This is a genomic window from Lachnospira sp. CLA-JM-H23 (assembly GCF_040096425.1).
Taxonomy (GTDB): Bacteria; Bacillota; Clostridia; order Lachnospirales; family Lachnospiraceae; genus Lachnospira; species Lachnospira rogosae.
Genome location: NZ_JBBMET010000008.1, coordinates 1 through 57,671 on the forward strand (window position 1 = coordinate 1; position 57,671 = coordinate 57,671).

The window sequence follows — 57,671 nt, forward strand, 5'->3', positions numbered from 1 at the left end:
GAAAGTACGAAAGTACTTGACAGGATACGGATGTATAAGATATATTTAATGTGCAGTTTTGAAGGAGCAATCCTTTAAATAATGAGTTAAGGAACTCAGGTGTAATCCTCGATAGCTCAATGGTAGAGCACTCGGCTGTTAACCGAGTTGTTGTAGGTTCGAGCCCTACTCGGGGAGCTGTAAGAATGAATTCGTGATAGCTCACACTCATTCTTATTTTTTTTAATAGATATTTCGGCTCCATGGTCAAGCGGTTAAGACACCACCCTTTCACGGTGGTATCAGGGGTTCAAATCCCCTTGGAGTCATAAAACAGAACAAAAGGTTTTAATTTGCCGACATGGCTCAATGGCAGAGCAGCTGATTTGTAATCAGCAGGTTGTTGGTTCGACTCCGACTGTCGGCTCTTTGGACCTTTAGCTCAGTTGGTTAGAGCAACCGGCTCATAACCGGTCGGTCCTGGGTTCGAGTCCCCGAAGGTCCACTTGCTTTTGTTCTGTTTAATATGGCCTGGTGGCTCAGCTGGTTAGAGCGCCGCCCTGTCACGGCGGAGGTCGTGGGTTCGAACCCCATCCGGGTCGTTTACAATAGAATAATGTTGTATATATGGGATCTTAGCTCAGCTGGGAGAGCATCTGCCTTACAAGCAGAGGGTCACAGGTTCGAGCCCTGTAGGTCCCATCATTTATTGAATAAACTGCTTATTTATCAGGCCGGTGTGGCGGAACTGGCAGACGCACAGGACTTAAAATCCTGCGGGACTTATACTCCCATACGGGTTCGATTCCCGTTGCCGGCATTTGGTTTATCCAATAAGTACGTGTAGCTCAGCTGGATAGAGCGTCTGGCTACGGACCAGAAGGCCGCGAGTTCGAATCTTGTCACGTACATCTTATCAACCCTGTATTATCTGTGCATACAGATGATGCAGGGCTTTTTGTTTATTATTTTATAATAGTGTTTGTTACATATTTTTAAATATAAAAGTATTAATCAAATTTCAAATGCCAGTATGCTTTGAAAACTGAAACATTATTTGCAATAAGAAATCTTATTTGGAAATTAGAACTTTAAAACTGTGAATAAAACCATTAATAATAGACATACTAAACAGTGAACTAAATTAAAGGAGGACACAGGTATGTCATATAATTCATCTAAAAACGAATCTAACAGCTATAACGAATCAAATAGTTATAATGAGTCAAACAGCTATAATGAAGCTGGAAAGAACGCATATAACAAGAGCTCATCAAAGAATTCATCAAAAAATACTTCTAATTCTTCAAAGAACTCATCAAAAGGTTCTTCTAACTCATCAAAGAATTCGTCAAAGAATTCATATAACAAGTCTACAGACAGCTCAGACTGCTATTAAAAAGCATTTCTTATAAAGATGGTTGTTTGCAATGAAAGGCTGTGCAAACAGCCTGATACATAGGAATTTAGGTTATAGTTATGAAAATCGAGCATAAAATATATTAAAATAAATATAAGAAATGCGTAATATGAATTGTGAATTAATAGGACCTAGAAAGTTAGAATATTATATAAATAATCCTTATTCTTATATTATTGACATAAGGAGTAAAGAAATGTATGACAGTGGTCATATAAAAGGAGCAGAAAATTATCCATATGACTATCTGAGCTCGTATGAGGGCATTAGAGCCTTTAAAAGCCAATACAGGGATAAAAGTGCCATATATATATTATATTGCGAAACTGGAACAAATAGTCTGCTTGTATGTAATAAGCTTGCATTATATGGGTATATTGTGAAATCACTGGCTGGTGGAATAAGAGGATATAACGGAAGATATTTACAGTTAAAGCCATAATATCTGAAGGTATGAAATTTTAGTGAAGAGAAAATGTGATTTAACTATTTTACTTGATTATTTATGGTAAGCATTTTAATATTGATATATATTGTTCGATATTAAGAATAAAATGGTTTAATATTGCTAGTCAGGCATTACTGCCAGATAGAACAATTATTATAAAATCTATAAAAGAATGTATGAATGGAGAAATGCAGGCATATGAAGAATACGTATGAATTGATTGCACCGTGTCATTTTGGATTAGAGTCAGTGTTAAAGCGTGAAATATACGATTTAGGCTATGATATATCCAAAGTGGAAGATGGAAAGGTTACATTTATAGGAGATGCGGATGCGATTGCAAGAGCTAACATTTTCTTAAGAACAGCAGAGCGTGTGCTGCTTAAGGTTGGTGAATTCAAGGCAACAACATTTACTGAACTGTTTGATAATACTAAAGAACTGGAATGGGAAGAATTCATTCCTAAGAATGGCAAGTTCTGGGTTACTAAAGCTAATTCTATCAATAGTAAGCTCTTTAGCTCATCAGATATACAGTCAATTGTAAAAAAGGCAATTGTAGAGCGTTTAAAGGTCAAATACGCCGTTAATTGGTTCGAGGAGGACGGAAACAGCTATCCTATAAGAGTAAGCCTTATGAAGGACGTTGTGACTATTTCGCTTGATACATCAGGGGATTCATTACATAAAAGAGGTTACAGACCAGCGGCAGGAAAAGCACCAATATCAGAGACATTAGCGGCTGCACTTATAATGCTTACACCTTGGAAATCAGACCGTATACTTATAGATCCATTTTGCGGAAGCGGAACATTTCCAATTGAGGCAGCAATGATAGCAGCCAATATTGCACCAGGAATGAATAGACGCTTTACATCTTTACGCTGGACTAATATAATAAATAATGAACTGTGGGATAACGCAGTAGAAGAAGCGGAAGACTTAATTAATTTAAGTATAGACACGGATATTCAGGGATTTGATATTGATGAAAATGTAATTAAAATAGCAAGAAGCAACGCTGCCAATGCAGGTGTTGAGGATTTGATACATTTTCAGGCAAGAAGTGTCAGCGAATTAAGTCATCACAAAAAATATGGCTTCATAATAACTAATCCGCCATATGGTGAACGTCTTGAAGACAAAGAGACGCTTCCAGCTATATATTCAGCATTTGGAAAGCAGTTTGCAAAGCTGGATTCGTGGTCAGCATATATGATTACATCATATGAAGATGCAGTTAAATATTTTGGACGTAAGGCAGATAAGAACCGTAAAATATACAATGGAATGCTTAAGACATATTTTTATTCATTTATGGGTCCTAAGCCACCAAAGAGAGGTTAATTATGAAGAGTATTATTTTGGCATCTAATAACAAGGATAAAGTTAAGGAAGTTAAAGAAATCCTGAAGGGGTACGACATTATTTCTATGAAAGAAGCTGGAATTGATGTTGATATTGAAGAGAACGGAACGACATTTGAAGAAAATGCTTTGATAAAAGCAAGAGCAATTATGAAGCTTACAGGCCAAATAACAATGGCAGATGACTCAGGGCTTGAGATAGATTATCTTAATAAAGCTCCTGGCGTGTATTCTGCACGATTTATGGGACACGATACTTCTTATGATATAAAGAATAAAGCTCTTATACAGAAGCTTGAGGGCGTTAAGGGAAGTGACAGAAGCGGACGCTTCGTATGTGCAATTGCAGTCTGTTTTCCAGATGGACGTGAAATAGTTAAAAGAGGAACAATGGAAGGGCTTATTGCCGAAGAGATAAAGGGAGATAATGGCTTTGGGTATGACCCGATTGTATATCTTCCAGAATATGGCAGGACGTCTGGCGAACTTGCACCTGAGGAGAAGAATAAGATAAGCCACAGGGGCAAGGCATTGGCTCTGATTAAAGAAGAGTTAGACAAATCGGAGGAATTATATGCAGAGGATAATGATAGTAAGTGATACGCACAGACGACACGGTAATCTGGCAGAGGCTATATATAACGAGGGACATCTGGATATGCTTATACATCTTGGTGATGTTGAAGGCGAAGAAGAGGTAATAAAAAGCATAGCCGGCTGTGAAACTATATTTATAGCTGGAAATAATGATTTCTTTTCACCGCTTGACCGCGAGAAAGAAATTGAACTTGGCGGTAAGAAAATATGGCTGACACACGGACATAATTATTATGTATCTTTGGATTTGAAAGTTATTGAGCAGGAAGCTGTTGCCAGAGGAATGGATATAGTTATGTTTGGACATACACACAGGCCGGTTATTATCGTGGAGGATAATATAACACTTATTAATCCTGGCAGCATATCGTATCCAAGACAGGCTGATGGTATACCAACTTACATAATTTTAGAGATTAATGACAATAATGAGTTTAATTTTGAATTAAAAAATGTATAGGAAACCCAGTAAAATAGGGCGTTTGGAGTATATGCTTCAAAAAAATTAAAAAAATTCAAAAAAAGTTTCAAAAAAGTGTTGACATATGGCGAATCATAGCATATAATCTATCTTGTTGTTGCGGTACACGAGTTAAGAACTTAAGAAACAACAACAAGATAAAACCTTTCGGGGTGTGGCTCAGCTTGGCTAGAGCGCTTGATTTGGGATCAAGAGGTCGCAGGTTCGAATCCTGTCACCCCGACTTACAATTTAATATATTATGCGGGTGTAGTTCAATGGTAGAACACTAGCCTTCCAAGCTAGATACGTGGGTTCGATTCCCATCACCCGCTTTGTGTGTCCGTAGCTCAGCTGGATAGAGCAACGGCCTTCTAAGCCGTGGGTCGAGGGTTCGAATCCCCCCGGGCACACTTTTTTTTAACCATATTGGTTAAGCACTTAAAAAGTGTGATACAAGTTGTTAATTAACTTGTAAGAGAGTTCTAAGAGAACTCTTATTTTATGTTATGGTGGGTATAGCACAGCTGGTTAGCGCGTCAGATTGTGGCTCTGAAGGTCCAGGGTTCGAATCCCTGTATCCACCCTTTAATTAATGGGCTATCGCCAAGCGGTAAGGCACAGGGTTTTGATCCCTGCATTACGCTGGTTCGAATCCAGCTAGCCCAGCTGGGTTGGTTGATAGAACTCCCAATCATCAGTTAATAGCATAAGGGCTCATAGCTCAGTTGGTAGAGCACTAGACTTTTAATCTAGGTGTCCCGGGTTCGAACCCCGGTGGGCTCATTGCAAAGGGAATGGTTGAAATACCGTTCCCTTCTTTTTTTGCCATAGTGGACTAGGGGTCAAACAGGTGTCGTAGTCTAAGAATGGGGAAAGTGTGATTTTAATATAAAAAGTATAAAAAGTCTGCAAAGCCGCATAAATACTGGGAGAATCGTTGGTGGTGAAGTTGGGCACTTTTTGGGCACTTGGTGATAGTGGAGAGCGGAATGATTGATAATTCTAGTTTTAATTAGTGCAATTAGGTTGAGTTTTATGTTAAAATTGGTAAAACAAATCGTTGTTTGGCGATTTGGTAAATCCCAATAAATTAGTTTTATATGGAACAGAAACTTTGAATTTACAGAACTACAAAGAAAGGATACATATTATGGAAGGAAGATTAATAGCATTTGTTATTTGGGTAATAATCGGCGTATTATTTATTGTAATGGGCATTTATGATTTTAATTCCAAGAAAGCAAAACCTTTCGGTTTTTGGGCAAATGCCGAGGTAGCGCCCATAGAAGATGTGAAAGGCTATAATCGTGCTTTGGGCATATTGTGGTGCGTGTATGGTATTTTGTTTACGTTAATTGGATTGCCTTTATTAGATGGGCTTAATTCGGGTTTGATTATTATACCTATATTGGGTGCAATGCTTATTAGTATTGCGGCTATGGTAGCGTATGTAGTAGGTATTGAACCAAAATGCCGCAAAAAGAAATAAATGAAAACTTCCAGTTTATAGATTTCATCTTACAAGATACCTGCAAATCACCAACCTGTAAATATATATAATAAATTTGATACAAGAAACAGAGCAAGTACTAAGGTAGCGAAAACCTTTCAGTACTTGCTCTTATTTTATTTACAGGAGGTTTGCTATGGATGACAAGATAGGTGCTGTTGTTGGTAAGCTACAGCAAAGACTTGGAGATGATTACGAGGTGAGAATTGTTGATGTAACAAAGAACAATGATACTGTGAAGAAAGGTATTTCTGTTAGGAAGAATGGAGAGAAAATCGGAAGAATATATTACTGGAATGGAGAAGCATTAGAAGCATTTTTGGATGATGTAGAAAGCAGTCCTCTTCCTGATATAGACTTTGAAATGAGCCTTAAGAAACAGAAGGACAACATAGTTGCTATTCTAATCAATGCTGAAGCGAATAAGGAACGGCTAAAATCTATGACAGAAACACTTAATGATATGATGAAAGAGTCTCAGGATATTGTAGAAGATATTCCTGAGACTCTTTTTATATTGTCAAATGAAACGAGGCAGTTTGGAGCAATATGTATGCTATATCCAGAAGTCTTAAAGAAGTTCTGTGTGGAAAAGATGATTGATAATATAACGAAAAACAACATCATCTCCAAATATTGTATGATTACAGAAAGTAGAAATTAAGAAATTTCCTCTGTTTTCTTCTTTCTGTATTCATTTGGACTCATATGATAATATTGTCTAAACTTCCGGCAGAAATAGCCGGAACTTGTAAATCCGTTTTCTTCTGCAATAGAAAAAACCGATTTTTGAGTGGTACAAAGTTGTTCGGCAGCCTGTGCTAGTCTGTATTGAATCAGATATGCTACCGGAGAACAGTGGATGCCAGTTTGAAAAATGTGTAAAGCTCCACTTTTGCTGATAGATGCCGATGCCGCAATCGTCTCCAATGTAATCTCTTCCATGTAGTGATCATGAATATACTGCATCATAGCTTGTAATCTTGCTTGTTTGTGATTTAATCGATGAATACTGTTAGAATCAGAAGTCCAGTCCATATTTTTTTGCAATATGTTCCAAAGCTGAAATAAAAGTTGTATAGTACATAATTCATTATCCGGCTTAGTTTCCTGAATAGTACAAATTTGCGACAAAAGTTGTAGCACCTGTTTTCCAAATGTGTTGGATGGACTGAAAACTTGATATGGAACAGACGAGCTTATCACAGGAAGAATATATTTTTCGTAAATGAGGCTGTTTTCGGGTGCTAATAGGGTTGGCGAAAAAACAATATTAGGTGCAAATGTACTGCTTTGTGCTTCAAAACGATGCAGGACACCGCTATTGATAAATATGCCGCAACCTTTATGTAGTTCTATTTTACTTGTACCTATAAGGCAGAGCGCAGTACCTTCAGCAGTATAAAGAAACTCTAATTCATGATGCCAATGCCAGTCAATGCGATGGAAGTCAAATTTCCAAATATTATCAGGATAGTATGCAAATGGATAACGATTGTTGCCATGCTGGATGGTTTCTCGTAGTGTTTCATCTGTAGTTATCTTAAAAGTCTCCATGCTATATTTCCTCATAAATAATAAAATTTGTTATATTGTACCATAAATATATGATTTTATACAATGACTAGATATAAAGTTTACGATATAATCACATTTATTAGAGGAGGACAAAATGAAAAGCCAATATAATAAGACAATTACAGCCTGTTTTGTAGGTTATATTGTACAAGCTATCGTTAATAATTTTACACCACTGCTTTTTTTGTTTTTTCAGAAATGCTATCATATTCCAATTTCCCAAATTACATTGTTAGTGACTTTTAATTTTGGGATACAACTACTGGTTGATTTTCTTTCTGTCAGATTTGTTGATAAAATAGGATATCGGATATCAATGATTATAGCTCATGTTCTAGCAGCGGCAGGATTATTCCTTCTTACAGTTTTACCAGAGATTTTACCAGTTTCCTTTATTGGAATTTTGATTGCTGTAATGATCTATGCGGTAGGTGGTGGACTTTTGGAAGTCATAGTCAGTCCAGTTGTTGAGGCTTGCCCATCCGACAATAAGGAAAAAGCAATGAGCCTGTTGCATTCTTTTTATTGCTGGGGACACGCCGGAGTTGTACTCATATCAACAGTGTACTTTTATGTAGTCGGTATAGATAACTGGAAAATATTAGCCATTATTTGGGCGGTTATTCCAATTGGAAATGCTTTTGTTTTTTCAAAGGTTCCCATTGCACCATTGCTTGAGGATGGAGATACCGGACTTGGATTAAAGAAATTGTTTCGGATGAAAATTTTTTGGATTTTGTTGATTATGATGATATGTGCAGGAGCAAGTGAGCAAGCAGTAAGTCAATGGGCCTCTGCTTTTGCAGAAAAAGGTCTTGGAATTTCAAAGGCAGCCGGCGACTTAGCAGGGCCGATGGCATTTGCGGTTCTAATGGGAATATCAAGATTGTTTTATGGTAAGTATGGTGACCGTATCAATTTGGAACACTTTATGATTTATAGTAGTTTTTTATGTATTTTATCCTATTTAGGGATTTCATTATTCTCGATTCCGCTATTAAATCTGATTGCCTGCGCTGTCTGTGGGCTTTCAGTGGGAATTATGTGGCCTGGAACTTTCAGCAAGGCATCAGCAGCTTTGCCCAAAGGGGGAACAGCCATGTTTGCATTGCTGGCATTAGGTGGAGATATAGGTTGTTCAGGAGGTCCTACATTGGTTGGAATGGTATCAGGAGCTTTTGGGGATAACCTAAAGATGGGAATTTTGGCAGGAATTATTTTTCCAGTGTTGCTACTTATAGGAGTCATTCTTTGCAGAAGACAAAAGAAAATTACTAATTATAATACAGTGAAAAGTAGGCACTAAATATAGCTGCTTATTAAAATAAAAAAGAAAGTGAGAAAAAAGATGGAATTTTTGAAAAACAATCCTAAATGGATACGTCAACCAAAGCAGGTACAAATTAGTGAGGATAAAGTTGTAATTCTTACAGAAAGGGGTACCGACTTATGGGCACGCACTTATTATGGTTTTCAAAATGATAATGCTCCAGTATTTCAAGTTGAAACAACGGACAAGTACTTTTCTTTTATTGTTAAAACAGAATTCGAGAGTACCTGTCGTTTTGACCAGTGTGGTGTGGCTATGTATTTGAATAGTGATAATTGGTTTAAGGCATCTATAGAATATGAGAATAAAAAAATACAGCGATTGGGAAGCGTTGTAACCAATCATGGATATTCTGACTGGGCAACAACAGACATATCCTCTGATATTAATAGTATGTGGTATCGTTTTTCACGAAGGGACAGTGACTACTGTATTGAATGCAGTGAGGATGGCATAAATTTCAGACAAATGCGTATTTTCCATATGTGTGAAGGTGCAGAAAAAATTACTTATGGAATATATGCATGCAGCCCGACAGAAGGCTCATATAAGGCAACATTTTCAAATATGCAGATTACGGAATGTAAATGGGAATCAGATGCAGACTGGCGTGATTGATGATATGATTTCTAAAGATAAATCTCATATGAGAATCATTATCAGTTAAATTGAATAATAAATATAAGCCCAAAATAATCCCCGAAAAATTTTAGAATTTTTGGGGATTATTTAACATTATAAATAAAGAGTGTTCTCTGCATCAACCCATATTTGTATCGTTCCATCAAGATATAATTTTGCATATTCGACAGGTTTATCAATGGCAAGTGCATTTAATGCACAATCATAAGAAATGATAGATAATTTTTATATTATCATATTCAAAAGCATGTGAAAATAGTGGACATAATGTTTTGGACGATTTTGCTGAGGTCAGCAAAACCGTAGAAGCTGGTGCAACACATAAATCTACAAAGGATTATGAATTATCAAGATATGCTTGCTATTTTTCAAAATGCAGGTTATATGGGACTTTATGGAGGTCTTGATGTTGAAAAACCGTTTTCTTTTTTTGCCATAGTGGATAGTGAATATGGAATGTGAATATATAAGGGGAGTGATGGTTTGAATAACAGTTCAGAAATCTAAATCAACAATAAGTGAACATATTAGCAATATATATAAATAGGGAGAATTAAAAAGAGAGGATACAAGGAGAAATCCGGAAATTCCGAAATTCCGAAATTTCTACAAAACCTGCAATAATAAACAATGATAAGCTGTGGAATACAAAAAATGATATTTTAAATATTACACAGGCTACTGACTTATATATTGATAATTATAGTTTTAACTTGGTTGAGTTTTATGTTAAAATGGGTAAAACAAATCGGAATTTGTCGTTTTATTAATTTACATATATGCCTTTTACATTAAAAAGTGTTATTTTAGTTCCGCAACCGTTCGCAACCAAAGAAATATCGTGATAGTTGGTGGTAGCAACCATGAAATTTCGCTATCATGAAGTCACGAAAGGAGGTAATTAAGTGAAATATGATTTTTTAGGAGTTATTGTTTTTGGTATTGTACTGCTAATCGGGGTGGCGGTGATAGCGGCATTTATCACTGTGGGAATTTTCCTCATAAGAGCATTGAGTAGATATGTTAAATCAGGCAATGTCAGAAAAGAAAAGTCCAGCATCAAGAAATCTCTCGGTGAGGTTTTGAAGCAGCATCGTGAAGAGTGTAAGATGACGCAGGAGTTTGTTGCAGAATCTATCGGCGTAAGCAGGCAGGCTGTCTCTAAATGGGAGACCGGAGCATCTGACCCAAGCACTTCCAATCTGCTTACACTTGCAAAATTGTTCAACACTACGGCAGAAGAACTATTACGTGAAGTACAATAAGCGTGTAAAACGGATGTAAGACAACTGATTCACTATAAAGGAAAGGTCTATCAGATATGAAGAATAAAAAGACAAGAAGATTTAAGATAAGATATATCGTTTTTGGATTATTAGGTGTTATGGCTTTAGCGGCACTTGTATTTATGCGTTTTGGAGGTTTTGGCACAGGAGAAAATGTGAATCCAGAAGAGTTTTTAGCTTATGCTGAACCCGTTGAAAATATAACTGTGCCTGAAAGTGCAAAAATAATTGCATTGGGAGAAGCTACTCACGGAAATGCAGAATTTCAGCAGTTGAAGCTGGAAGTGTTCAAGCTGATGGTAAAAAATAATGGTGTTAGGGCGTTTGCCCTTGAAGGTGACTACGGCGGTTGCGAGCAGGTAAACCGATATATACACGGCGGTGAGGGGACAGCACAGGAAGCAGCCGCAGCGATTGGATTTTCCATTTATAGAACGGAAGAGATGGCAGAACTTATCTCCTATATGCGCCAGTACAATGAAAGTGCATTGGAAGGCGAAGACCTTCGCTTTTACGGTTTTGATATGCAGAGGCTTTCTTACAGCATGAGGTTTTTGAAAGAATCCTGCAAAGAACTGGAAGTGGACACAACAAACTTGCAGAAACTTGTGGAAGGTGAAAACTGGAGCAGTGAATGCGATTTATCTACTCGAACTGAAACCCTTACACAAGTGAAGAAAGAATTGGAAAGCAAGAACGGTTCGGAAAATGCAATTCACTTTGTAGATATTTTAATGCAGCATTCCGAGCTTCAAACTCTGACAAATGATGATGGTGCTACATTAAGAGATCAATCTATGGCAGAAAATGTACAGTGGATTTTACAGCAGGAGCAGCGAAATGGGCATGAAAAAATCTTTGTGACAGGTCACAACAGCCATGTCGCAAAATGGGGCAGTTTTGACTCGATGGGTAAACTTCTTTCCAAGGACGCAGCAAACGGTTACTATGTCATTGGTACCGATTTTTATAAAACCCATTGCAATATGCCGACCAGTTCGCCTGAAAAGCGTACAATTCAGGTGTTTTATTCCCATGACCCTTTAGCAAAGGCGGCAAAACTGGCGGGATTTGATATTTGTTGGTTGGATTTTACTAAAGTCCCGGAAAATTCTGAACTGGGTAGGCAGGCTTCTGAATACACCTATATGGGAACACTTGGAGAAAGCTACTCAATCATTATGCGACTTCTTCCTCCAAGTTATCGAATGTTTCAACCTCCTGCGGAGCTTTATGATAGTATGATATTTGTAACGGATGCGAACCCTACAAAAATATTAGAAGAATAACGTATGCAAAACTTCCTGTTTTTGAAACTGGAAAATCGGAAGCTGAGGAGATAGACTATTGAGAACATATGAGAATAAAGACGAACTTAAAAACGAGATAAATAAAAGCTTTGCAAAATATATTTCAGAATTTAATGATATTCCGGAGCATTTAAAAGATAAGAGAATTGATGAGATCGATCGAACTCCGGCAGAAAATCTTGCTTATCAGGTTGGCTGGACAACTCTTGTTATTAAATGGGAATCAGACGAAAGAAAGGGTATTCCTGTCAAAACTCCTTCGGATAATTTTAAGTGGAATCAGCTTGGCGAATTATATCAATGGTTCACAGATACATATGCTCAGCTGTCACTGCAAGAATTGAAAGACAGATTGAATGAGAATATCAACTCTATTTATGCAATGATTGATTCTCTGAGTGATGAAGAATTATTTAAACCACATATGAGAAAATGGGCTGACGAAGCAACTAAAACAGCTGTCTGGGAAGTATACAAATTCATACATGTTAATACAGTTGCTCCGTTCGGAACCTTTAGAACCAAGATTAGAAAATGGAAAAAGATTGCACTATAACTTCCAGTTTGTACATTATGGAGAATATTGGTGTGAAAAATAAGCTCGATAGCTTATTTTATCACACGACTATTTGTTTATGAGCAGAATAAATAGCCATTGATGGCAGAGGAAAATTGCCTGTGCAAATTATTCTTCGCCTCTTCGCAACAAAAGTTGCTCAGAAATGGAAATTAGAATGAAGATTAATGAATATCAGAAATTGGCAATGACGACTTTAAATCCTGAACTAAGTAAAAGAAATGTATTAATAAATAGTGTAATGGGATTATGTGGCGAATCAGGAGAAGCCATTGATATAGTAAAAAAATGGATGGCTCAATGACATGAATTGGACAAGGAACATTTTACAAAATACCTGTAAATCATCAACATACAACTATATATAATAATTTTGATATAAAGAAACAGAGCAAGTACTAAGGAAACAAAACCTTTCTGGTACCTGCTCTTATTTTATTTAGTGAAATTATTAGAAAAAATTTTCATTGACAAAATTAGAAAGGTATGTTTTAATCTATTAAAGTTAGTCAAGGGTAACTATAATTAGTCTTAGAGGACAAGAGGTTGAAAAAAGTAAATGATATCTCCAAATCTAAAACATTATATGTGGTTGTAATAATTTTCCTGATGGCAGCACTTGTGATTACAGTTATTACTGCGGTATCACTTGGACAGGTAAATATAAAAGTATCAGACACATATAAAATTATTTTTGGAAAGCTTACACATCATGATGAAATATTTAATTCTTCCAGCAAAGCAATGATTGCAATAGTCTGGAATATGAGATTGCCAAGAGTTCTTCTTGGCTTGTTGGCCGGTGCCGGACTTGCATTATGTGGATGTGTGATGCAGGCAACAGTTAATAATCCAATATCTGAGCCATATATTCTTGGTGTGTCATCAGGCGCTACATTTGGTGCAACCCTGCTTATAGTTATGGGACTGGGAGCGTTTGTTTCCGGTGGTGCATTTGTGGGAGCAGTTATAGCAACAGTTATGGTTCTTGGAATTGCTTCCGGACATGGGAAAATGACTACGACAAGGCTTATTCTTGCAGGAACTGTTGTTAATGCCTTGTTTACAGCATTTTCTAACTTTATTATCTCAGTTGGAGCCAATGCTGACAGCATAATGACAATCAAGTTCTGGACTATGGGTTCACTTGCTAATGCAGGCTGGAAAAGTATTATACTTCCTGCAGTTGTTGTAATAGCTGTTACATTATTTTTCTGTACGCAGTATCGCATACTTAATACGATGATGTTAGGTGATGAAACGGCAGTTACACTTGGAATAAATTTAAGCCTGTACAGAAAAGTTTATATGACATTAATAGCAGTAGTAACAGGTGTGCTTGTTTCAAGCTGTGGAATAATTGGTTTTGTAGGACTTATAATACCACATATATCAAGGGCATTTGCAGGAACGAATCATAAGAGATTAGTGCCAGTGGTGATACTTCTTGGAGCGATATTTCTTATATGGGCTGATGTTCTTGCAAGAGTACTGGTTAAGAATGCAGAGCTTCCTATAGGAATATTTACAGCTCTGGTTGGTGCTCCATTTTTTATATACATTGTAACTAAGAAGAATTATGGCAGGGAGTAGTTATGGAACTTAGATGTGATAATATACAGTACAGTATAGAGGGTAGCAGAATATTAAATGGCATATCGCTTGGTGTTAGTAATAATGAGTTCCATACAATACTAGGACCAAATGGTTGTGGTAAAACCACGTTTTTAAAGACGGTTTACAGAATAACAAAACCGGATCTTGGAGCGATATATCTGGATGGAAAACCTCTGGATAATATAAGTATAAGAAAAAGTGCACAGAATATGGCAGTTGTTGCACAGTTCAATAATCTTAATTTTGACTGTTCTGTGCTTGATGTAGTTATGCTTGGCCGTACTCCTCATCTAAAGATGATGGAGCAGGAGAAAAAAGAAGATTATGAGATTGCATATAATGCATTAAAAAGCGTTGGTATGTATGAAAAAAGAAATCGTTCATATTTGTCATTGTCAGGCGGTGAAAAACAAAGAGTGGTGCTGGCAAGGGCGATTACACAGCAGCCTACACTTTTGCTGCTTGATGAACCGACTAATCATCTGGATATTAAATATCAGCTTGAAATATTAAAAATTGTAAAAAAATTAAATGTAAATGTTCTGGCAGTTTTGCATGATATACAGCTGGCATGTAGATTTTCAGATTATATATATCTTATAAAGGATGGGAGAATAAGATATAAAGGAAAACCAGAAGAGGTTATTACAAAAGATAATATGCGAGAAATATATGATGTAGAATGTGAAGTTATCAATCGTGGCAGCAATCAGATATTAATTCAATACACATGATTTATGACAGGCAGACAAAGAAGAACAGCAGGATTCAGATTTTGATACATCGTGAGTGGAAGAATTACTTTTTACACTCATATCATAAAATATAAATGTATAATAAAGGAGACTTGAAGCAATGAGAAAATTCAAATCACTAATAACAGTTTTAGCAATAACAGTTACATCAGCAGCATTATTTACCGGTTGTGGGAATACAGGTTCCAATGATAGTAACAGCAGTTCGCAGTTACAGGATGAATCGAAGCAGACACAGTATCCTGTAACAATAACAACATATGATGCATCTGGTAATGAAGTTAATCAGACATTTGATAAAGCACCGGAAAGAATTGTAACGAACAATTTGTCAGCAACAGAAACACTTATTGAACTGGGGCTTGGTGATAAAATAGTCGGAATGATGAATCCGGACAATGAAGTCACCTCAATATATAAGGACAGTATTGCAAATATAAATAAGCTGGGTGATAAGAAAACTATATCTAAAGAAATAGTCTTATCTGCGATGCCGGATATAATCGTGGGCAGAGCAGCTATGTTTTCTGATAAATCTCTGGGAGAATACACAGAATGGAATGCAAATGGCGTTGAAGTTTATGCACAGGCTGCAAGTGTAACAAAGGGAGAGACTAAGATTGAAAGTGTTATACAGGATGTTAAGAATCTTGGGGTTATATTTAATGTTCAGGACAAGGCAGACTCATACGCAGATGAACTTCAGAAGAAATATGATTCAGTCATGACATCATTAGGAAATACAGGAACAGACAAGAAGAATGCACTTGTAATGTGTGCATTTGATGGAAATACATTTGGCACATATAAATCATCTTTACAGGAGAATATGTTGAATAAGTTAGGATATACAAATGTATCAACAGGTACATCTGGTCTTTCATTAGAGACACTTGTAACAATGAATCCTGAGCTTATAGTATATGTAACAAGTGACCGCAATGCTAAGAATGATGCAGATGCAGTTAATAAATTGCTTTCATCTGATGCAGTATCTGATGTTGAAGCTATAAAGAATAAGAAAATAGTTACAATAGGATATGATGAATTTATGGATTATGGACCGGCTGTATTCGATGCATTATCAAAGATTGCAGATAGTGTTAAATAATATGTGAATAAGAGAAGTGAATTAAAAATGATAGAATATATTGAAATATCAGGTATTAAAACTATTGTGCGGCTCCCGGACAATTATTTATGCGGCAGAAAATATAAAGTGATATTTATAAATGATGGAGAAATAGTAAATAATATTGAACAGCCTGATAATCAGATATACGTTGGACTTATTCCAAAAAACAGACTGGCTGCATATACACCATGGCCATATAAAGCGATAAGAGAAGGGGCTGAAGACTTTGGTGGTGAGTGCAGGGAATATCACAACCAGCTTGTTGGGGAAATAGTTCCATACATCAGCAAGCATTATAATGTATATGCAGAATCAATGGCATATGGAGGGTATTCACTGGGCGGTCTTGCTGCTATATATAGCCTGTATTTTGATGAAACATTTTCTACAATATTTTCAGTCTGCGGTTCGTTCTGGTATCCGGGTTTTGCAGACTATGTAGTTAATAATAATGTAAAAAACAGAAATGCAGCTGTTTATTTTCTTAATGGTGAACAGGAGGGGGTAAATCACGGGAATCTGCTTGAACAGGCACCTGTAAAGGCACATATGGTTCATGAGCATCTTATGTCGGTTATGAATGTTACAAGTATATTTGATGAATATGGACATCACGAAAATAAGTCAGAAAGAATTAATAGAATTATATCCGGTATCCTATAAAAAGGGTTGCCGGATATATTTTTTGTTTAATTATGTTTATGTACTATTATATGATGTAACAAACAAATATATTATATGAAGAGAATGGTGTTGCCCAAGAAAGTGTTTATTACCGTAATTCTGATTATTGTAAAGAAAATTCCATTTGCTTTTTTATAAACATTAGTTAGACACTTTTTCTGTACTCCATGCCATAAATCGCTAGCAAATGTAATTCAATTACAGTATTATTATAAATAACAGATACAGACAGATTATTCTATGATAGGAGTATAGTGTGAAAAATAAGATTTTTCACACGCAAGATTTGTGCTTCGCACAAACTTGAGATGCGCTTAGAAGCAGCGCAAGAATGGAGATTACTATGGCAGATTCACAAAAAGGAAAGATTGATATGACTACAGGTCATATAATGAAAAATATTATACTGTTTGCGATACCGATTATTATTGGAAATGTTTTGCAGCAGTTATATACTACGGTTGATGCACTTGTAATAGGCAAATATTGTGGAGATACATCTTTAGCTGCGGTAGGAACGAGTTCACAGCCGGTTGAAGTATTATTATGTGTTTTTTTAGGAATAGGAACAGGTGTGTCTATTCTTATTTCACAATATACCGGAGCAAGGGAATCGGGAAAGGTTGTTTCAGTATGTGGAACTTCAATAACACTTATATATATTGTAGGTATTCCGATTGGAATTCTTGGATGGTTTGCAGCACCATATATTCTGGAATTCATGAAAGTGCCGCAGGATGTGTGGAATGCCGCATTAATATATACGAGGGTTGTGTTCTTAGGTACACTTGGTAATCTGGGTTATAATATGAATGCTGGTATTTTAAGAGGACTTGGAGACAGCAAGGCTTCATTATGGTTTCTGGTTGTGTCCTGTGTTTCTAATATAGTATTTGATTTATTGTTTGTTGCAGGGTTTGGAATGGATGTAGCCGGAGCAGCACTTTCTACAAGTATTGCTATGTTCATTTCATGGATTGTAAGTATTGTTTATATAAGAAAGAAGTTTCCGGAGATACAGTTTACATATTTGCCTAGAAGATTTTCTGGAACAATGATGAAAGCTATTCTGGCTATTGGTTTGCCCGTTGGACTTAACAATTCTCTTTATTCATTAGGACATGTTGCATTACAGACATTTAATAACTCGCAGGGTGCTATATTTATGGCTGGAGGTGCAGTAGCAGGAAGAATTACAGGATGCGCTAACATAGCAATTACAGGATTATCTTCGGCGGCCACTACATTTTCAGGACAGAATTATGGTGCTAAGAAATATTCAAGAATTAAAGAGGGACACTGGAGAATTCCATTGTGTTCAGGTCTGATTACATTAAGTTTTGGATTGCTTTTTATAATGATACATAAACCTATAATCCGTTTCTTCTCGTCAGATGAAATGGTATTGATGTATGCTAGCAGACATGTTGTTGTCATGTTACTTTCACAGTGGTTTTATGCTATCTTTAACTGTATAATATCTATTGTAAACGGAACTGGAAAGGTGCGTTATACTACAATTGTCAACATTCTTATGCTTTGGGCAGTCAGAATTCCAAGTGCCTATATTATTAGCAGATACTTTGATGGAACATGGGTAATGTTGTGCTTCCCAATCTCTTTCAGCTTTGGAATGTTTGCAATGATAGGTTATTATCTGTTCTCACCGGCATGGAAGGAAGTTATGAGAATGGCGGGAAAGAAACAAAATGAAGGAGAGAAGAATCTGGCGTAAGTAATATTGCAGGCTTGCGAAAAGAGTGCAATAAGATTGATAAAAAATTAAAGAACAGCAAATCATCAACATACAACTATATATAATAACTTTGATATAAAGAAGCAGAGCAAGTGCTAAGGCAACGAAAACCTTTCAGTACTTGCTCTTATTTTATCACTAATGCTTACATAAAAATCATTACACAAAATAGAGTAAAGATTTTGTGAGTTGAATAAGAAAAAATGATTGACATAACAGAATAATCTGTCTATAATCGTTCTAAAAAGAACGATAGTAAAGGAGGTCAGGATGTATTTCTGGGATAAGCATAAAACAATCACAAGCTATTATGAATTACTTTCAGGAGAAGTGTGCGACAGGTATGAATTAACGCAGATGGAATATGATATACTTATGTTTCTTCATAATAATCCACAGCATAATACAGCAGCAGACATAGTAAAGATTAGAAAATCAACAAAATCCCACGTTTCAACATCACTAAAGAATCTTGAAAATAAAGGTCTTGTTGAACGAATACAAAGTAAGGATAATAAAAAGCATATTGAGATTGTTTTATTAGATAAGGCGGAGGTAATTGTAAAAGCAGGAATAAACGCACAGAAACAGTTTGCTAAGGATGTTTTAAGTGGCTTAACAGAAGAAGAAAAGCATATGTGTATAGATGTGTTTGATAAGATCTGCAATAATGCAGAAAAATATTTAAAAGAGTATAGGGAGCAGAACTAGTAATGAAGCAGAACAATTATAAACCACAGCTTCCAGATGTTATGGAAGCAATATTTGATGCAGCATATCTTATATTTGATCTTGTTGCTGCAATATTATTTTTTATATATTCAAATGGGGATATGTTATTTATTCTTTATGGAATATTAACATTAACACTTTGCGGAGGAGATGCATTTCATCTTGTGCCAAGAATTATCAGAGCAGTATGTGGAAGTAGTGATAAGATAAAGAAACAGCTAGGAATTGGATTGCAGATATCTTCTATTACAATGACAGCTTTTTATATTATTTTGATGTATATCTGGAAATTTACATTTCCAGGGTTTACAATACCAGTAATAATTGAGGTTATAATATGGATATCAGCAATTGTTAGAATTGTAATATGTATGTTCCCACAGAATAATTGGTGTACAGATGAGGGAAATATGAAATTATCCGTTATCAGAAATTCAGTCTTTGCAGTTACAGGTATAGGAGTAATTATTCTATATTTGATTTCAGGAAATGCTTATGGATATCATCTGACAAGGATGGTAGCAGCAATTATTATTTCATTTGGATGCTATATACCAGTAACCTTATTCAGCAAAACTAAACCAAAGGTTGGACTTTTAATGATTCCGAAAACTTGTGCATATATGTGGATTATAGCTATGGGACTTAAGCTTTTGTTTTAGAATTATGTGGAGCAGCTCTGAGGCATCACTAAGCGGTAGAATTTACGTTCATTGTTCATATTATTACAATTATAAATATAACAAAATATTATCATATGGAGGCATAACATTATGATGGAAATTAAAAAGTTTGTAGAGCTTATGACTGGAGAATTTGATAACAAAGAACAGTTTATGGAAATGAAGGAGGCTGGTAAAAGCTTTCCGTATGCACAACATATAAACACAGTCTGCAATGATAAAATAAAAAATATTCCAGAGGATTTTAATGGAATATTTGTTGTAGAGGAAAGTTATTATGAAACAGATGGAAAACGTCATGCATCACCACATTTATTTCTAATTACAGATAGTAATGATGGAATTATACTTTCTTCTTATGAAATTCCTGCAGGAGAAGACAAGAATACATTTTCCTATAACTCAATGAAGAGTGTAGATTATAGTGAACTTAGAAAATCTGAGAAGTTTACGCCAGCATTATATAAGGAAAAGAATGGAAGCTGGGAGGGAGGAAGCGTAAGCCAGTTTACACCAGTTATGATATTCAGATTATGGGAACGTTTTTCAGAAGCTTGTCTTGAGGTATCAGAAAGCATGGAAGTGAATGGAAAGAGAACCTTCGGATATGATGTTCCTATTATTTATAAGAGAGTATAAAGTAATTGTTTAGTCAGAGAGAATACAATGCACAGTATTTAATATTGCCAGTGGGATAATTTATTTGCATGATTGGAATTTAAGTAGCACTATAAGGAACAGTATTTAATATTGCCAGCCGGATAATCCGGCTGGCAAGTAACTGGCAGTAGTGCAAGGTAGTTATTCTGTAAGTTCCTTCATAAGTGAGTGTACAGTTGTAATTTTATTTATCCGGCCAACATTGTCACCACAGAAGATTAAGCCATTATCCACATCTCCCTTTACAGCATTTATAAGAGCTTTTGTAATACAATATGGAACCTTTGCAGGGTTACATTTTTCAAGACAATTGTAGCATTTGGAAATAGGAATTCTTGAATTGTCAAGTTGTTTAATAAATGCATTGCGAAGTGCTCTTCCAGGCATTCCGACAGGACTTTGGATAATCTGAACATCTTCTTGTCTGGCATTGATATAAGCCTGTTTATAAGCAGGTGATGCATCACATTCTTTAGTAGCAACGAATCTGCTTGCTATCTGCACCCCATCAGCTCCAAGGTTAATTGCATGAATAATATCCTGTTTATCGAATATTCCACCTGCAACAATAACAGGTATTTTTTTTGAGTATTTATCTTCATATTCTTTTTTACATTCTATAATATTAGTTATTTCATTATCGAAATCAAGTGAAGCTGTATTGTTCAGCTGTTCATTAGAAAATCCGAGGTGTCCGCCAGCCTTTGGTCCTTCTATTACGATAAAATCAGCGGTTCGGTCATACTTATGTGACCACATTTTTAATATAAGCTGTGCAGCTCTTTTTGATGATATGATAGGAGCTATCTTAGTCTGACAGGCTTTGTCTACAAGTGCTGGTAAATCTATCGGAAGACCAGCACCGCTGATAATTATATCGGCACCTGCTGCAACAGCTGCTTTTACATGTTCTTTATAATGTTTAAGTGCAACCATAATATTTACGCCAACAAGTCCATTACCACCGGCAATTTCTTTAGCTTTACGGATATGTTTATTTATTGCTGCTAAATTGCAGCCGGCCTGATCATATTCAAATGCATCATCATCATAACCAATCTGGGCAGTTGAAATAATTCCGACTCCCCCCTCCTTTGCTACTGCACCTGCAAGACCGCTTAAGCTGACACCAACACCCATGCCACCTTGAATAATTGGAATTCTTGCTGTTTTATTACCAATATGTAATTCGGGAAGCTTATATTTATTTGTACTAAGATTCATATTAAACCAATCCTCATTTCTATGTATATATTGTTGGAGTATACAAGAATTATTAAACCATTATCACAATGTTTTGATACTCAAACTATTGTGATAATAATACATCGTGGCAGAGATGTCAAGATTTTATTATTAACAATACTTCTTGATATAGTATTTAAAACTATGAAGATTAATAAAATTCACTATAAAGTATCAAAAATACCATTCAACTCCAAAATCCAACCGAATATCGAAGGGTTATATATATCTTTCAAATGGCTGGATTACGGTAGATAAAATACTCACATTTACGATTATTTTTGTTGCTATTTTTGTTATAATATGGTTATGTATCTATATACCAATAAGAATTAAAATAGCCAGGATTAATAAAATATTTAGTAAGTAATGTATACACAGATATAAAATGCCTGGCACATAATAGAAGAAAGGAAGCCTGTTACAATTACATTATTATAATATATTTAGATATGTTGGATATATTAGATATGCGGATATATTGATATGTTGTATACATTAAAAGTGTTAGATATATTTGCTCGATTATATTAGTGATAATTAATAAGACAGGCTGTATAAAAGACTATGGACAAAGTTAAGAAGCATACAATACGTGTCAGGTATGTAATATTATCTGTGATAGGTTTTGTTCTTGCTGTGATAATAGGAATAGTTACGATTGCACTTGTAAGCTACAAAAAGCAGCCGAAGCTTACAGATGGTGAGAAACAGGAATTAGATAACACGGATCTTTTAAAACGCCAGACTAGTCCTGAGAGAGCCAAGATAATAGAGGATAATAATGATGCGTTAAAAGAACGTATAAGAATGATTAGCCAGGCAAAGGAAGAAATAATACTTTCGACCTTTGATTTCAGGTCTGATGATAGTGGAAAGCTTATATTAGGTGCACTTATTGATGCGGCAGACAGGGGAGTATCGGTTAATGTTATAGTTGATGGAGTGTCAGGTTTTCTTAGAATGAGGGGCAATGCGTATTTTGAGGCACTTGCGGCTATGCCAGAGGCAACAGTTAAGATATATAACAAGGTCAATCCGTTAAAGTCTTATAAGTCAATGGGAAGACTGCACGACAAATATATAGTTATAGACAGGCAGAATTATATTCTTGGTGGACGTAATACATTTAATTATTTCCTTGGAGATAATGAGGGACATAAGAATTATGACCGAGATGTGTTAGTATATTGTGCCAAGACAGATGAGAACAGTTCGGTCAACCAGCTTATAGACTATTATGACAGCGTGTGGAACTATAAGGAGAGCAAGACTCTTTTATCAAGCAGTAAGACTTCTTATAAAGAAAAGATAGCTGCAAAGGACAAGGTTAAGACAGCCAAAGATGAGCTTTTAGCAGGTTATGAGGCATATTGTGCTGATAATCAGGAGTTCGTAGACAATACAGATTATGCCAGTGAGACAGTGGAGGTCAACAGCATAGCACTTCTTAGCAATCCGATAGATTACAAGGTAAAGAAGCCGGTTGTGTGGTATCAGCTTGTAAGGCTTATGAAATCGGCAGATGCTAAGGTGAAGATACATACACCTTATATAATATGTAACGATTATATGTATGAAGGACTTACTGAGGTATGTGATAAGGTAGAAAATGTATCTTTGATGACTAATTCTATTGGTAATAATGGTAATCCATTTGGCTCGGCAGATTATTATGTTAATAAAGATAAAATACTTAATACCGGGCTTGAAGTATGGGAGTACGAGGGCGGATATTCTTATCATGGAAAGTCAATACTTATAGATGATAATATATCGGTCATTGGCTCATTTAATGTGGATATGCGAAGCGTCTATCTGGATACGGAGCTTATGCTTGTAATTGACAGCAGGGAGATTAACAGCCAGTTAAATGAAGCTATGGAGTCATATGAGCATATAGCAAGAAAGGCTGATGCAGATGGAAGTTACGACAATCCATATGATGTAGAACCTGTGGAGCTTACGCCATACAGGGAAAAGAGAATGAAGCTTATCAAGAACTTTATATTGTGGACGAGATATCTATTTTAAAATACAGACATATTTATAATGCAAGATATGGAGATTAACTATGAAGATGACAACTCTGTGTTATATTGAGAAAGATAACAACTATCTGATGTTACATAGAACCAAGAAAGAAAATGATATCAATAAGGGTAAGTGGATTGGTGTTGGAGGTCACGCAGAGGGCTGTGAGACACCAGAGGAATGTCTTTTAAGGGAAGCGAAGGAAGAGACAGGACTTACACTTACAGCATATCGTTTCAGGGGGCTTATAACATTTATAAGTGATGAATGTGAGCCTGAGCTTATGTGTCTGTTTACCGCGAATGACTATGACGGTGAGGTAAGCATATGTGATGAAGGCGACCTTTGCTGGGTTAGTAAAGATAAAATATTAGAGCTTCCAACGTGGGAGGGTGATGCTGTATTTTTAAAGCTTCTGCTTAGTGATGAACAGAGATTTTTTACAATAAAGTTAAGATATGAGGGTGATAAGCTCATTGAAAAAAATGTACAGTTTTATTAAGAAAATGTATACATATGCCGATATACATTAAGCTACGGAGAGCACATTTATTCAATGGATTGATTGCTGTTGGATAAGTGTGTTTTTTTATGCAGATTTATTTTACTTACCACTTGGACCGTACAGGAAAGTGGAGCGGCTGTGACTGACTGAACAGCGGCAGAAAGGAGAAAAATGGATATTAGTACACAGACATTCAGAGAAAGCTATACTGATTATTACAATCAGAAGATACTTGCTAATGAAAATGCTGATGAGAATGACTGGCGCAGTATGTCTGATAAGCAGTGGGACAAAATGCTTGACGGAATAGACGACTACGTTGATGATTTCAAGGAGAACTTAAAGAGGCTTAAGGAGATGCAGGATAAGGCGGCAGATAGAGCGGCGGCTGGTGCAAGGTCAGATATGAGGGCTAATGCGGCGGCAAGTGCGGCACTTAGGACAGCGGCATATGGTTTTGTGTCACAGACAGTAGCAGGTGATGATACATCTGATAAGGCTGATTATGAGCTTACAGATGGACTTTTTCCAAGTGACCCTGAAGAAACTAAGGCTGTGAATATGTCTAAGACACAGGAAGCACTTCTTACAGGTAATACAAGTGCGGGAATATCTGGTACAGAGAGTACAAGGGAAACTGCAAGCACAAGTGATGATGATGAAAATGTAACGTGGTATATAACAGTATTTTCAGAGCAGGGCATTTCCTGTGCTTCATTTGATAAAGACGGCAATAAGACAGAACTTTGGGATATTCCGTATAATAACAGCAGTGATTATAAGAAGGTATTAGATTTCTTAGACAGATTTGAGAAGGATGCTAACCTGAAATTTTCCAGTGATAAGCAGTTCTGGGTAGATTTTCTTGCTGGAAATATTGATGTGGACAAGATAGTTAAAGAATACAGCGGTGATTAATATGCTTGAGGTAAAGGAATTACAATATTTTGTCGTGTGTGCAGATCTTTCGTCTTTCAGCAGAGCGTCAGAAGTATTGTATACAACACAGCCCAATGTCAGTAAGGTTATAAGAAGTCTTGAGGAGAAGCTTGGCTTTGAAGTATTTGAAAGGGATAACAGGGGCATTAAACTTACAAGGCGTGGCAGACAGGCGTATGAATATGCTGGAAAGATATTAGAACAGGAACGCCAGCTTGCACAGATATATAAGATTGATGACAGGGAAGAATTCAGCATATCAAGCAATCCAAGTTCGTGGGTGGCGCGATGCTTTACGGATTATTACATCAAATATTCTGATGAGAATGTCAGATATAATATAATGGAGGGAAGTGTCAACAGCGTTATTGAGCGTGTTGGAACGGGGCTTGATGAATTAGGCTTTATATTCTTTATGGATAACCAGCTGCAGCAGATTGAGTATAAGCTTAAAAAGCATAATCTTCAATTTGTTAAGCTTAAGGATAATGAGGCTTATTTATATTATGGCAATAATGAAGCACCTAAGGATAAAGATGTTGAGAGTTATCTTAAAGATAAAATGCTTGTTCAGTGCTACGAAGATGAGTTTGCACTTAATCATTATTGGGATAATATAAGAAAAGATGATGAGGAATTTAACAAACACGTTGCTGTTATTACTAATAGTGATTATGTTATGAATTATATGCTGAAATATTCCAAGCTGTGTAATATAAGCAGCAGCCATTTCAGCAAACAGCCTAATTTTGATGGTATTCCATTATATGATGACACAAGGAAAGTGTTATTTGGATATATCAAAAAATGTGACGAAGCAGTAAGTAGGATTGGCGAGCAATTCTTAGCATTTGTAAGGGAGGAATTAAAGAAATAAATATCTGATAGTGAAGCTGTAATATATACAGCGTGATTATTTAAGTGGCTTTAATTAATATAGGTATAACAGAATGGAATGACACGATTGAAAAATAATTGTGCCATTCCATTTTTATTGTTATACTAATCAGACAATATAAGACTATTAGAAAAGGTATTTATGAAGAAGTTTATAATAAAGCGTCTGGTACAGCTTATTCCTATTATTATAGGCATTACACTGCTGTCTTTTCTGCTTGTAAATGTAAGCAATACAGATGCAATAGATATGTTAGAGGCTAACAGGGGAACTGCTATATCAGAAGAACAGAAGAATGAATTAAGAGAAGAACTTGGGCTTGACCAGCCTGTCATTGTCAGATATGTTGTGTGGCTTAAGGGCGTTATTACAGGCAATATGGGTAATTCCTATATATCAGGAAAGCCCGTGTTTGCAACATTTATATCAAAGCTTCCAGCGACTATATATTTATGTGTGGTTTCAATATTATTGACACTTATAATATCATTGCCACTTGGAATTATTGCGGCAGTTAATAAGAACCGGTGTATCGATTATATTATCAGGTTATTAAGTTTCTTAGGCAATTCAATGCCTAATTTTTTTGCCGCCATAATGCTTATATACATATTTGCACTGAAGCTTAATTTACTGCCGGTTATGGGAATGAATGCAGGAATTAAAAGCGTGATACTGCCAGCAGTTACCCTCGCAATAGCAATGTCGTCAAGATATATAAGACAGATAAGGACGGCTGTGATTAATGAATTACAGAAGGATTATGTGCAGGGTGCTATAGCAAGAGGTGTTGGCAGATTAAAGATAATTACAGGAAGTGTACTTAAATCAAGCCTGCTCACAATCATAACACTGCTCGCATTATCAATAGGTTCACTGCTTGGTGGAACAGCTATTGTTGAGAGCATATTTATGTGGGACGGAGTAGGGAAAATGGCGATAGATGCAATTACGATGAGAGATTATCCGGTTATACAGGCATATGTGATATGGATGGCAATTATATATGTAGTTATTAATCTTATAACAGATATAGTATACCATTATCTCAATCCAAGGATACGTCTGGGAGATTGTTATGAAGATTAAGAAAAGAACAGAAAATGTCAATAATAACAGACAGCGGTTGATATTCAGAGGGAAAATTAATAAAAGCAATACAAGCTTAATTATATGGCTTATATTTGCATTATTAATAGTGCTTATAGCGGTATTGGCAGATGTGATTGTTCCATATGATCCTTATGAGCAGGATTTGTCAGCCGCACTTATGCCGCCAGATAGTCATCATCTGTTAGGAACTGACCAGTATGGGCGTGATATGTTATCACGCGTCATTAAAGGAGCAGGAATATCGTTGTCATCATCATTTGCACTTGTTGTGATTATAACGTTAACAGGCTGTATTGCCGGAATAATAAGTGGTTATTACGGTGGAATTATAGACAGCATTATAATGAGGCTGTCAGATATATTTCTTGCATTTCCGGGGCTGGTATTTGCAATTGCGGTTGCAAGCGTAATGTCAGGAGGGTTAGTAAGTGCTGTTATTGCACTTGCACTAATATCGTGGCCCAAGTATGCAAGAATAGCAAGGGCAGAGGTGCTTGCCATAAAGAATGAGCCATATATACAGGTGGCAAGGATGTCAGGACTTAATACCATAAGAATATTAATAAAGCATATTATACCTAATATTGCAGATATGATTATAGTAACAGCGGTTCTTGATATTGGAAATATGATGATGGAGATTGCTGGGTTGTCATTCTTAGGGCTTGGAGCAGAACCTCCGCTTGCAGAGTGGGGACTTATGGTAAGTCAAGGCAGGAGCTTTATGCAGACAGCACCATGGGTTGTTATAGCACCGGGTCTGGCAATATTTATTACTGTACTTGTGTTTAATATGTTAGGAGATACTTTAAGTGATATTACAGGCAGACAATAAGGAAAAATTGAATAAAAAGGACATAGATAGTGTTAACAGCACTCAGTTAAATATCAGTGGTTTATCTGTAAGCTATTCTGACAGCACAGTATTGGAAAATGTAACGTTACAGCTTAAAAAAGGTGAGATATTAGGGATTGCAGGTGAATCAGGAAGCGGAAAAAGCACACTTATTAAAGCAATAATAGGACTTTTTCCTAAGGAGGGGCATATAGACGGTGGTGTAATAGAATATAACGGAGTGGATATAACTGGTAATGAAAAGTGTCTGAAAAGTTTAAGAGGCAGTAACATAGGTATGATATTTCAGAATACCGAGAGAGCAATGTGTCCGGTAAGAACAATAAAGAGCCAGCTTTATGAGAGCATTTTCAGTAATGAAGCCGTAAAAGATAAAAGAAAGGCAAAGCGTATAATTGATGAGAAAGCAGTTCATATGCTTGAACAGATGAATATTAAAAATGCTATCAAGGTTCTTAACAGTTATCCGTTTGAGTTATCAGGTGGAATGAACCAGAGAGTTGGAATTATGATGGCTATGCTTATGAAGCCTGATTTGCTGCTTGCAGATGAGCCGACAAGTGCATTGGATGTTATAGCACAGAGGCAGGTTGTGGATATCTTTAAAGACATAAAATGCAGTGGAGATACTTCAATGATTATCGTGTCGCACAATATAAATGTTGTTAGGGAGCTTGCTGATAAAATAATTGTTATGAAATCTGGCAGGATTGTAGAATACGAAGATACAGAGATAATTATGAATTATCCAAAGCAAGAATATACGAAACAGCTTATATCGGCTGTTCCAGTGTTAAGACGGGAGTGTGCTGATGAGTACAATATTAGAGCTTAATAATATTAAAAAGGCGTATGATGTGAAAATGGCAGTAGATATAGACAAGCTGGTTATAGAAGATGGCGACTGTGTAGGACTTGTTGGGGAAAGCGGTTGCGGAAAAAGCACGCTTGCTGGAATTATAACGAATACAGTTAAGTTATACAGTGGTTCAGTAATCTTTAAAGGTGAAGATATAAGTAGATTCAATGCCCGTAAAATGAGGGATATTTATAAGAATATGCAGATGATTTATCAGTCACCTGTGGCTTCATTTGATCCTGAATATACATTAGGAAAAAGTGTTGCCGAAGCATTAAGAAATAATAAGAGTGATAATCTTGTGTCGGAATTGTTTATAAGTGTTGGACTTTCAGCGGAATATGTTAATAAATATCCAGGACAGGTGAGCGGTGGCGAGTGCCAGAGAGCGGCAATAGCGAGGGCATTGGCTGTGAAGCCGGAGTTTCTTATATGTGATGAAGCTACAAGTGCACTTGATGTTACAGTGCAGAGTCAGATAATTGCACTTATTAAGCAGTTGCAGCAAAGCAGGAAAATGACAGTATTATTCATAAGCCACGATATTGCACTGGTAAGCCAGATATGCAATAAGACAGCTGTTATGAAGGACGGGAAAATAATAGAGTATTCAGACACAGATAATATAATCAACAGGCCGGAAAAGGAATATACAAGGCTTCTTATAAAGTCGGTACTTTAAATATAAGAAATATATAAGATGAGGTATATGAATTATGAACAGATTAAAGATAAATAAAATGAAGAACAACAGGATATGCATATATAAATTAAAAGAAATTATAATGAAGAATAACAGAACCGGAATAGATAAATTAGGTGAAAGCAGAATGAATATAGATAGATTAAAGCAGAATATAATAAAATTAGCAGGAATTATACTTGTAATGGCAGCTGTATCAGGTATTGCCGGCTGTGGGAAAAGTACAGCTTCCACAGAGAAAGTATTCTACTATGGAGATACAACATTTAACGCAGAAAATGATGAGACAGATGTCAACCCACATAACGGATATTCAGGCTGGGCGTGCATAAGATATGGCGTTGGAGAGACACTTTTTAAATATTCGGATACAATGGAATTAGAGCCATGGCTTGCTGAAAGCTATGAGAATGTAGATGAGCTTACTTGGAAGATTAATTTAAAAGATGGAATTACATTTACAAGTGGAAGAAAGCTTGATGGTGATGCTGTTAAAGAATGTATAGAACATCTTGTTGCGGTGCATAAAAGAGCAGCAGGGGATTTGAATATAGAGAGGGTTGAGGCAGAAGCTGATACAGTCATAATAACAACAGCCAAGCCTGTGCCAGCACTTATTAATTATCTTTCTGACCCTTATGGCTGTATTATTGATATGCAGGCAGGAATTACTGATGAGGGTAATGTATCAGCGACAGGACCTTATATAGCCGAGGAGATTGTGACAGACTCAGGACTTACACTTGTTAAGAATCAGAATTACTGGAATGGAGAGCCTAGGCTTGATAAAATAATTGTTAAGACGATAAGTGATGGTGATACTCTTACAATGGCATTGCAGTCAGGTGAACTTAATGCGGCTTATGGTCTGCCATATTCAAGTCTTTCGCTGTTTAATAACAGCAATTATACAATATCATCAAGTGAAACTTCACGTTCGTTTTTTGCACAGATGAATTATGCTAATGTCAATTTGCAGGACAGTAATGTAAGAGCTGCAATTGCTATGGCAATTAATAAGAAAGATTTTACTAATGTATTATTAAAAGGTAATGGAACGTTGGCAGAAGGACCATTTCCAAAAGATTATACATTTGGTGACAGCTATGTTAAAGCCGCAGAGTATAATATTGATAATGCCAGACATTTATTAGCACAGTCGGGCTGGAAGGATACAGATGGTGATGGATATGTTGAAAAAAATGGAGAAAAGCTTACATTGAGGTGGCTTACATATCCAAGCAGACAGGAGCTTCCTTTGCTTGCAGAAAATGTTCAGGCATCATTAAAGCAGATAGGAATAGATGTAAAGATTAACTGTACGGCTAATCATCTTGATTATGTTAAAAAAGGTGAGTGGGATATATATGCAAGTGCCTTTGTGTGTGCACCAACAGGTGATCCTGAATATTTCTTTACAACACACTGTCTTAAGAATTCGTCAAAGAACCGTGGTGGTTATTATAATGAACAGCTTGAACAGCTTGAAGAACAGCTCAGTACTACATTTGATACAGAAGGCAGGGAACAGCTTGGAATAAAGATGACACAGACAATACTGGACGACAATGCTTTTATATTTGCATCGCATCTTAAAATGTCAATTGTTTCAGGGAAAGGTGTGAGCGGTTTAACTGCACACCCATCAGATTATTATGAGATAACTGCAGAGCTGGATATGCAGTAATATGCCTATAAGAAATATGTAACGGATTATGAAAGAAAATAGATTATGATACAGGATAAAAATAATATAGAAGAAAAAGTTGTAGACTACTGGACTAAGCGTGTGGCAGATTTTTCAGATGTAAGGGAGAATGAGCTTGACAGTGAGTTAAGCCGTGAATGGGTTGATAACATTATGCAATATATAAGTCCGCTTATAGATAATAGACAGAATGTAAGGGTGCTTGATGTTGGAACAGGTGTTGGATATTTTGCGATACTTCTTTATGGCAAAGGACTTCAGGTTACGGGAATAGATTTAACACCGGATATGATAGAAAGGGCTGAAGTTCTGGCTGACAGGTATGGGGCAGATGTTAATTTCAAGGTTATGGATGCTATGAATCTGGAATATGAAGACGAAAGCTTCGATGTTGTTATAACGAGAAATCTTACATGGACACTCCCTGATGTGGATAAAGCCTATAAGGAATGGCACAGGGTGTTAAGAAAAGGCGGAGTGTTGTTAAATTACGATGCGAATTATGCCAATATGAAGAATCTGGATGCAACGCTTATTGATGATGATAAGAAAGAAGAACCATACGGACACCAGGGAATGACCTATGCACTTGAAGCAGAAAATGCGTATATCACGAAAGCTATGGATATAGGAAGACACCAAAGACCTGAGTATGATATAGCTTTATTAGAAAAATATGGATTTAGTAATTGCAGTGCAGACAAAGCCATAGGTAAGAAATTATTGAAAGAAAAGGACATCAAAGAAGCACCAATGTTTCTTATAACTGCATATAGATAAATTATCTATTGCAATCTGCATAAGAACGTGGTATATAATTCATAAGTGAAATTTTTACAATTATTATATTAATATATCTGCTATGTTAATAGCGTCAACAGAATACAAGATTGACAAAGGCGTCTAATTCCAATGAATTAGGCGCCTTTTCTGTATGTATTTTTTACTATGGCAATGGTGAAAGGAGAGAAAAGTTATGAAGAAGAAGTTATTATCGTTAATGGTTGTAATGTCACTTGTGGTTTCAATGACATTAGGAGTTACAGGTTGTGGAAGTAAGAGTTCCGATTCAGACAAGAAAGTATTGAAGGTAGCATTTGAATGTGCATATGCACCTTACAATTGGACACAGGAATCACCAGAGGTTGGTAATGGCAAGCAGGCAGTAAAGATTAAAAATGCAGATGGATATGCATATGGATATGAAGTTGAGCTTGCACAGAGAATAGCAGATGAAATGGGCTATGAATTAGAGGTATACAAGATTGAATGGAGTTCAATACTTATGGGACTTCAGGATGGATCATATGATGCAGTAATGACTGGTGTATGCTACAGTCCTGAAAGAGATGAGACATATGATTTTTCAACACCTTATTATAAAAGACAGATTGTTGGTGTTGTAAGAGCAGATAGTGAATATGCTAATTATACTAAGCTTTCACAGTTTGCGGGTAAGAATACTAAGTTAACAACACAGATTGCAACTAACTATGTACCTTACAAGGACGAAGTACCTGGCGGTGTAATTGCAACAGACTATGAAACATCATCAGAATGTTTTCTTGCAGTACAGAATAAGACAGCCGATATGGTTATCCTTGATTACACAACATCAATATCAGCACTTTCAACTATGAATAATTTAAAGATGCTCAATCTTGATTTCACAGAGCCAGAGGGTGCATCGAATGACTGCTGTATAGTATTCAGGGAAGGTGATCCAATGAGAGATACAGTTCAGGAAGCACTTGATAAGCTTAACTGGAATGACAAGGCTGAATTTGATAAGTTAATGGATGAAATGGTTAAGTTACAGCCATCATCTAACTAAATAAGACTAAAGTAATAGTTGATAATTAATCTGACAAAGTACTACATAATAGTTTAACCTTATAAAAATAATAAAAGTCCACAGACTTTCCTGTCAAAGGCGGCAGGACCTTACAGGGGAAGTCTGTGGCTTTTTTATGTAACAGGAAATTCCGATAGAATCCCCTATTACATAAAATGCACTATGTGCCTATAATGCACACTCGCACGAAGATATAGTTTGACGCAAATGACCGTGCCCGGTGCGGGAATGTGCTTTGCACATTCCTTTTTATAATTAAATGTATGGGAGGTAAAGGTATGTATAGTTCAATAGTGGCATTAGCGGCCAATACGCCAGGTGCTGATGGAACACTGTTCCAATGGAGCTGGTTTATATTTAATAAATACTCAACACTATTTTTAAAAGCTACCTGGGTAACACTTTATGTGTCACTTATAGGTACAATATTAGGATTTATTCTTGGTTTTGCAGTAGGAATAATCAATACAGTACAGATACATAAAGAAGACAATATAGTAAAGAAGATCCTGATAAGAATATTAAAGATAATTGTAGTTGTATATGTTGAAATATTCAGGGATACCCCAATGATTGTTCAGGGAATGGTTATTTACTATGGCTTAAGACAGAATGACATAATGATAACTTCAATTATTGCAGGTATTCTTGTTACAACACTTAATACCGGAGCTTATATGGGTGAAACAGTAAGAGCAGGTATTAAGTCAGTAGATGCAGGACAGGAGGAAGGAGCACTCGCTATGGGAATGTCACATTTCAAGGCAATGCTTTACATAATCGTTCCACAGGCATTAAAGAATGTAATACCTGAGATGTGTAATACATTTGTTAATAATTTGAAGATGACATCAGTATTAAACGTTATTGGTGTATCGGAGCTGTTCCTTATGGCAAAGACAGCAGGTGGTGCATATTACAAATATTTTGAATCATATATCGTAATTTCAATCATTTATTTTGTTTTATGTTTTGTATTTAACAGAATATTTGCGGTTGTTGAAAAGAAGTTACAGGGACGAAGCGATTATGAGCTTGCAACTGAATTCCTTGATAATGAGTGATAAGCAGGCAGGAATGGAGGTTATTATGGCAGAGTCAATTATTAAAGTAGAAAATCTCGTAAAGTCATTTGGTGACCACGAAGTATTAAAAAAGATAGATTTTGAAATATCAAAGGGTGAGGTTGTATGTATTATAGGCTCTTCAGGTTCAGGCAAATCAACATTGTTACGTTGTATTAACCACCTTGAAACACCTACAGGCGGCAAAATATTATTTCATGGGGAAGAGGTTAAGAATACACAAAGCTCACTTTCCAAATACCGGTCACAGGTTGGAATGGTGTTCCAGTCATTTAACCTGTTTAATAATATGACGGTATTAAAGAACTGTATGTTTGGTGTACAGAAGATACTTCATCTTAGCAAGGAAGAAGCTAAACTTAGGGCTATAAAGCATTTAAGAGAGGTTGGAATGGCAGCATATATCAATGCCAAGCCGGCACAGTTATCAGGTGGACAGAAACAGAGAGTTGCCATTGCAAGAGGTCTTTGTATGAATCCGGAGGTACTTTTATTTGATGAACCTACCTCAGCACTTGACCCAGAGATGGTAGGAGAAGTCCTTAATGTTATGAAAGAGTTAGCAGATGAGGGACTTACAATGATAATTGTAACCCACGAGATGGAATTTGCGAAAAATGTATCAACAAGAACAATATTTATGGATAACGGATATGTTGTTGAGGACGAAAGTCCGGATATATTATTTACTAATCCTAAGAATGAACGAACAAGAACATTCTTAACAAGATATATGGAAAGCGGCGTAAAGAAGGGTGCTTAATAATTGGAATATAAGTAACAGCGAAATATAAGTAACAGTGGAATATATGTAACAAAGTGAGCAGGCACTAACTTGACGTGCACAGGAAACGCGTGCAGAAAAGAGGAATATTATGGATAATTTGGTTATTACAGTAGCAAGAGGCTTTGGCAGCTGTGGAAAAAGAATTGCCAAGCAGATAGCAGATGATTTGGGAATACATTGTTATGAGAACAGAATACTTATGCTTGCCTCTCAGATGAGCGGACTTGATGAGGAAGTATTTGCAGAGGTTAATGAGAAATTGAGAAGCCAGAATGTATTTTCGGCATTTCTTAAAGGACTTCCAATGCAACGTTCTCCTAAAGTAGAGGACAGGAAGTTTGTATCAGATGAGAAGTTATTTGAGTACCAGAAACAGATTATAGAACAGCTTGCCGATACAGAGAGTTGTGTGATTGTCGGAAAATGTGCTGACTGGATATTAAAGGACAGACCTAATGTTATAAGCCTTTATATTGAAGCACCAAGAAGATTTACACTTAAAGAGATTATGGACAGAATGGGTGTTAATGAAGCAACAGCGGCAAGGTCAATTACACAGACAGATAAATACCGTGCAGAATATTATGAACATTATACAGGAGGCAACTACTGGACTAACCCAGTGAACTATGATCTTACTATAAATACGGAAAGAGTGGGATTTGAGGGTGCTGTAAAGCTTGTTGAAGATTATATAAAGATAAAATATCCAGATTTTAATATAAAATGCACTAATACAGGAAGCACACAGGAAGCTTAATAAAAAGCCTGAAGTTAAGTGCACATAAGAAAGAAGGTGTTACTATGCAGGTTAAGACTTATCTTATATCAGAAGGTGTTAAATATACAGAGACCATAATAGAAGATGGTTATATTAATAAGATATATAAAGTTGATAATTGCAGGAAAGATATATATGCAATTCCTGATGCCTGCATAGACATACAGTTTATATATGAAAAGGGCAGATATGTTCCATATGCGTGCGGAACACATACTAAGGTCAGCCCTGCATATATAAGTGGAAGCAAGAAAACTTTTGCAGTTAAATTTGAACCAGGTGTAATTCCAGATTTTATGAAAGAGTATATTTCGGACATAGTATGTGACAGAAAATGCCTTGCTTATATAGATGATATACAGAATATATCATCTATGCTTCAAAATGAAGATGATTTTGAAAAAATGGTGGATATTTTTATGGATAATTTCCGGTATGACAGGCATTTTGCAGATAAGAAAAATATTATTGCAAGCATAGCAGGCATTATTCATAAGGGTAAGGGCAATATAAATATTGCAAAGATAGCCGAAGAGGTAGGCTACAACCAGAGATATCTTGATCGTGTGTTTAAGGAAGCTGTTGGCGTTTCTATGAAAAAATATGCGGAAATAATAAGAATACAGAAGGCAATATATTATTTGCAGAACAGTCTTACTTATGAGATATACGAAAGGCTTGGATATTATGACCAGGCACATTTTATAAAGGATTTCAAGAAAAATACTTCACTTACACCGAGCAGGTTTGAGAGGACCAACAGCCAGTATAAGATAGTATAGTTAATGGCAGCAGTAACATAAGTGTTATAGAAAAGAGGTAGTCTATGAGTTATATTAATAATCCAGATATCACTAAGGAAGATATATTAAAGAAAAGTTTGGCACATTGGAATGTTGGAAAGACACAGGAATGGATTGACAGGGATATGGCTATCGTTATGGGCAAAAGAGAGGGCTATTATTTCTGGGATATGGATGGCAGAAAGTTCTTAGATATACATATTAATGGTGGTACATACAACTTAGGACATAGAAATAAAGAGATTATAGGTGCTTTAACAGATGCTATGACAGAGCTGGATATAGGTAATCATCATTTTACAGGAATAACCAAGGCACTGCTTGCGGAGCAGTTGACAAGCCTTTGTCCTGACGGACTTGATTATGCATGCTTTTCAACCTGTGGTGGTGAAGCTGTTGACCTTGCAATAAAAAGTGCAAGATATGCTACACAAAGAAAGAGAGTTGTATCAATTCAGGGCTGTTATCATGGACATACAGGCCTTTCAGTATCGACAGGAGATGCAAGATTTAAAGATCCATTTCTTTGTCAGGGAGCACCTGGAGAATTCGTACAGGTTACCCTTAATGATCTTGATGCAATGGAGGCAGAGCTTAAGAAAGAAGATGTAGCGTGTGTAATTATAGAATCACTTCTTGCAACTTATGGCTTCCCAATTCCAGATAAGGGCTATCTTGCAGGTGTTAAGAAGCTTTGCGAGAAATATGGAACATTGTATATAGCAGATGAAACACAGACAGGTCTTATGAGAACCGGAAAAATGTGGTGCTTTGAACACGAGGGCTTCGTTCCGGATATGATTACAACAGCTAAAGGCTTTGGAGGTGGAATATATCCAATATCAGCAACGGTTATGAACAGAAAAGCGGCAAGCTGGATGTTTGATATAGGAAGAATGCACGGTTCTACCTGTGGTAATTCAGAATTAGGCTGTGTTGTTGCGATGAAGGTTCTTGAAATATCAACAAGAAAAGAGACAGTTGATAATATTAATAAGAATGCCAAGCTTCTTACAGAAAGAGTTAATGCACTTATTGATAAATATGATGGATTTATTACAGGTTATACACAGCGTGGTGTAATTATGGGTATTAATTTTGACTGTGAAGATGCAAGCAAGACAGTATGCAAGCCATTATTTGATAACGGCGTATGGTCACACAATTCAAGACTCCACCCTAATACATTGCAGTTAAAGTTAGGACTTTTGTGTGATGATGCATTTATGGACGAATTATTTGAAAAAATAGATAAGGGTCTTGCACAGGCATTATCAAAGTAGACAGTTTTGGAAAAGAGGAAGTTATGAATGATACGCCACAGACTTTGGAAAAAGATGTAAGAGATAATTTATTATTGCTGTATGATTTTGATAAAGATTATGATGTAAAGTTATTGAAATATTCAGAAAATGTTATATTCAAAATTACATTTAAAGAAGCTTTTCCTGTAGTATTGCGTATACACAGACCGGGGTATCACAATATAGAAGAACTGGAAGGCGAAATATTATGGATGGACGAAATCCACCGTGATACGGACGTAGAACTTCCAGTCGTATATCGTGGCAGGGATGGCAGATTTCTTCAAAAAATGACTACATTTTCTGGTGAAGAAGTATATGTTTCAGTTATATCATTTCTTGAAGGAAGCCCACTTGGTGAGCTTAAAGATGACGAACTTATAAAAGGACTTGAAAGCCTTGGAGAAATAACAGCGAAGCTTCATATGCAGTCAATTAATAGAGATAAGAGTGTTGTTATTAAGAGATTTTACTGGGATATCAACAATCTTTTTGGCGACAATAACGATGGAATATGGGGCTCGTGGCGTGATTATAAGGCTTTAACTAAAGAGCAGTACAGGATACTTGAAAAATGTACATCTGTAATGAAGGACAAACTTAATTATTATGGCAGAAGCAATGAAAAATTCGGACTTATCCACGCAGATTTACATTTTTATAATGTGATTAATAATAATGGTGTCAACCAGATAATAGATTTTGATGACAGCGGTTATGGATTTTATATGTATGATATGGGCTGTGCACTTGTTACTTATTCGAGAAATCTTACTAAGCTTGAAGGAGCGTGGGTAAGAGGCTATGAGAAAGTAAGAAAATTATCAGATGAAGACAAGAAGTTTATACCGATGTTCGTATTATTAAGGCGTATTACAAGACTTGCGTGGCTTGCGACTCATAGTGACAGTGACACAGCCAAGACTGTAGATGATGAATATCTGGATGTCACTATTGATATGGCTAAGGAGTGGTTAAAAGCCAATACCAGGGTAGCTGTTATTACGGGTGCGGCTGGCGGAATAGGCTATGGAATTGCAAAAAAATTCTTAGAGTCTTGCAAGTGATGATGCAGAGTATGTTACAGGCACAGCCAATATAATAGATGGTGGTAACATAATTCCTGAGACTAGGGTTATGGGTACAGAGTAAATAATATATTTGTGTAGGAGCTGGTGAAGTATGGTAAATGTTGTTATGACTGCACTTGTGTATCTGCTGACTATGGTGATGTCGTATATTTTAAAAAGAGCAGGGCTGTTTCATAAAGAAGACAAAAAGGTGTTGTCAAACCTGATATTTTATATTACTCTGCCAGCTTCTTTAATAAGCAGCTTCGCTGGGGCAGAAGTAAATGTATACTATGTAATAGCGATACTGCTGGGATTTCTGGTTAATACGGTTATGGTGATATCAGGACAGATAGTTTCGGCTGATAAAAGTCCTGAATTAAAGGCAATATATTCGGTTAATGCTTCGGGATTTAATATGGCCTGTATTGCAATTCCATTCTTATCAACCTTTTATCCAGCAGGTGTGCCTTATCTATGTATGTTTGATGTCGGAGATTCCTTTTATACATTGGGAACAACCTATGCAATAGGCAAAATGAGACTTAATGGAGGCAGTAAAGATAAAAATGAGAATTATGTATTAACAATTTTAAAAGGATTGTTAACATCAGTTCCATTTGATACATATATGATTATGACAATACTGTCATTTCTTAATTGCAGGCTTCCGGATTTTGTAACGATGGCAGCAGATTTCTGTGGAAAAGGAAACGGATTTCTTACAATGATAATGATAGGTGTGTCATTAGAATTTCATATGAGCAGAGAGTCTGCAAAAGAAGTGATAACACTGCTTTCAATGCGTTATGTTATTGGTATTATTGCAGCTGTGCTTATATATTGCGTACTTCCGGCACCGCTAGTTATGAGACAGACATTAGCGGCGGCAATGTTCGCATCATCAGCGGCTGTGTCAATAATATATAGCGAGAGGCTGGGTGTATCTACCGATATAGCGGCGGTGTTAAATCCGATATCTACGATACTTATGATTCCTATTATGTCGCTTGTGGTGATGGGGACTATGGGGAGGTAGGTAAATATAAGACCAGACGGACGTTGTGCGAGGGTGTTATATTACCGCTGGGCACGCTCTCGCTGCTTGTAGCCGTAGCGGACACGTAAGCGGCTAAAGGACAGCCGCTAAGTGCCGACGGCTGCAAAAGCACCCAGCTTGTAATATAACAGCCTCGCACAACTGTGCGTTGGCGATATTTACGTGTTGCGTAGGAGGCACGGTGATATTTTCTTAAGAAATATAAGGAAATGTAGCCGTGGCTTTTTTTATGTTCAATTTTGGGGATAGTGTAATAATTGTGTAGATGTATTTTGGGGATAGTGTAATTACAGGGGATAATAGTGTAATTTTAGTGAAAAATAGTGTAATAATAGTGTAATTTTAGTGGAAAAAATATGAGGGGGATTGTATTATATATTTATGAGGATATATGTAAGGAGATGATGTTATTAGTGATAAAGGCTGTTTTAAATAACGATATTGTACGAATGATAACTAATATTGAACAGAATAAATTTACGCTTAATAATATAAAAATACCAGCTATTACGAGAAATAAACTTCGTAAGAATTCTAAGAAAAAGAGTTCGTATGCTTCTAATAAAATAGAGGGAAATCCGTTGACGGAAAAGCAGGTAAGCGATGTTATAGATAAAGATGAGCATAAGCATTTTTTAAAGCCAGAGCAGGAAGTTCGTAATTATTATATGGCACTGAATTATCTTGAGGAGCAGATAGCTAAGAAAGCACCATTTACAAAGGAACTTATATTAAAGGTCCAGTCAATTGTAGAAAAAGGGGCATCTAAAGAAAAAATAGGTTTAAGGGGTGCAATGCCGCCGGGATATTTATTTGCTGTGTATGATTCTGAGACACAGGAAGCAGAATATATACCACCAGAGTATAATGAGATACCTGAATTATTAGATGAACTTGTTGAGTATGTTAATACAACTGATGACCATCCACTTATTATAGCGGCAATTGTTCATTATCAGATAATTACAATACACGCATTTGAAGATGGTAATGGAAGAACAGCGAGACTGCTTTCAGGATATATATTAGATTATTATGGTTATGGATTTCAGGGTATAGGCTCATTAGAGGAATATTTTGCATATGACTCAGATGAATACTATAGTTCATTACAAATGGGTCTGCCAGCATTGTACTATATGGGGCGCGAAAATCCACCTCATCCAGAGATATGGATAACGTATTTTTTGAGAATGATGGAATTATATTCTAATAAGGTCTGCGAGTTATCAATGGAAACCAATAAGCAGAGTGAACAAGTTAATTTATCTTATCTTAATAAGAAGGATAAAGAATTATTAGCATATTTAATAGAGAATAAAATGTATGAATTTAAGCCTGTTGATGTGGCAGGAGCATTGAAAGTTACTAATAAGACCGTTATTAACAGATGTGCGAAATTATAATCTAATGGATTTGTAGTTCCTGTTATTACAGGGGTAAGAATTATGGCATATAGATTGACAGATTACACAATAAGTAATGCAGATACAATATTAAAGAACATTTTGTAAGCTGATTGCAAGCTATATATGTTAATATTAATCATATTACAATTATTACAATGTTAAGAGAATTAGTGAGAGTAAAAGAGGTGGGGTTAGTGTACAGGATAATGATTGTGGAAGATGACAGGGAATTAAGGGAGACATTAAAGGAACTGCTTATCTTAAAGAATTATGACGTTATAACGGCAGGAAGTGTTAAAGAATTTGATGAGCATACGGATATATATGATATGTATCTGCTTGATGTGAAGCTTCCTGATGGTGATGGGTTTGACATTTGTGAAAGAATAAGACATAACAGCGACGCACCGATTATATTTATTACCTCGTGCGATGATGAGGAATCTATTATAAAAGGGCTTGATATGGGCGGAGATGACTATGTGACGAAACCATTTCATAATGCGGTGCTGTTATCAAGAATAAGTGCCAATCTGCGAAGAAGAGATATGAATTCAGGTGATGTCTATAATAAAGGAAGCCTGTCAGTGCATTTTGACCAGTATAAGCTTTATCGTGACGGCAAAGAGCTTAAGCTATCATCAAATGAATGGGATATTATAAAGATATTGATTGAGAATAAAGGCAGGGTTGTAAGGCGTGATGTGTTCTTTGACAGACTGTGGGATATGCACGGCAATTATGTGGAATATAACACACTGACAGTTACAATGAGCAGATTAAAAGCAAAGCTTGGAACATTCTCAGATGAGCATATTCCATATATTGAAACAATAAGAAATGTAGGATACCGCTGGATAATATAAAAAGAGGGGGAAAGCTATGGGAATAGTTAGAATTACAGAAGAAGATGTTAAGAAAAACGTAAGAAATTATAGAATAAAACAGACATTTTTCGTGTTAGGAGTAATGGCTGTAAGTGTGATTATAATAGTGTCGTTAATTGTATATTATAATATTAAACAAAGGGCTCTTGTTGGAGCTCTTTATTTGTCAGATGAGAATTCGGCAGTACAGCTTGTTAATAACCTGATGTATCTTAATATTAATAAGTATACGTTACAGGCAGGCTCTGATGCAATGCTTGAGGCAGGATATTCAGCTAAAGGCTACACATATTTATTAAGGATAAATGGAGAGCTTGTAAGTTATATTGTAATATCTTTAATACTTGCTGTAATTCTTATATACGGTCTTATCAGCTGTTATAAGATTGGCAAGAAAGATTATATGGGACAGATTAAGGTTATTGCAGGAAAAAATGTTTCTTTGAAGGAGGAGCTTAATAAAGAACACGAATATAACAAAATACAATATAAGAAAATGCAGGAGTTCGTTGAAAATATAGCACACCAGATTAAGACACCACTGTCTGTAATTACTATGAAGCTTGAGATGATACAGGAATTATGTGGAATTAATGAAGATATATGCAGACTGATAACAGATTGTACGAAGAATACATTTAAAATTAAGATGTTTATTAAGAAATTACTAGACATAAGCCGTATAGAGTCAGGAAAAATCACACTTTCATCAGATGAGATAGTTATTGATTATATAGTTGAGGAGAGTGTGGAGTGTTCGGTTGATGATAAGCAGAAAGTGTCGGTTAATTATGGCAATGAAGACAGACATAGAAAGATGTATGCAGATGAGGGCTGGCTTTTAGAGGCGTTGATTAATGTTATAAGTAACTGTTATGAACATATTAACCAGAAGAAGGATGGTATGGTCTATATAGATATAAGCAGTAATTCAGAGGTATGTATGATAACTATATCTGATAATGGAGATGGAATACAGGATTGTGATATAGCAGGAATATTTGACAGATTTATGAGCAGGAAAAGTCAGGACGAATTCCACGCAGGAATAGGACTTAACCTGTCGAAACTTATAATAGAAGCACACCACGGAAATATAAGGGCAGGCAATAGTGACAAGTATGGAGGGGCACAATTTAAAATAATACTGCCATTATATAAATTTAAGGGCAAATTGTAAGTTGTATGTAAGTCGTGCAATATATAATACAGTCATAGCAATAAATAATAAATGTACAACAGTTAGTAATCAGACAGGCAGCAGTACATTAAGCAGTGATGAAGTACAGCGGACAAGCCTGATAACAAAAGATAAGGAGGTGTGAAGATGGAATACATATTGAAAGCAGAGGGTATATGCAGAACCTATCATACTGGAACAGTTGAGGTACACGCATTGAAAAAATGCGACATTAATATTAAGAAAGGTGAATTTACTGCGATAGTAGGAAAGAGTGGTTCGGGTAAATCGACACTTTTAAGAATATTAGGAACGCTTGATAAGCCAGATGAGGGTAATGTATGTATAGATGGCATTAATATAGCTGAACTTAAGGACAGGCAGTTATCAAAGTTCAGACGTGAGAATATCGGATATATATATCAGGATTACAGCCTTATACCAGAATATACAGCGTATGAGAATATAGTCCTGCCATTAATTCTTGACAATAAAGACATTGACGGGGACGAAGTAAGGGAATTGATGAGTTCGTTGCAGATAGAATATTGTTATGAGAAATATCCGTATGAGATGTCAGGGGGTGAGCAGCAGAGGGTGGCAATAGCAAGGGCATTGATTAATCATCCGGCTGTTGTATATGCTGATGAACCAACTGGTAATCTTGATGCAGGAAGTTCAGAAAATGTAGCTGCAATGCTTGCATTAGCGGCAAGTAAATACCGCCAGACGATTATTATGGTAACACACGATAAGCAGATGGCTGGATATGCAGACAGGGTATTGAGTATTGTAGATGGAAATGTATCATCGGAGGTGAACGTATGAACATAGAATTGCTGGAATACTGCCTCAAAGGACTGCGTAAAAGGTGGAAAGAAGTATTAAGAACTTCGATTGTGATATTTATAGCCTTTACATTTGTAGCTGGAACACTTATATTCCAGAGCAATATGTATAAATGGCAGATACAGTCAGCTAAGAGCCGTTTTGGAAGCTGGTATGTAATGTATGAGGGCTCAGTCAAGGCTGAAAATAATGATTTGAAAAATCATCCGTATCTTGGAACTGCCGGTCTGGCACAGGTTAATAATTATGTATATAATTCGGTGGGAAAGACTGATATAGGTATTGGCACGTTGTCAGACAGATTTATTGAGATAGGTAATATAAAGCTTAATAAAGGAAGAATGCCAGCAAAGGATAATGAGATTGCAGTTGAGTGGAGTACACTTATAAAGCTTGAACAGGGCAGTGATATTGGACAGGATATAGTTATTGATACATATCTGAATGGAACTTCTGATAAATTAACTAAGACATATAAGCTTGTTGGAATACTTAACAGTTACACAGATGTGTGGCAGGGCGGTGATAAGCTTCCAGGTATCATTGTAACTGAGAGTGAGGGAAAAGCCATTAACAGATATGGCGGCGGTATATTTATTTATCCTATTAATGATTACATCAAAGAGGATTATAGGGATATATACAATGGAATTGAGCAGAAGGTAAGTCCTATATATATTACATATAACAGCAGTGTATATGATTATAAGCCGTGGAAGGATAATTATGTATATAAATATATGTACATAGTTGTTATGATACTTGCCATAGCAGCAATAATATATCAGCTTATATCGTATAATAAAGCAAGAAGCAGGACACGCAGTATTGTTAAGAACATAGGTGCAGGCAATGTACAGATGGCATTTATAATTATAATTGAAAATGCCGTTATATTGATAAGTTCATTGCTGTTATGTCTGATTTTTTCAATAGTTGTAGGGAAAGCGGTATGTATCTTTATTGAACACAAATGTGGTTTTGAGTTCTACTCAATAGATAATAGTGTGTATGTTAATACATTTCTGACATTTATAATAGCTGTAATTATGTGCTGTGTCATCAATATAATTCAATGGAGTAAAAGAAGCAGGGGACAGTCTTACAGGGTTAGAAAGTATAAGAAACCAAGGATACGCAGTAAGTCAATCAATAAGGATAATTATATATGTTACACGCATAAAAGGCTTATGCAGTCGCACGGAGCAGTCCAGAATATACTTACAAGGGTATTTGGCATATTAATGCTAGTAATAATAGTTGTATGTGCTATGAACATATCTGTAACATATAAAAACTATAATAATATCACAAAGAGTTCAGATATAATAGCTTTTAAAAAGGTTGATAAAAAAGGCTATTATAATATTAATTATATATATAACCCTGTTGCAATATGGACCAATGAGATGAAGGAGAAATTCAGTAAAGACAGCAGTTATTTATTAATAGCTGAGCAGAATGGCAAAGTTGATAATGTAACAAAAGAAGAATATTTTCAGAGGTCAAAAAATATACCACAGAACAATGACAGTGGAATAATTTATACATATGGCAATGTGGTTATTGAAAAGTATGCAGATGCCTATATGTATCAGGGAATAGATGAGCACATAATAGATTATATAAAGGGAATATCCGGAATAAAAGATGTGCAGTATTCCTGTTTTGAAACGTCAAGGATGTGGACCTGGGAAGGCTGGAATATACAGGAGGCTAAGTCAGTAAATAATAATTATCTGTATGCGGCTGAGTATGTTGAGCCATCTTATGAAATCTATAATATACTGATAGATTATGCTAAGGATTGCGATTTTAGTTATGAAGATTTCTGTAATGGCGATGCGGTAATTGTATTTGAAGAACCCAATATACATGGAGGGTATGATAGTACAATTGGCAAAGATACGAAGATAAATCTTATGAATTATTGCAGCTTTCCAAAAGGTTCTACATCTTATGACAGTTCTTATGGTGGTGAATATTACGAAAATTTATATGAATATATGTATAATAATGGAATGATAACGGTTAATGATAATTACAAGTCATTTAATGAGGATTATCTTACTTCTGATATAACCACAGAAGAGCTTGATAAAAGGTGCAGGGAAATAATGAATATAGATGAAAATATTCAGGTCAGCAGGTCAGTTGCTGAAGGTATCGTTGGAAATACTATTTTAAATGAATATGAATATGATACTCTTTTTGCACCGGCGGCAGTGACAAGGGCTGCTAATGTAGTCTATGTTAATGATGAAATAAAGGAAAGATTAAAAGAGTATATACCTGAGTATGCCAAATATACGATGGTAGCTTCTAATAAGCTTGGACAACGGGCCGTAGACCGCCAGAATGAATTGCTTAGAAATCTGCTTGGTATGGAAGAATTACCAGAAACAATTACACTTGCAATGAAATACAACCAGATTAATGTAAAGTACAGCTTAGATTCGGTAAATCTTTCTACAGGCAATAATCTGCAATCATATCTTGGACCAGCAGGATTTTCATATTATGTGTATTCAGATGATAAAGATGATGCCAGAAGGGAAGCAATAGTCAATTACATATTATATGGAGTATCTCTGGCGGCAGCAGTATTCGTGTATATAGCAGTATCTCTAGTTATTCTTGTAACGAGAATGAAACAGTATAAAGATATAATACGTGTTATGAGGAATACAGGTGCAGACAGGGAAGTAATAGAGAAAATCTGTATGAAGGAATGTATCGTGTTATCGCTGTGGTGTATAATACTTGCACCAGTAACGCTTGTGGCAGAGTATCTTGTAATACATAAGATAATCAAAGGATACTAAAATATAATTAGAATTAAAGATATAATCAAAATATAAATATTTTAAAATAAAAAATGCGGATGACAGGAATCGAACCTGCACATCGTACGATACTAGAACCTAAATCTAGCGCGTCTGCCAGTTCCGCCACATCCGCAAGCGAATACTACTTTAACATATAATAAAAAAATAGTCAACTTATCTTAACAGGGCCTCTATAATGGAGGCTCTGTTTTTCCAGTCGTGTCTGTTATGGCACAGGCTGTAAGCGTTATCAGCAATAGCCTGAAGCTTATTGTCGTCTGCTAATAATTCTTTAATATAGTCTGTAAGAGGCTTGGTGATATTAAGGTCATACCCGGAAAGCTCATAATCCCTTAACATATTAAGGTCATACAATATTATATTCTGTCTGTCAGTGAATAATTCATCAATATATATAGATGAGTCAGAGAGGCTGACAGCACCATTAAGACAGCTGTTAAATATACGGTCGTGAATGCCATTTTTAAACCAGGGCATTACATTAAGTGATATTTTGGACTGGCTTATCATATCAAGGCATTTCTGGGAATTAACACCGCCGTGCATAATGATATTCTCAGGGTGGTTACATTCTATATAATTATAGCCGGAACCATATGTATTAAGCTTTATTCCAGAGTCTGCAAGCATACGGATAACAAGCTGTCTGTAGTGAAATCTTACAGAAAGGTCAACATACATCATTGGCGGCATACAGTTGGCGAGCTGTTCATCAGTTATTTCTGGAAATTCTTCTTTAAGACACATTTCTGAGAGCTCATCAATAGTAAGGTCTGGTGACATAATAAGGCGTTCTAAGGCACTTTCATAGAAATCAATATAATCCTGTTCCATATTATTAAGCTGCTTTCTTAGAATATGCTTAGGAGTGTAATTGCCTGTAAATATTACATCGATTGGACGTTGGCACATTGGCAGGTAATCATAATCTTTAATAAGCTTTCTGTGTTTATTGAGCTCGGTTCCGGCAGATGGGATAAAATATACATCAACATCGGGAAAGAAGCGTTTCATATAATCAATATGCATATGGTCAATATTGACCTGACGATAATGTTCAGGCAGAGCTTTAAGAAACTGATTGTAATATAAAGGGTGGTCAACAACGATATTAATAACTGTAACACCAGAATAGTCCCAGAAGTTCCAGCCATCATTGTTATATAACCCTTCTTCGCCCTCAAGTCCCTCAAAGTTAAAGGTAATTGCATAGAGCTGTTCATTGCATTGATTATTATAATAGTGCATAAGCTCATTAAAGCTGTTCTTTGATAAAAGCAGGTTGTACCAGAATATTTCGTATCCCTTGCTTTCTAAATATTCAGCTATTTCAACAGAGAAGAACTCAAGTGTTTCAACTCCACCTTTAAACATTATTATCCTTTTCATAATATAATCCTTAAATATCTTTGAATATAGTATCAAGTGCAGAGGCATCAAGCTCCTCAGCACGTCCTGCATCGATATATTCAGCAACGTGTGGGTCTATAGGCATTTTAGCAACATTTTTAATGCCCATATCTTCGGCAACCTTATCAATATTGCTTTTTCCGTAAATGTAGTGGATATTGCCACAGTCAGGACATTTGAAATATGACATATTCTCTACAATTCCGATAACAGGAATATCCATCATCTTAGCCATATTAACAGCCTTTTCAACAATCATAGATACGAGATCCTGAGGTGATGTTACAACAACAATTCCGTCAACCGGGAGTGTCTGGAATACAGTAAGTGGAACATCGCCAGTTCCAGGTGGGCAGTCGATGAACATACAGTCTGTATCTTCCCATGCTACTTCCTCCCAGAACTGCTTAACAGCACTGGCGATAACAGGACCTCTCCATATAACAGGGTCGGTTTCGTTATCAAGAAGATAGTTAAGTGACATAGTCTTGATACCGGTGCGGGTTTCTGGTGGGTATATTATTGTACCTTCTTCATTGCAGGTTGCCTTGCCTGAAAGACCAAAAGATTTAGGGATAGATGGTCCTGTTATATCAGCATCAAGAATGGCAGTTTTAAGACCAGACTGGCGTGCTTTAACTGCAAGAAGTGAAGTTACAAGTGACTTTCCGACACCGCCCTTACCACTGACAACAGCTATAACTTTCTTTACATTTTTATTATTATCATTTCTTGAGTTCTGTGGTGCTGTTCTTTCGCTACAGTCAGAACCGCAGCTTGAACAGTTATGTGAACATGCTTCGCTCATTAGATAATCCTCCTGTATTAATAATTGTTAATAATGTGAGTGTCAGGGGCATAAACAGCGGTTTCTTAGCGAAGAAAAGCATATTTACCTGTGACACGTCATAATTAGAATTATTGTAGCATAATTTAAGTGTTAATCAAAGAGGAAGATGTTATGCAAATATACTAATTAATTTCATATTGACAAAATTCAAGGTATATAATATATTAATCATAACAACTGTACTAATTAATATAGTACAGTTAATACATTGCAATGGATAACTGGTATAGAATACTGGTAGTAATTATAAGATCTATAAGACTTATGATAGTTAATAACAATTATAGATAAATTATAATCAATATGAATTAAATATTAGAAAGGATTGGTAATACGATGTTCGTTATAGATGTCATGTCGCGAGTGCCTGTATATGAACAGATTATAAATCAGGTTGAGGAGCAGATAATGACTGGAATTCTTAAAGAGGGAGATAAAATGCCATCTGTAAGAAGCCTGTCAGTTAAACTGTCAACTAATCCTAATACAATTCAGAAAGCGTATTCAGAGCTGGACAGAAGACAGATGATAGTCACAGTTCCGGGTAAAGGGTCGTTTATATCGCCTGACGCACTTGAAGCTTTGGGAGTTAATGTAAGGGAGAAGCTTCCTAAGTTAAACCAGATTGTAAGGGAGCTTGCATTAGCAGGTATTTCTAAAGATGAGATTATTGAAAATGTTAATAAGGTATATGAAGAAATAGAATAAATAAGGGAGGGCTTGTGATGATTAAGGTTAAGGAAGTCAGCAAGAATTTTGAAGACTTTGTTGCACTTGATAATATTACTTGTAACATCAGTGACGGCTGTATATACGGAATGGTCGGCTCTAACGGTGCAGGAAAGTCAACATTTTTAAGAGTTCTTGCAGGCATATATAAGCCGGAAAAGGGTGAGGCATATATAGATGATGCACCAATATATGAAAATCCTAAGATTAAGGAAAATGTGGTTCTTGTGGCAGATGAATTATTCTTCCTGCCAGGTGCTAATATGAATAAAATGGCAAAGCTGTACGCATCGATATATGAAAAGTTCGATTGGGAAAGATTTAATAAGCTTACAGAGCTTTTCGAGTTAAATCCAGCAAAGCCAATTGGCAATTTCTCTAAAGGAATGAAAAGACAGGCGGCAATTATACTGGCATTGTCTACAAGGGCAAAGTATATGTTCTTTGATGAGACATTTGACGGTCTTGACCCTGTTATGAGAAATCTTGTTAAAAAGCTTATATGCAATGATGTTATTGAATATAATGCAACTGTTATTGTGACTTCACATTCATTAAGGGAGCTTGAGGATATATGTGACCATCTTGCATTACTGCACAGAGGTGGTCTTGTACTTGACAGTGATGTGCTTGAGTTAAAGACATCACAGTTTAAAATTCAGGTTGCATTCAGGAATGAATTCTCAAGAAGTACATTTGATGAATTTAACATAATAAGATACAGACAGGAAGGTTCTGTTGCCAATATGATTATTAATGGCGACAGAGATACAACTGTTGAGAAGCTTAGTAAGTTAAATCCGCTTGTTCTTGATGTGCTTCCGCTTACATTAGAAGAAGTATTTACTTATGAGATGGAAGCGTTAGGTTATGAATTTGATACAGCATTGGAGGTGGAACTTGATGGACAATACTAATAATAAAAATGTATTTAGTTTAAAGCTGTTCTGGCAGACAGTAATACAGTTAAAGGTGATTGGATTTATATCTTTAGCAGTTGTGGCATTTGTATCAGGATTTCCAATTATCATAGAAGGACTTAATATTAAAAAAATGATAAATGCCGCTAATGCTGCAGCAGAGAGTGGCACAGAAGTTATTAATATGTCATCGCCTTATACATCATTGGTGTCACCGATATCATCACAAGGAGTGCTGCTGATTGTTGTATTGGTTATAACACCGATACTTGCTCTTTATGCGTGGTCATTTCTTAATAAAAGAAGTACAAGTGATTTCTACCATTCACTTCCGTACAAAAGAAAGGCATTATTTATAAGTAAGTTCGCTGCAGTTACATTCTGGCAGGCAGTATCAATGCTGACAGCTTTTGTGGCAAGCTTTATAGGCTACCACATTTTTAGGAACTATTTTATAGTTGATTACGGTGTAACAATTCATATATATGTTGCAGAATTTATATGTGCACTTCTTTGCAGTGCGGCAATTGCACTGGCTTGTTCAATAACAGGTAATATATTCAGCAATATATGTGTGTCAGGACTTATAGTATTTCTACCAAGATTTATTATACTGCTTATCGCAAGTACAGTTACAGATTCAGTTGCTACAGCGACTATGGAATGTCCTGTGTGGATACTTGATAATTCTTATAATATGCTTACAGCACAGGTATTTGGTGCATTTGAACCTTTATATATTACATCGTCAAGTGTTTCACAGATGCTTTTGTCGATCGCCTCTAATATATACACACTGGTTCTTGCAGTTATTTATATTGTTCTTGGCTGTGTACTGTTTACTAAGAGAAAGAGTGAGACAGCAGGTAAGCCGGCACTCGGCTGGAAGTTACAGTTTGCAATAAGAACTGCAATCGGTTTTGTTATAAGTGTTCTTGGAGTTATGCTTTATATAAGGGAAAAGCGTAGTGGTTACAGAGGATATTTTCTTGAATATATAGTGGTTTCATTTGTGGTGGCTGCATTTGTTGTAATAATATATGAAGTCATATCAAGCAGGAAACTTCACAGAATAATAAAAGCAATGCCTTCAATTATTCTGGCTTACGTCCTTGCGGCAGTATTTGGAGTGATTGTTAATGCAGGAATTGGGCAGATGCTTTCGTACGTTCCAGATACTTCAAAGGTAAAGTATGTAAAGATGTCAATTGTAAACGACAATATGTTGTCATACAGTTATTCAGAAGAAAAAGATTATTTTGAGGATATATTAGGCAGACTCAAGATAACAGATGAAGAAGTTATAAAGCTTGTAGCAGACAGTATTGAGGATAATTTACAGAATATACAGGATATCAGTGCAGGTTATTATAATAATGGAAGAAAAAATGAAGAATATATAAAATATAATGTATATATTAAAGACGGCATATTTGGAAGATACAGAAAAGTATTCATTAAGCAGTCAGAGGTTGTTAAGCTTGCTTCCAAGTTCGGGAATATGCAGGATATAAGTAAGGAATATAAGAACCTTCCAGCATTTGAAGATGCCAAGCTTACATTTATGGATAACATAATTACACAGGAAGCTGCCAAAGAAGTGTACGAAACTTTCATTAATGAAATTAACAGTATTCCATTTACACAGTATTATAGCAGTATTAATGATGTTTCATCAAGATACAGGGGTGGTATGCCATATATATACATTTCGTTTACAAGAAATGGAATACCATACTCAGCACAGATATTATTAGGTGATAAGCTTCCTAAGACTTTAAATGCTTATTATAATGCAGTTAATAGGATTGCATCACAGAATATATCACAGACAAGTAATATGCTTAAAAAGTATCTTGATAACTTTGAAAATATACGATTGAATAAATCGGACATTAATGATGACTTTACATTATATATATATTCAATAAAGGATGGCAGCTATTATTATGTGGACAGCAGTAATATATCAGATATGAATCTTATCAGTGAAATAAGAAAAGAACTTGACAATCCATTTGATAAGACCTTTGATACTGATAAGGTTGTATTATCAGTAAGCTATTATGATGAGGATACTTATAATAATGTTAAGTATTATATGCAGCTTAGTGATTATAGTACTTTAAAGTCGTTGGGATATTAATGTTTAACAATTATAATTAAAGAATGATACAATTATAAGAAAGCTATAATTAAATGGTAATTGGGCTGTTACACTAAATGGTGATTTGTATAATATGCAGGCAGAAGGCAGTATGCTTACAGCCGCATAATGTATAGATTGAGTTTAGTGTGACAGCTTTATTTTTATGTTATTGCAGGGAATGGTTATGTAGATAATGAATAAAAAATCGGAGTGGGATAAGACAGGAACGCGGCTGATTAGTAAAAAATACTGGACATATTAGTACAAAAGTAGTATATATAAAAGTATCAAAAAGCTACTTTTAATAAGAGGTATAGGTTTTATGAGTGAAATTAGCAATAATAATGAGTATATACCAAGAGCTGAAAGAAGAAATAAAGATGGGCTTACAGAAAAGGAGTTTCTTGAACAATATAATCCGGGACACTATGAAAGACCTAGTGTTACGGTTGATATGCTTCTTTTTGGCATGAGCAGGGATTTAAAATGTCTTAAAGTACTTCTTATAAAGCGTAATAATCATCCATATATAGATTGTTATGCACTTCCGGGAGGTTTTGTTAATATAACAGAATCAGCGTATACGGCAGCGTGCAGAGAGCTTGAAGAAGAAACAGGACTTAAAGATATATATATGGAACAGCTCTATACAATGAGCCAGCCGGACAGAGATCCAAGAATGAGGGTTATAGATATAGCGTATATGACACTTATTCCAATTGATGGAATTAAGCCGCAGGCTGGAGATGATGCGAGTGAAGCATTATGGTTTGATATAACATTTAATGATGAGATATTGACATTTGCTAATAAAGAGAAAAATATTACGATTAAATATTCGCTTAAGGAAAAGATATTTAAAAATGGCTGTATCAGCGTGAAGAGTTACATTCCGGAACTTATAAGTTATGAGGCGTTAGCATTTGACCACGCCCAGATTATCCTGGAGGGACTTATGAGATTAAGGAATAAGACACAATATAGTGATGTTGCATTTAATCTTATGCATAAGGAATTCACACTTCCAGATTTGCAGAGAGTGTACGAGATTATACTTGGAAAGCAGTTGTATAAGACAAGTTTTAAAAGAAGTATAAATGATAAAATAAAGGCCGTTAATAAAAAAGGTGTATCAATAACAGGCAATAAATTATCAGAGTTATATGTATACAGTAATGACAGTCAGGAGTAAGTGTAGCAGCACAGGAACGGAGGATTATTTATGAAATTAAATCCAATTATAGTAAGTCTTTTGGAAACAGATATGTACAAGTTCAGTATGGGACAGGCAATTTACCACCAGTTCTCTGATTATAAGACAACCTGGACATTTAAGTGCAGGAATAAAGATGTACATTTTACAGAAGAGATGGTAGAAGAAATCAGAGAGCAGATAAAGCATTTCTGTACTTTAAGATTTACAGAGGACGAGCTTGATTATCTTGAAAATGTTAAGTGGATGAAAGGAAGTTATGTTGATTTCTTAAGATTATGGCAGGCAAGATATGCTGATTTTAAGATTACAACTGATGCAGAATGTGGACTTAGCATAGAAACTTTTGGAACGTGGCTTAATACTTCATTATATGAGATACCAACACTTGCGATTGTCAATGAAGTGTATTTCAGAATGGCATATAATTATGATGAACTTCTTAAGAGCTTTAAGGAAAGATTAAGTGCCAAGGTTGCGGCACTTGAGGCCGATGAGGCTGATGAAGCACAAGGAAAGAATGTATACAGGCTTGGAAGCTTTAGTGAATTCGGACTTAGAAGAAGATTATCATCAGAGGCACAGGAACTTGCGGTTAAGACACTTGCAGAGGCTGACTATAATGGTAATTCTTTGTTCGTAGGAACAAGTAATGTATATCTTGCCAAGAAATATAATCTTACACCTGTTGGAACAATGGCACACGAGTGGATAATGTGTACAGGACAGGGCAACCATAAGCACAATCCGGCATATTCTAACTGGTATGCACTTGATGCCTGGGTAAGGGAATATGGAATTCTTAATGGTATTGCACTTACAGATGCGATAACAACAGACTGCTTCTTAAAGGATTTCCAGCTTACTTATGCAACACTTTTTGGAGGTGTAAGACATGACAGCGGCGACCCATACGAATGGGGAGATAAGATGATTAAGCATTATGAGAGTCTTGGGATAGATGCTGCTAATAAGACATTATTATTCAGTGACAGCCTTGACTTTGACAGGGCTGACAAGCTTTACAGATACTTTAATGCAAAAGCTAAGGTTGCATTTGGAATAGGAACATATATAAGTAATGATACAGATGTTCCGGCACTTAATATAGTAATGAAGACTACTAAATGTAATGGAATGGACGTTGCTAAGATTTCAGATAATCCGGGAAAGGGTATGTGCAAAAATCCAGAATATGTTGAATATCTCCAAAGATGCATAGACTGGAGGATGAATAACGACAGATAATAAGGCAGGTAACTGCAAATAAACATAAGAGAGAGGAAATATATGCAGTATACACTTAGTAATGATAATTTTGAGGTGATTGTAGATAGTAAGGGCTGTGAGATAGTATCAGTTATTAGAAAGAGCGATAATAAGCAGTATATATGGTCAGGACAGCCAGACATATGGAAAAGACATACACCAGTATTATTCCCGCTGGTTGGAAGGTATAAGAACGATACTTCAATATACGAGGGAAAAGAATATCATATGACACAGCATGGTTTTGCAAGAGATATGGAGTTTAGTCTTGTTATGAAGGATAATAGTGCCGTGGTAATGAAACTGGAGTCTGATGAGAACACTAAAGCTGTATATCCTTTTGACTTTGAGTTAAAGATAACACACAGACTGGCAGATAATAATGTCATAACTATATGGGAAGTTGTGAATAAGGATAATAAAGAGATGTATTTCAGCATTGGTGGACATCCGGCTTTTGTGTGTGGTGAAAATGCCATTGGAGCACAGGTAAGATTCGAAACCAAAGAGAATGGAATACAATACCATTTGTTATCAAAGGATGGACTTGTACAGCCAGATATCCACTATATGCCAATCACTAATAAAAATGTGACATTGACAGAGAATTTCTTTGATAAGGATGCTTATATTATTGAGAACAGCGACATAAAATGTGTAAGCCTTTGTAAAGATTGCAAACCGGTTGTTGAGGTTATATTTGATACACCGGTATTTGGATTGTGGTCATCAGCAGGAAAAGGAGTACCTTTTGTGTGCATAGAGCCTTGGTATGGACGTGCTGATGCAGTAGATTTTAACTGCAGGCTTACAGACAGGGAGTGGGGCAATAAGCTTGCAGTTGGGAAAGTGTTCAGCGGTGGTTATAAGATGAGGTTTATGTAACTTTTAATCATTTAATTGTCGTCCGGTACTATCCATATGGAAGTTATCTTTTAAGATAAGCTGTGATATAGGAACAATCTCATACCCTTGCTGTTCAAGATTAGTAAGGACGGTATCGAGTGCATCAGCCGTGAATTTAGCGCCGTTGTGCATAAGAATTATAGAGCCGTTGCCAAGTGCTTTGTGCGTGGTGATGGTTTTTATAATGTTTTCAACGCCGTAGTCCTTCCAGTCAAGAGAGTCAACGTCCCATTGTACAGGATAGTGGTTACAGCCATATATAGTATTAATTAGTTCAGAATTATAATCACCATAAGGAGGGCGGAACAGGAAACAGTTGTATCCTGTGAGTTCTTCTATTTTCTGGTGTACAGACATAATTTCCTCTTTCTGTGAGGCAGTATCAAGCTTACTCATCTGTTTGTGGTTCTCGCTGTGATTTCCAAGGTCGTGGCCGCGGCTGTATATCTCTTTAACCATATCAGGATAAGTTGATACCCAGCCTCCCGTCATAAAAAATGTAGTCTTTACATTATGTTTATCTAAAACGTCCAGTATCTGGATAGTATCGTCAGCACCCCACGCAGCATCAAAAGATATCGAAATCTGTTTCTTGTCAGTCTGCACGCAGTATATTGGCAGTGCTTTTTTTCCTGCCTGACAATCACCAGTTATATTACCTCCGCCAATTCCATTAATAACAGCCGAACTATTGGCATATGCACCGTGTTGTGTGAATATTGTCGTGTATATGTAAAAAAAAGTAGCAAGACTAAGAAGTATTATGGAAAGTAATACTGATAATTTGTAATGGCTGATCTTCATTGTAATCCTCATTTCTGTATGATACAGGCACTTATTGTTGGAATATTATATGTTAAAGTCAAAGTTAATATGACGGTTTACATTATTAGTTTTTGACAAAACAATGTATACAA

56 protein-coding genes, 15 tRNA genes and 1 pseudogene are annotated in these 57,671 nt (G+C 36.0%); 65 read left to right on the forward strand and 7 right to left on the reverse strand.

All coding sequences use genetic code 11. From position 1 onward, the window contains the following. Nucleotides 1-105 precede the first annotated feature (105 nt). The 21 genes from WMO42_RS10545 (at nt 106) to WMO42_RS10645 (ending at nt 6,448) form a co-directional block, all read left to right on the forward strand. Nucleotides 106-177, forward strand: a tRNA-Asn gene (locus tag WMO42_RS10545). Nucleotides 178-236: 59 nt separating this feature from the next. Further along, nucleotides 237-308 (forward strand) — tRNA-Glu (locus tag WMO42_RS10550). Between the two features lie 26 nt (nt 309-334). Beyond that, nucleotides 335-406, forward strand: a tRNA-Thr gene (locus tag WMO42_RS10555). A gap of 4 nt (nt 407-410) precedes the next feature. Beyond that, a tRNA-Ile gene (locus WMO42_RS10560) sits at nt 411-484 on the forward strand. 23 nt (nt 485-507) lie between these two features. Then, nucleotides 508-581, forward strand: a tRNA-Asp gene (locus WMO42_RS10565). 27 nt (nt 582-608) lie between these two features. Further along, nucleotides 609-681, forward strand: a tRNA-Val gene (locus WMO42_RS10570). 31 nt (nt 682-712) lie between these two features. Continuing rightward, a tRNA-Leu gene (locus tag WMO42_RS10575) sits at nt 713-799 on the forward strand. Between the two features lie 17 nt (nt 800-816). After that, a tRNA-Arg gene (locus WMO42_RS10580) sits at nt 817-890 on the forward strand. Nucleotides 891-1,141: 251 nt separating this feature from the next. Beyond that, a complete protein-coding gene (locus WMO42_RS10585; RefSeq protein ID WP_022501616.1) occupies nt 1,142-1,378 on the forward strand; it encodes a hypothetical protein in 237 nt (78 codons plus the stop codon). A gap of 130 nt (nt 1,379-1,508) precedes the next feature. Then, on the forward strand, nt 1,509-1,841 hold the full coding sequence (locus tag WMO42_RS10590) for a rhodanese-like domain-containing protein (protein ID WP_055176612.1): 333 nt from the start codon (nt 1,509-1,511) through the stop codon (nt 1,839-1,841). 204 nt (nt 1,842-2,045) lie between these two features. Next, nucleotides 2,046-3,194, forward strand: a complete 1,149-nt coding sequence (locus WMO42_RS10595) for a class I SAM-dependent RNA methyltransferase (RefSeq protein ID WP_022501618.1) — start codon at nt 2,046-2,048, stop codon at nt 3,192-3,194. 2 nt (nt 3,195-3,196) lie between these two features. Further along, a complete protein-coding gene (locus WMO42_RS10600; RefSeq protein ID WP_022501619.1) occupies nt 3,197-3,814 on the forward strand; it encodes an XTP/dITP diphosphatase in 618 nt (205 codons plus the stop codon). After that, the gene (locus tag WMO42_RS10605; protein WP_022501620.1) at nt 3,789-4,271 is read left to right on the forward strand and encodes a metallophosphoesterase; all 483 of its coding nucleotides are present in this window, start codon (nt 3,789-3,791) and stop codon (nt 4,269-4,271) included. The genes WMO42_RS10600 and WMO42_RS10605 overlap by 26 nt, the downstream gene beginning before the upstream one ends. Before the next feature lie 169 nt (nt 4,272-4,440). Continuing rightward, nucleotides 4,441-4,515: transfer RNA gene (locus WMO42_RS10610), tRNA-Pro, on the forward strand. Between the two features lie 20 nt (nt 4,516-4,535). Next, a tRNA-Gly gene (locus tag WMO42_RS10615) sits at nt 4,536-4,606 on the forward strand. Between the two features lie 4 nt (nt 4,607-4,610). After that, nucleotides 4,611-4,684 (forward strand) — tRNA-Arg (locus WMO42_RS10620). A gap of 99 nt (nt 4,685-4,783) precedes the next feature. Beyond that, nucleotides 4,784-4,857: transfer RNA gene (locus WMO42_RS10625), tRNA-His, on the forward strand. A 10-nt stretch (nt 4,858-4,867) separates the two neighbouring features. Beyond that, nucleotides 4,868-4,940 (forward strand) — tRNA-Gln (locus tag WMO42_RS10630). A 44-nt stretch (nt 4,941-4,984) separates the two neighbouring features. Next, nucleotides 4,985-5,057: transfer RNA gene (locus tag WMO42_RS10635), tRNA-Lys, on the forward strand. A 367-nt stretch (nt 5,058-5,424) separates the two neighbouring features. Then, complete coding sequence (locus tag WMO42_RS10640; protein ID WP_055176606.1) at nt 5,425-5,763, forward strand: hypothetical protein; 339 nt, start codon at nt 5,425-5,427, stop codon at nt 5,761-5,763. 157 nt (nt 5,764-5,920) lie between these two features. Further along, nucleotides 5,921-6,448 carry a DUF5688 family protein gene (locus WMO42_RS10645; protein WP_349192241.1) on the forward strand — a complete coding sequence of 176 codons (528 nt, stop codon included), beginning with the start codon at nt 5,921-5,923 and terminating at the stop codon, nt 6,446-6,448. Here the strand turns inward: WMO42_RS10645 and WMO42_RS10650 are convergent. Then, nucleotides 6,445-7,341, reverse strand: coding sequence for an AraC family transcriptional regulator (locus WMO42_RS10650; protein ID WP_242858686.1), 897 nt, complete (start codon nt 7,339-7,341; stop codon nt 6,445-6,447). The two genes, WMO42_RS10645 and WMO42_RS10650, sit on opposite strands and share 4 nt — an antisense overlap. Before the next feature lie 115 nt (nt 7,342-7,456). Between WMO42_RS10650 and WMO42_RS10655 the strand changes: the two genes are divergently transcribed. Together WMO42_RS10655 and WMO42_RS10660 are read left to right on the forward strand one after the other, a co-directional pair. Continuing rightward, entirely contained in the window at nt 7,457-8,668 is a 1,212-nt protein-coding gene (locus tag WMO42_RS10655; protein ID WP_055307282.1) for an MFS transporter, read from the forward strand. A gap of 42 nt (nt 8,669-8,710) precedes the next feature. After that, on the forward strand, nt 8,711-9,310 hold the full coding sequence (locus WMO42_RS10660) for a DUF1349 domain-containing protein (protein WP_055307281.1): 600 nt from the start codon (nt 8,711-8,713) through the stop codon (nt 9,308-9,310). A gap of 117 nt (nt 9,311-9,427) precedes the next feature. Here WMO42_RS10660 and WMO42_RS10665 read toward each other — a convergent pair. Continuing rightward, nucleotides 9,428-9,538: pseudogene (locus WMO42_RS10665) on the reverse strand (toxin-antitoxin system protein); the annotation flags it as partial. 135 nt (nt 9,539-9,673) lie between these two features. On the opposite strand from WMO42_RS10665, the gene WMO42_RS10670 reads away from it, so the two are divergent. The 13 genes from WMO42_RS10670 to WMO42_RS10730 all read left to right on the forward strand — a co-directional run bounded on the left by WMO42_RS10670 (nt 9,674) and on the right by WMO42_RS10730 (nt 20,508). Beyond that, nucleotides 9,674-9,796, forward strand: a complete 123-nt coding sequence (locus WMO42_RS10670; RefSeq protein ID WP_278320356.1) for a hypothetical protein — start codon at nt 9,674-9,676, stop codon at nt 9,794-9,796. A gap of 443 nt (nt 9,797-10,239) precedes the next feature. Next, nucleotides 10,240-10,599, forward strand: a complete 360-nt coding sequence (locus WMO42_RS10675) for a helix-turn-helix transcriptional regulator (RefSeq protein WP_014078281.1) — start codon at nt 10,240-10,242, stop codon at nt 10,597-10,599. A 56-nt stretch (nt 10,600-10,655) separates the two neighbouring features. Continuing rightward, the gene (locus tag WMO42_RS10680) at nt 10,656-11,909 is read left to right on the forward strand and encodes an erythromycin esterase family protein (protein ID WP_055307218.1); all 1,254 of its coding nucleotides are present in this window, start codon (nt 10,656-10,658) and stop codon (nt 11,907-11,909) included. Nucleotides 11,910-11,967: 58 nt separating this feature from the next. Continuing rightward, on the forward strand, nt 11,968-12,486 hold the full coding sequence (locus WMO42_RS10685) for a ClbS/DfsB family four-helix bundle protein (protein ID WP_024729655.1): 519 nt from the start codon (nt 11,968-11,970) through the stop codon (nt 12,484-12,486). 178 nt (nt 12,487-12,664) lie between these two features. After that, nucleotides 12,665-12,811, forward strand: a complete 147-nt coding sequence (locus tag WMO42_RS10690; protein WP_242858678.1) for a hypothetical protein — start codon at nt 12,665-12,667, stop codon at nt 12,809-12,811. Nucleotides 12,812-13,053: 242 nt separating this feature from the next. Further along, nucleotides 13,054-14,100 carry an iron ABC transporter permease gene (locus WMO42_RS10695; protein WP_022501370.1) on the forward strand — a complete coding sequence of 349 codons (1,047 nt, stop codon included), beginning with the start codon at nt 13,054-13,056 and terminating at the stop codon, nt 14,098-14,100. 2 nt (nt 14,101-14,102) lie between these two features. Beyond that, a complete protein-coding gene (locus WMO42_RS10700; RefSeq protein WP_349192243.1) occupies nt 14,103-14,858 on the forward strand; it encodes an ABC transporter ATP-binding protein in 756 nt (251 codons plus the stop codon). Between the two features lie 121 nt (nt 14,859-14,979). Next, nucleotides 14,980-15,990, forward strand: a complete 1,011-nt coding sequence (locus tag WMO42_RS10705) for an ABC transporter substrate-binding protein (protein ID WP_349153840.1) — start codon at nt 14,980-14,982, stop codon at nt 15,988-15,990. A gap of 27 nt (nt 15,991-16,017) precedes the next feature. Continuing rightward, the gene (locus WMO42_RS10710; RefSeq protein WP_349153839.1) at nt 16,018-16,677 is read left to right on the forward strand and encodes an alpha/beta hydrolase-fold protein; all 660 of its coding nucleotides are present in this window, start codon (nt 16,018-16,020) and stop codon (nt 16,675-16,677) included. Nucleotides 16,678-17,041: 364 nt separating this feature from the next. Next, entirely contained in the window at nt 17,042-18,433 is a 1,392-nt protein-coding gene (locus WMO42_RS10715; protein WP_055307217.1) for an MATE family efflux transporter, read from the forward strand. Between the two features lie 291 nt (nt 18,434-18,724). Continuing rightward, entirely contained in the window at nt 18,725-19,165 is a 441-nt protein-coding gene (locus WMO42_RS10720) for a MarR family transcriptional regulator (RefSeq protein WP_055176584.1), read from the forward strand. A 2-nt stretch (nt 19,166-19,167) separates the two neighbouring features. Continuing rightward, nucleotides 19,168-19,848, forward strand: coding sequence for a hypothetical protein (locus WMO42_RS10725; protein ID WP_055307216.1), 681 nt, complete (start codon nt 19,168-19,170; stop codon nt 19,846-19,848). Between the two features lie 111 nt (nt 19,849-19,959). Further along, on the forward strand, nt 19,960-20,508 hold the full coding sequence (locus WMO42_RS10730) for a hypothetical protein (protein WP_055307215.1): 549 nt from the start codon (nt 19,960-19,962) through the stop codon (nt 20,506-20,508). A gap of 162 nt (nt 20,509-20,670) precedes the next feature. Here the strand turns inward: WMO42_RS10730 and WMO42_RS10735 are convergent, their stop codons facing one another. Then, entirely contained in the window at nt 20,671-21,753 is a 1,083-nt protein-coding gene (locus WMO42_RS10735; protein WP_349192246.1) for a nitronate monooxygenase family protein, read from the reverse strand. Nucleotides 21,754-22,341: 588 nt separating this feature from the next. On the opposite strand from WMO42_RS10735, the gene WMO42_RS10740 reads away from it, so the two are divergent. The 23 genes from WMO42_RS10740 (at nt 22,342) to WMO42_RS10850 (ending at nt 47,284) form a co-directional block, all read left to right on the forward strand. After that, complete coding sequence (locus WMO42_RS10740; protein ID WP_055176577.1) at nt 22,342-23,808, forward strand: phospholipase D family protein; 1,467 nt, start codon at nt 22,342-22,344, stop codon at nt 23,806-23,808. 40 nt (nt 23,809-23,848) lie between these two features. Then, entirely contained in the window at nt 23,849-24,310 is a 462-nt protein-coding gene (locus WMO42_RS10745) for an 8-oxo-dGTP diphosphatase (RefSeq protein WP_055176574.1), read from the forward strand. A gap of 174 nt (nt 24,311-24,484) precedes the next feature. Continuing rightward, the gene (locus WMO42_RS10750) at nt 24,485-25,231 is read left to right on the forward strand and encodes a hypothetical protein (protein ID WP_055176571.1); all 747 of its coding nucleotides are present in this window, start codon (nt 24,485-24,487) and stop codon (nt 25,229-25,231) included. A 1-nt stretch (nt 25,232) separates the two neighbouring features. Then, on the forward strand, nt 25,233-26,129 hold the full coding sequence (locus WMO42_RS10755) for a LysR family transcriptional regulator (RefSeq protein ID WP_349192248.1): 897 nt from the start codon (nt 25,233-25,235) through the stop codon (nt 26,127-26,129). A gap of 162 nt (nt 26,130-26,291) precedes the next feature. Then, entirely contained in the window at nt 26,292-27,239 is a 948-nt protein-coding gene (gene nikB, locus WMO42_RS10760; RefSeq protein WP_022501357.1) for a nickel ABC transporter permease, read from the forward strand. Then, nucleotides 27,229-28,098 carry a nickel transporter permease gene (nikC, locus tag WMO42_RS10765; RefSeq protein WP_022501356.1) on the forward strand — a complete coding sequence of 290 codons (870 nt, stop codon included), beginning with the start codon at nt 27,229-27,231 and terminating at the stop codon, nt 28,096-28,098. Before nikB ends, nikC begins: the two co-directional genes overlap by 11 nt. Beyond that, a complete protein-coding gene (locus WMO42_RS10770) occupies nt 28,076-28,954 on the forward strand; it encodes an ABC transporter ATP-binding protein (protein ID WP_318295702.1) in 879 nt (292 codons plus the stop codon). The genes nikC and WMO42_RS10770 overlap by 23 nt, the downstream gene beginning before the upstream one ends. After that, on the forward strand, nt 28,932-29,660 hold the full coding sequence (locus WMO42_RS10775) for an ABC transporter ATP-binding protein (RefSeq protein WP_022501354.1): 729 nt from the start codon (nt 28,932-28,934) through the stop codon (nt 29,658-29,660). The genes WMO42_RS10770 and WMO42_RS10775 overlap by 23 nt, the downstream gene beginning before the upstream one ends. Before the next feature lie 34 nt (nt 29,661-29,694). Further along, nucleotides 29,695-31,368 (forward strand): ABC transporter substrate-binding protein, encoded by a 1,674-nt coding sequence (locus tag WMO42_RS10780; protein ID WP_349192251.1) that lies wholly within the window; start codon nt 29,695-29,697, stop codon nt 31,366-31,368. A gap of 45 nt (nt 31,369-31,413) precedes the next feature. Next, nucleotides 31,414-32,169, forward strand: coding sequence for a class I SAM-dependent methyltransferase (locus tag WMO42_RS10785; protein WP_349192253.1), 756 nt, complete (start codon nt 31,414-31,416; stop codon nt 32,167-32,169). Nucleotides 32,170-32,365: 196 nt separating this feature from the next. After that, nucleotides 32,366-33,223 carry a transporter substrate-binding domain-containing protein gene (locus WMO42_RS10790; RefSeq protein ID WP_116444320.1) on the forward strand — a complete coding sequence of 286 codons (858 nt, stop codon included), beginning with the start codon at nt 32,366-32,368 and terminating at the stop codon, nt 33,221-33,223. A gap of 299 nt (nt 33,224-33,522) precedes the next feature. Further along, on the forward strand, nt 33,523-34,308 hold the full coding sequence (locus tag WMO42_RS10795; protein ID WP_022501350.1) for an amino acid ABC transporter permease: 786 nt from the start codon (nt 33,523-33,525) through the stop codon (nt 34,306-34,308). A 22-nt stretch (nt 34,309-34,330) separates the two neighbouring features. Next, complete coding sequence (locus tag WMO42_RS10800; protein WP_349153849.1) at nt 34,331-35,092, forward strand: amino acid ABC transporter ATP-binding protein; 762 nt, start codon at nt 34,331-34,333, stop codon at nt 35,090-35,092. 112 nt (nt 35,093-35,204) lie between these two features. After that, complete coding sequence (locus WMO42_RS10805) at nt 35,205-35,876, forward strand: cytidylate kinase-like family protein (RefSeq protein WP_022501348.1); 672 nt, start codon at nt 35,205-35,207, stop codon at nt 35,874-35,876. 44 nt (nt 35,877-35,920) lie between these two features. Beyond that, the gene (locus WMO42_RS10810) at nt 35,921-36,679 is read left to right on the forward strand and encodes a helix-turn-helix transcriptional regulator (protein WP_349192256.1); all 759 of its coding nucleotides are present in this window, start codon (nt 35,921-35,923) and stop codon (nt 36,677-36,679) included. A 44-nt stretch (nt 36,680-36,723) separates the two neighbouring features. Beyond that, on the forward strand, nt 36,724-37,983 hold the full coding sequence (locus tag WMO42_RS10815) for an aminotransferase class III-fold pyridoxal phosphate-dependent enzyme (RefSeq protein ID WP_055176558.1): 1,260 nt from the start codon (nt 36,724-36,726) through the stop codon (nt 37,981-37,983). A gap of 23 nt (nt 37,984-38,006) precedes the next feature. Beyond that, complete coding sequence (locus WMO42_RS10820) at nt 38,007-39,071, forward strand: phosphotransferase (RefSeq protein ID WP_055176555.1); 1,065 nt, start codon at nt 38,007-38,009, stop codon at nt 39,069-39,071. Between the two features lie 115 nt (nt 39,072-39,186). Then, nucleotides 39,187-40,113, forward strand: a complete 927-nt coding sequence (locus WMO42_RS10825; RefSeq protein ID WP_349192259.1) for an AEC family transporter — start codon at nt 39,187-39,189, stop codon at nt 40,111-40,113. Between the two features lie 422 nt (nt 40,114-40,535). After that, nucleotides 40,536-41,540 carry a Fic family protein gene (locus tag WMO42_RS10830; RefSeq protein ID WP_349192260.1) on the forward strand — a complete coding sequence of 335 codons (1,005 nt, stop codon included), beginning with the start codon at nt 40,536-40,538 and terminating at the stop codon, nt 41,538-41,540. Between the two features lie 197 nt (nt 41,541-41,737). Further along, nucleotides 41,738-42,409, forward strand: coding sequence for a response regulator transcription factor (locus tag WMO42_RS10835; protein ID WP_022501342.1), 672 nt, complete (start codon nt 41,738-41,740; stop codon nt 42,407-42,409). A 16-nt stretch (nt 42,410-42,425) separates the two neighbouring features. Beyond that, nucleotides 42,426-43,610: a HAMP domain-containing sensor histidine kinase gene (locus WMO42_RS10840; RefSeq protein ID WP_349192263.1), complete on the forward strand. Its 1,185-nt coding sequence runs from the start codon at nt 42,426-42,428 to the stop codon at nt 43,608-43,610. 147 nt (nt 43,611-43,757) lie between these two features. Then, on the forward strand, nt 43,758-44,438 hold the full coding sequence (locus WMO42_RS10845) for an ABC transporter ATP-binding protein (RefSeq protein ID WP_055176547.1): 681 nt from the start codon (nt 43,758-43,760) through the stop codon (nt 44,436-44,438). Further along, nucleotides 44,435-47,284, forward strand: coding sequence for an FtsX-like permease family protein (locus tag WMO42_RS10850; RefSeq protein ID WP_349192265.1), 2,850 nt, complete (start codon nt 44,435-44,437; stop codon nt 47,282-47,284). The genes WMO42_RS10845 and WMO42_RS10850 overlap by 4 nt, the downstream gene beginning before the upstream one ends. A gap of 54 nt (nt 47,285-47,338) precedes the next feature. Here the strand turns inward: WMO42_RS10850 and WMO42_RS10855 are convergent. From WMO42_RS10855 to WMO42_RS10865, 3 genes are all read right to left on the reverse strand, one after another. After that, a tRNA-Leu gene (locus WMO42_RS10855) sits at nt 47,339-47,420 on the reverse strand. A gap of 41 nt (nt 47,421-47,461) precedes the next feature. After that, a complete protein-coding gene (locus WMO42_RS10860) occupies nt 47,462-48,697 on the reverse strand; it encodes a glycosyltransferase (protein ID WP_349192266.1) in 1,236 nt (411 codons plus the stop codon). A gap of 10 nt (nt 48,698-48,707) precedes the next feature. Next, on the reverse strand, nt 48,708-49,526 hold the full coding sequence (locus tag WMO42_RS10865; protein ID WP_055176539.1) for an Mrp/NBP35 family ATP-binding protein: 819 nt from the start codon (nt 49,524-49,526) through the stop codon (nt 48,708-48,710). A gap of 378 nt (nt 49,527-49,904) precedes the next feature. Between WMO42_RS10865 and WMO42_RS10870 the strand changes: the two genes are divergently transcribed. The 6 genes from WMO42_RS10870 (at nt 49,905) to WMO42_RS10895 (ending at nt 56,733) form a co-directional block, all read left to right on the forward strand. Continuing rightward, complete coding sequence (locus WMO42_RS10870; protein WP_022501336.1) at nt 49,905-50,276, forward strand: GntR family transcriptional regulator; 372 nt, start codon at nt 49,905-49,907, stop codon at nt 50,274-50,276. A 17-nt stretch (nt 50,277-50,293) separates the two neighbouring features. Continuing rightward, nucleotides 50,294-51,214: an ABC transporter ATP-binding protein gene (locus WMO42_RS10875; RefSeq protein WP_349153826.1), complete on the forward strand. Its 921-nt coding sequence runs from the start codon at nt 50,294-50,296 to the stop codon at nt 51,212-51,214. Then, a complete protein-coding gene (locus WMO42_RS10880) occupies nt 51,201-53,363 on the forward strand; it encodes a hypothetical protein (protein ID WP_349192268.1) in 2,163 nt (720 codons plus the stop codon). Before WMO42_RS10875 ends, WMO42_RS10880 begins: the two co-directional genes overlap by 14 nt. 325 nt (nt 53,364-53,688) lie before the next feature. Beyond that, nucleotides 53,689-54,558 (forward strand): NUDIX hydrolase, encoded by an 870-nt coding sequence (locus WMO42_RS10885; RefSeq protein ID WP_349192270.1) that lies wholly within the window; start codon nt 53,689-53,691, stop codon nt 54,556-54,558. A 30-nt stretch (nt 54,559-54,588) separates the two neighbouring features. Next, nucleotides 54,589-55,827, forward strand: a complete 1,239-nt coding sequence (pncB, locus tag WMO42_RS10890) for a nicotinate phosphoribosyltransferase (protein ID WP_055176532.1) — start codon at nt 54,589-54,591, stop codon at nt 55,825-55,827. Nucleotides 55,828-55,869: 42 nt separating this feature from the next. Further along, nucleotides 55,870-56,733: an aldose 1-epimerase family protein gene (locus WMO42_RS10895; protein ID WP_055307199.1), complete on the forward strand. Its 864-nt coding sequence runs from the start codon at nt 55,870-55,872 to the stop codon at nt 56,731-56,733. Nucleotides 56,734-56,736: 3 nt separating this feature from the next. Here WMO42_RS10895 and WMO42_RS10900 read toward each other — a convergent pair whose 3' ends face one another. After that, nucleotides 56,737-57,558, reverse strand: a complete 822-nt coding sequence (locus WMO42_RS10900) for a polysaccharide deacetylase family protein (RefSeq protein ID WP_172678529.1) — start codon at nt 57,556-57,558, stop codon at nt 56,737-56,739. Nucleotides 57,559-57,671: the final 113 nt, after the last annotated feature.

Excerpts from the sequence above, each read along its gene's own strand:
- WMO42_RS10585 (WP_022501616.1), top strand. The coding sequence starts at position 1,142 with ATGTCATATAATTCATCTAAAAACGAATCTAACAGCTATAACGAATCA.
- WMO42_RS10590 (WP_055176612.1), top strand. The coding sequence starts at position 1,509 with ATGAATTGTGAATTAATAGGACCTAGAAAGTTAGAATATTATATAAAT.
- WMO42_RS10595 (WP_022501618.1), top strand. The coding sequence starts at position 2,046 with ATGAAGAATACGTATGAATTGATTGCACCGTGTCATTTTGGATTAGAG.
- WMO42_RS10600 (WP_022501619.1), top strand. The coding sequence starts at position 3,197 with ATGAAGAGTATTATTTTGGCATCTAATAACAAGGATAAAGTTAAGGAA.
- WMO42_RS10605 (WP_022501620.1), top strand. The coding sequence starts at position 3,789 with ATGCAGAGGATAATGATAGTAAGTGATACGCACAGACGACACGGTAAT.
- WMO42_RS10640 (WP_055176606.1), top strand. The coding sequence starts at position 5,425 with ATGGAAGGAAGATTAATAGCATTTGTTATTTGGGTAATAATCGGCGTA.
- WMO42_RS10645 (WP_349192241.1), top strand. The coding sequence starts at position 5,921 with ATGGATGACAAGATAGGTGCTGTTGTTGGTAAGCTACAGCAAAGACTT.
- WMO42_RS10650 (WP_242858686.1), bottom strand. The coding sequence starts at position 7,341 with ATGGAGACTTTTAAGATAACTACAGATGAAACACTACGAGAAACCATC.
- WMO42_RS10655 (WP_055307282.1), top strand. The coding sequence starts at position 7,457 with ATGAAAAGCCAATATAATAAGACAATTACAGCCTGTTTTGTAGGTTAT.
- WMO42_RS10660 (WP_055307281.1), top strand. The coding sequence starts at position 8,711 with ATGGAATTTTTGAAAAACAATCCTAAATGGATACGTCAACCAAAGCAG.
- WMO42_RS10670 (WP_278320356.1), top strand. The coding sequence starts at position 9,674 with ATGAATTATCAAGATATGCTTGCTATTTTTCAAAATGCAGGTTATATG.
- WMO42_RS10680 (WP_055307218.1), top strand. The coding sequence starts at position 10,656 with ATGAAGAATAAAAAGACAAGAAGATTTAAGATAAGATATATCGTTTTT.
- WMO42_RS10690 (WP_242858678.1), top strand. The coding sequence starts at position 12,665 with ATGAAGATTAATGAATATCAGAAATTGGCAATGACGACTTTAAATCCT.
- WMO42_RS10700 (WP_349192243.1), top strand. The coding sequence starts at position 14,103 with ATGGAACTTAGATGTGATAATATACAGTACAGTATAGAGGGTAGCAGA.
- WMO42_RS10705 (WP_349153840.1), top strand. The coding sequence starts at position 14,980 with ATGAGAAAATTCAAATCACTAATAACAGTTTTAGCAATAACAGTTACA.
- WMO42_RS10710 (WP_349153839.1), top strand. The coding sequence starts at position 16,018 with ATGATAGAATATATTGAAATATCAGGTATTAAAACTATTGTGCGGCTC.
- WMO42_RS10715 (WP_055307217.1), top strand. The coding sequence starts at position 17,042 with ATGGCAGATTCACAAAAAGGAAAGATTGATATGACTACAGGTCATATA.
- WMO42_RS10720 (WP_055176584.1), top strand. The coding sequence starts at position 18,725 with ATGTATTTCTGGGATAAGCATAAAACAATCACAAGCTATTATGAATTA.
- WMO42_RS10725 (WP_055307216.1), top strand. The coding sequence starts at position 19,168 with ATGAAGCAGAACAATTATAAACCACAGCTTCCAGATGTTATGGAAGCA.
- WMO42_RS10730 (WP_055307215.1), top strand. The coding sequence starts at position 19,960 with ATGATGGAAATTAAAAAGTTTGTAGAGCTTATGACTGGAGAATTTGAT.
- WMO42_RS10735 (WP_349192246.1), bottom strand. The coding sequence starts at position 21,753 with ATGAATCTTAGTACAAATAAATATAAGCTTCCCGAATTACATATTGGT.
- WMO42_RS10740 (WP_055176577.1), top strand. The coding sequence starts at position 22,342 with ATGGACAAAGTTAAGAAGCATACAATACGTGTCAGGTATGTAATATTA.
- WMO42_RS10745 (WP_055176574.1), top strand. The coding sequence starts at position 23,849 with ATGAAGATGACAACTCTGTGTTATATTGAGAAAGATAACAACTATCTG.
- WMO42_RS10750 (WP_055176571.1), top strand. The coding sequence starts at position 24,485 with ATGGATATTAGTACACAGACATTCAGAGAAAGCTATACTGATTATTAC.
- WMO42_RS10755 (WP_349192248.1), top strand. The coding sequence starts at position 25,233 with ATGCTTGAGGTAAAGGAATTACAATATTTTGTCGTGTGTGCAGATCTT.
- nikB (WP_022501357.1), top strand. The coding sequence starts at position 26,292 with ATGAAGAAGTTTATAATAAAGCGTCTGGTACAGCTTATTCCTATTATT.
- nikC (WP_022501356.1), top strand. The coding sequence starts at position 27,229 with ATGAAGATTAAGAAAAGAACAGAAAATGTCAATAATAACAGACAGCGG.
- WMO42_RS10775 (WP_022501354.1), top strand. The coding sequence starts at position 28,932 with ATGAGTACAATATTAGAGCTTAATAATATTAAAAAGGCGTATGATGTG.
- WMO42_RS10780 (WP_349192251.1), top strand. The coding sequence starts at position 29,695 with ATGAACAGATTAAAGATAAATAAAATGAAGAACAACAGGATATGCATA.
- WMO42_RS10785 (WP_349192253.1), top strand. The coding sequence starts at position 31,414 with ATGATACAGGATAAAAATAATATAGAAGAAAAAGTTGTAGACTACTGG.
- WMO42_RS10790 (WP_116444320.1), top strand. The coding sequence starts at position 32,366 with ATGAAGAAGAAGTTATTATCGTTAATGGTTGTAATGTCACTTGTGGTT.
- WMO42_RS10795 (WP_022501350.1), top strand. The coding sequence starts at position 33,523 with ATGTATAGTTCAATAGTGGCATTAGCGGCCAATACGCCAGGTGCTGAT.
- WMO42_RS10805 (WP_022501348.1), top strand. The coding sequence starts at position 35,205 with ATGGATAATTTGGTTATTACAGTAGCAAGAGGCTTTGGCAGCTGTGGA.
- WMO42_RS10810 (WP_349192256.1), top strand. The coding sequence starts at position 35,921 with ATGCAGGTTAAGACTTATCTTATATCAGAAGGTGTTAAATATACAGAG.
- WMO42_RS10815 (WP_055176558.1), top strand. The coding sequence starts at position 36,724 with ATGAGTTATATTAATAATCCAGATATCACTAAGGAAGATATATTAAAG.
- WMO42_RS10820 (WP_055176555.1), top strand. The coding sequence starts at position 38,007 with ATGAATGATACGCCACAGACTTTGGAAAAAGATGTAAGAGATAATTTA.
- WMO42_RS10825 (WP_349192259.1), top strand. The coding sequence starts at position 39,187 with ATGGTAAATGTTGTTATGACTGCACTTGTGTATCTGCTGACTATGGTG.
- WMO42_RS10830 (WP_349192260.1), top strand. The coding sequence starts at position 40,536 with ATGATGTTATTAGTGATAAAGGCTGTTTTAAATAACGATATTGTACGA.
- WMO42_RS10840 (WP_349192263.1), top strand. The coding sequence starts at position 42,426 with ATGGGAATAGTTAGAATTACAGAAGAAGATGTTAAGAAAAACGTAAGA.
- WMO42_RS10845 (WP_055176547.1), top strand. The coding sequence starts at position 43,758 with ATGGAATACATATTGAAAGCAGAGGGTATATGCAGAACCTATCATACT.
- WMO42_RS10850 (WP_349192265.1), top strand. The coding sequence starts at position 44,435 with ATGAACATAGAATTGCTGGAATACTGCCTCAAAGGACTGCGTAAAAGG.
- WMO42_RS10860 (WP_349192266.1), bottom strand. The coding sequence starts at position 48,697 with ATGAAAAGGATAATAATGTTTAAAGGTGGAGTTGAAACACTTGAGTTC.
- WMO42_RS10865 (WP_055176539.1), bottom strand. The coding sequence starts at position 49,526 with ATGAGCGAAGCATGTTCACATAACTGTTCAAGCTGCGGTTCTGACTGT.
- WMO42_RS10870 (WP_022501336.1), top strand. The coding sequence starts at position 49,905 with ATGTTCGTTATAGATGTCATGTCGCGAGTGCCTGTATATGAACAGATT.
- WMO42_RS10875 (WP_349153826.1), top strand. The coding sequence starts at position 50,294 with ATGATTAAGGTTAAGGAAGTCAGCAAGAATTTTGAAGACTTTGTTGCA.
- WMO42_RS10880 (WP_349192268.1), top strand. The coding sequence starts at position 51,201 with ATGGACAATACTAATAATAAAAATGTATTTAGTTTAAAGCTGTTCTGG.
- WMO42_RS10885 (WP_349192270.1), top strand. The coding sequence starts at position 53,689 with ATGAGTGAAATTAGCAATAATAATGAGTATATACCAAGAGCTGAAAGA.
- pncB (WP_055176532.1), top strand. The coding sequence starts at position 54,589 with ATGAAATTAAATCCAATTATAGTAAGTCTTTTGGAAACAGATATGTAC.
- WMO42_RS10895 (WP_055307199.1), top strand. The coding sequence starts at position 55,870 with ATGCAGTATACACTTAGTAATGATAATTTTGAGGTGATTGTAGATAGT.
- WMO42_RS10900 (WP_172678529.1), bottom strand. The coding sequence starts at position 57,558 with ATGAAGATCAGCCATTACAAATTATCAGTATTACTTTCCATAATACTT.